Annotated in this window: 53 protein-coding genes (1 of these 53 cut by a window edge); 26 read left to right on the plus strand and 27 right to left on the minus strand. The window is 70.3% G+C overall.

What is annotated here, in order from left to right:
- On the minus strand, positions 1-162 hold the start of the coding sequence (locus EDF53_RS05880) for a leucyl aminopeptidase (RefSeq protein ID WP_123292678.1). The gene continues 1317 nt to the left of window position 1, outside the view; only the first 162 of its 1479 coding nucleotides appear in the window; the start codon lies at positions 160-162; its stop codon lies beyond the left edge, outside the window.
- A 75-nt stretch (positions 163-237) separates the two neighbouring features.
- Between EDF53_RS05880 and EDF53_RS05885 the strand changes: the two genes are divergently transcribed.
- The 5 genes from EDF53_RS05885 (at position 238) to EDF53_RS05905 (ending at position 6121) form a co-directional block, all read left to right on the plus strand.
- Complete coding sequence (locus EDF53_RS05885) at positions 238-1167, plus strand: proteasome assembly chaperone family protein (protein WP_123292679.1); 930 nt, start codon at positions 238-240, stop codon at positions 1165-1167.
- Positions 1168-1323: 156 nt separating this feature from the next.
- The gene (locus EDF53_RS05890; RefSeq protein WP_123292680.1) at positions 1324-2643 is read left to right on the plus strand and encodes a nitrate/nitrite transporter; all 1320 of its coding nucleotides are present in this window, start codon (positions 1324-1326) and stop codon (positions 2641-2643) included.
- A gap of 193 nt (positions 2644-2836) precedes the next feature.
- Positions 2837-4087 (plus strand): RNA polymerase sigma factor, encoded by a 1251-nt coding sequence (locus EDF53_RS05895; RefSeq protein ID WP_123292681.1) that lies wholly within the window; start codon positions 2837-2839, stop codon positions 4085-4087.
- A 4-nt stretch (positions 4088-4091) separates the two neighbouring features.
- Positions 4092-5351, plus strand: a complete 1260-nt coding sequence (locus tag EDF53_RS05900; protein WP_123292682.1) for a MurT ligase domain-containing protein — start codon at positions 4092-4094, stop codon at positions 5349-5351.
- Positions 5348-6121, plus strand: coding sequence for a type 1 glutamine amidotransferase (locus EDF53_RS05905; protein WP_123292683.1), 774 nt, complete (start codon positions 5348-5350; stop codon positions 6119-6121). The genes EDF53_RS05900 and EDF53_RS05905 overlap by 4 nt, the downstream gene beginning before the upstream one ends.
- Before the next feature lie 137 nt (positions 6122-6258).
- On the opposite strand, the gene EDF53_RS05910 is transcribed toward EDF53_RS05905, so the two are convergent.
- Entirely contained in the window at positions 6259-6483 is a 225-nt protein-coding gene (locus EDF53_RS05910; RefSeq protein ID WP_071255055.1) for a hypothetical protein, read from the minus strand.
- Between the two features lie 168 nt (positions 6484-6651).
- Here EDF53_RS05910 and EDF53_RS05915 point away from each other — a divergent pair, with 168 nt between their 5' ends.
- Positions 6652-8778 carry a type IIA DNA topoisomerase subunit B gene (locus tag EDF53_RS05915; RefSeq protein ID WP_123292684.1) on the plus strand — a complete coding sequence of 709 codons (2127 nt, stop codon included), beginning with the start codon at positions 6652-6654 and terminating at the stop codon, positions 8776-8778.
- 144 nt (positions 8779-8922) lie between these two features.
- On the opposite strand, the gene EDF53_RS05920 is transcribed toward EDF53_RS05915, so the two are convergent.
- A complete protein-coding gene (locus EDF53_RS05920; RefSeq protein WP_123292685.1) occupies positions 8923-11409 on the minus strand; it encodes a DNA topoisomerase (ATP-hydrolyzing) subunit A in 2487 nt (828 codons plus the stop codon).
- Between the two features lie 61 nt (positions 11410-11470).
- Here EDF53_RS05920 and EDF53_RS05925 point away from each other — a divergent pair, with 61 nt between their 5' ends.
- Positions 11471-12637, plus strand: coding sequence for an alkaline phosphatase family protein (locus tag EDF53_RS05925; protein WP_123292686.1), 1167 nt, complete (start codon positions 11471-11473; stop codon positions 12635-12637).
- Between the two features lie 47 nt (positions 12638-12684).
- Here EDF53_RS05925 and sepH read toward each other — a convergent pair whose 3' ends face one another.
- On the minus strand, positions 12685-13719 hold the full coding sequence (gene sepH / locus EDF53_RS05930) for a septation protein SepH (RefSeq protein WP_123292687.1): 1035 nt from the start codon (positions 13717-13719) through the stop codon (positions 12685-12687).
- 267 nt (positions 13720-13986) lie between these two features.
- Between sepH and EDF53_RS05935 the strand changes: the two genes are divergently transcribed.
- Complete coding sequence (locus EDF53_RS05935; RefSeq protein WP_031263038.1) at positions 13987-14286, plus strand: DUF4193 domain-containing protein; 300 nt, start codon at positions 13987-13989, stop codon at positions 14284-14286.
- Positions 14287-14390: 104 nt separating this feature from the next.
- Here the strand turns inward: EDF53_RS05935 and EDF53_RS05940 are convergent, their stop codons facing one another.
- Complete coding sequence (locus EDF53_RS05940; RefSeq protein WP_123292688.1) at positions 14391-14822, minus strand: DUF3093 domain-containing protein; 432 nt, start codon at positions 14820-14822, stop codon at positions 14391-14393.
- 66 nt (positions 14823-14888) lie between these two features.
- Between EDF53_RS05940 and dut the strand changes: the two genes are divergently transcribed.
- From dut to EDF53_RS05970, 6 genes are all read left to right on the plus strand, one after another.
- Positions 14889-15380 carry a dUTP diphosphatase gene (gene dut / locus EDF53_RS05945; protein ID WP_123292689.1) on the plus strand — a complete coding sequence of 164 codons (492 nt, stop codon included), beginning with the start codon at positions 14889-14891 and terminating at the stop codon, positions 15378-15380.
- Complete coding sequence (locus EDF53_RS05950; RefSeq protein WP_260215223.1) at positions 15377-16114, plus strand: DUF3710 domain-containing protein; 738 nt, start codon at positions 15377-15379, stop codon at positions 16112-16114. The genes dut and EDF53_RS05950 overlap by 4 nt, the downstream gene beginning before the upstream one ends.
- 25 nt (positions 16115-16139) lie before the next feature.
- Entirely contained in the window at positions 16140-16931 is a 792-nt protein-coding gene (locus EDF53_RS05955; RefSeq protein WP_123292690.1) for a DUF3159 domain-containing protein, read from the plus strand.
- Positions 16932-17060: 129 nt separating this feature from the next.
- Entirely contained in the window at positions 17061-19877 is a 2817-nt protein-coding gene (acnA, locus tag EDF53_RS05960; RefSeq protein ID WP_123292691.1) for an aconitate hydratase AcnA, read from the plus strand.
- Between the two features lie 217 nt (positions 19878-20094).
- Positions 20095-22026: a 1-deoxy-D-xylulose-5-phosphate synthase gene (gene dxs / locus EDF53_RS05965; protein WP_123292692.1), complete on the plus strand. Its 1932-nt coding sequence runs from the start codon at positions 20095-20097 to the stop codon at positions 22024-22026.
- A 68-nt stretch (positions 22027-22094) separates the two neighbouring features.
- The gene (locus EDF53_RS05970) at positions 22095-22829 is read left to right on the plus strand and encodes a hypothetical protein (protein ID WP_148058281.1); all 735 of its coding nucleotides are present in this window, start codon (positions 22095-22097) and stop codon (positions 22827-22829) included.
- Between the two features lie 7 nt (positions 22830-22836).
- Here EDF53_RS05970 and EDF53_RS05975 read toward each other — a convergent pair whose 3' ends face one another.
- The 5 genes from EDF53_RS05975 to EDF53_RS05995 all read right to left on the minus strand — a co-directional run bounded on the left by EDF53_RS05975 (position 22837) and on the right by EDF53_RS05995 (position 28654).
- A complete protein-coding gene (locus EDF53_RS05975) occupies positions 22837-23199 on the minus strand; it encodes a hypothetical protein (RefSeq protein WP_148058282.1) in 363 nt (120 codons plus the stop codon).
- Positions 23200-23330: 131 nt separating this feature from the next.
- A complete protein-coding gene (locus EDF53_RS05980) occupies positions 23331-25475 on the minus strand; it encodes a 3-hydroxyacyl-CoA dehydrogenase NAD-binding domain-containing protein (RefSeq protein WP_123292695.1) in 2145 nt (714 codons plus the stop codon).
- Positions 25472-26692 (minus strand): thiolase family protein, encoded by a 1221-nt coding sequence (locus tag EDF53_RS05985; RefSeq protein ID WP_123292696.1) that lies wholly within the window; start codon positions 26690-26692, stop codon positions 25472-25474. The genes EDF53_RS05980 and EDF53_RS05985 overlap by 4 nt, the downstream gene beginning before the upstream one ends.
- A gap of 127 nt (positions 26693-26819) precedes the next feature.
- Positions 26820-28076 (minus strand): HRDC domain-containing protein, encoded by a 1257-nt coding sequence (locus EDF53_RS05990; protein WP_395873236.1) that lies wholly within the window; start codon positions 28074-28076, stop codon positions 26820-26822.
- Positions 28073-28654 (minus strand): DUF3000 domain-containing protein, encoded by a 582-nt coding sequence (locus EDF53_RS05995; protein WP_123292697.1) that lies wholly within the window; start codon positions 28652-28654, stop codon positions 28073-28075. Before EDF53_RS05995 ends, EDF53_RS05990 begins: the two co-directional genes overlap by 4 nt.
- A 23-nt stretch (positions 28655-28677) precedes the next feature.
- On the opposite strand from EDF53_RS05995, the gene EDF53_RS06000 reads away from it, so the two are divergent.
- Positions 28678-29901 carry an alpha/beta fold hydrolase gene (locus EDF53_RS06000; protein WP_185020958.1) on the plus strand — a complete coding sequence of 408 codons (1224 nt, stop codon included), beginning with the start codon at positions 28678-28680 and terminating at the stop codon, positions 29899-29901.
- A gap of 87 nt (positions 29902-29988) precedes the next feature.
- Complete coding sequence (locus EDF53_RS06005; protein WP_123292699.1) at positions 29989-30330, plus strand: ribonuclease E inhibitor RraB; 342 nt, start codon at positions 29989-29991, stop codon at positions 30328-30330.
- Here the strand turns inward: EDF53_RS06005 and EDF53_RS06010 are convergent.
- From EDF53_RS06010 to EDF53_RS06045, 10 genes are all read right to left on the minus strand, one after another.
- Positions 30327-30818 (minus strand): hypothetical protein, encoded by a 492-nt coding sequence (locus EDF53_RS06010; protein ID WP_148058283.1) that lies wholly within the window; start codon positions 30816-30818, stop codon positions 30327-30329. The two genes, EDF53_RS06005 and EDF53_RS06010, sit on opposite strands and share 4 nt — an antisense overlap.
- Positions 30815-31477, minus strand: a complete 663-nt coding sequence (locus tag EDF53_RS06015) for a hypothetical protein (RefSeq protein WP_148058284.1) — start codon at positions 31475-31477, stop codon at positions 30815-30817. Before EDF53_RS06015 ends, EDF53_RS06010 begins: the two co-directional genes overlap by 4 nt.
- Before the next feature lie 59 nt (positions 31478-31536).
- Positions 31537-32358, minus strand: coding sequence for a DUF6188 family protein (locus EDF53_RS06020; RefSeq protein WP_148058285.1), 822 nt, complete (start codon positions 32356-32358; stop codon positions 31537-31539).
- 30 nt (positions 32359-32388) lie between these two features.
- Positions 32389-32529 (minus strand): hypothetical protein, encoded by a 141-nt coding sequence (locus tag EDF53_RS19260; RefSeq protein WP_185020959.1) that lies wholly within the window; start codon positions 32527-32529, stop codon positions 32389-32391.
- Between the two features lie 292 nt (positions 32530-32821).
- A complete protein-coding gene (locus EDF53_RS19265) occupies positions 32822-33343 on the minus strand; it encodes an Imm26 family immunity protein (RefSeq protein ID WP_185020960.1) in 522 nt (173 codons plus the stop codon).
- On the minus strand, positions 33340-33705 hold the full coding sequence (locus EDF53_RS19270) for a DUF6188 family protein (protein WP_185020961.1): 366 nt from the start codon (positions 33703-33705) through the stop codon (positions 33340-33342). The genes EDF53_RS19265 and EDF53_RS19270 overlap by 4 nt, the downstream gene beginning before the upstream one ends.
- 22 nt (positions 33706-33727) lie before the next feature.
- A complete protein-coding gene (locus EDF53_RS06030; RefSeq protein ID WP_123292704.1) occupies positions 33728-34408 on the minus strand; it encodes a hypothetical protein in 681 nt (226 codons plus the stop codon).
- A 14-nt stretch (positions 34409-34422) separates the two neighbouring features.
- Positions 34423-39822, minus strand: coding sequence for a DUF6531 domain-containing protein (locus EDF53_RS06035; protein ID WP_148058286.1), 5400 nt, complete (start codon positions 39820-39822; stop codon positions 34423-34425).
- 144 nt (positions 39823-39966) lie between these two features.
- Positions 39967-40425: a SufE family protein gene (locus EDF53_RS06040; protein WP_111086363.1), complete on the minus strand. Its 459-nt coding sequence runs from the start codon at positions 40423-40425 to the stop codon at positions 39967-39969.
- Positions 40422-41327, minus strand: a complete 906-nt coding sequence (locus EDF53_RS06045; RefSeq protein ID WP_123292706.1) for a sulfurtransferase — start codon at positions 41325-41327, stop codon at positions 40422-40424. The genes EDF53_RS06040 and EDF53_RS06045 overlap by 4 nt, the downstream gene beginning before the upstream one ends.
- Before the next feature lie 136 nt (positions 41328-41463).
- Between EDF53_RS06045 and zapE the strand changes: the two genes are divergently transcribed.
- The 3 genes from zapE (at position 41464) to EDF53_RS06060 (ending at position 44744) form a co-directional block, all read left to right on the plus strand.
- Positions 41464-42483: a cell division protein ZapE gene (gene zapE / locus EDF53_RS06050; RefSeq protein WP_123292707.1), complete on the plus strand. Its 1020-nt coding sequence runs from the start codon at positions 41464-41466 to the stop codon at positions 42481-42483.
- A gap of 205 nt (positions 42484-42688) precedes the next feature.
- Complete coding sequence (locus EDF53_RS06055) at positions 42689-43963, plus strand: ammonium transporter (RefSeq protein WP_111086361.1); 1275 nt, start codon at positions 42689-42691, stop codon at positions 43961-43963.
- A 130-nt stretch (positions 43964-44093) separates the two neighbouring features.
- Complete coding sequence (locus EDF53_RS06060) at positions 44094-44744, plus strand: tyrosine-protein phosphatase (RefSeq protein ID WP_123292708.1); 651 nt, start codon at positions 44094-44096, stop codon at positions 44742-44744.
- 139 nt (positions 44745-44883) lie between these two features.
- On the opposite strand, the gene EDF53_RS06065 is transcribed toward EDF53_RS06060, so the two are convergent.
- Positions 44884-45855, minus strand: coding sequence for an aldo/keto reductase (locus EDF53_RS06065; RefSeq protein ID WP_123292709.1), 972 nt, complete (start codon positions 45853-45855; stop codon positions 44884-44886).
- Between the two features lie 167 nt (positions 45856-46022).
- Between EDF53_RS06065 and EDF53_RS06070 the strand changes: the two genes are divergently transcribed.
- A complete protein-coding gene (locus EDF53_RS06070) occupies positions 46023-46991 on the plus strand; it encodes a beta-ketoacyl-ACP synthase 3 (RefSeq protein ID WP_111086399.1) in 969 nt (322 codons plus the stop codon).
- 98 nt (positions 46992-47089) lie between these two features.
- On the opposite strand, the gene EDF53_RS06075 is transcribed toward EDF53_RS06070, so the two are convergent.
- Positions 47090-48019, minus strand: a complete 930-nt coding sequence (locus tag EDF53_RS06075) for a hypothetical protein (RefSeq protein ID WP_185020962.1) — start codon at positions 48017-48019, stop codon at positions 47090-47092.
- Between the two features lie 38 nt (positions 48020-48057).
- On the opposite strand from EDF53_RS06075, the gene EDF53_RS06080 reads away from it, so the two are divergent.
- Complete coding sequence (locus EDF53_RS06080) at positions 48058-48687, plus strand: hypothetical protein (protein WP_123292710.1); 630 nt, start codon at positions 48058-48060, stop codon at positions 48685-48687.
- A gap of 35 nt (positions 48688-48722) precedes the next feature.
- Here the strand turns inward: EDF53_RS06080 and EDF53_RS06085 are convergent, their stop codons facing one another.
- The 5 genes from EDF53_RS06085 to EDF53_RS06110 all read right to left on the minus strand — a co-directional run bounded on the left by EDF53_RS06085 (position 48723) and on the right by EDF53_RS06110 (position 53069).
- Positions 48723-49646 carry a hypothetical protein gene (locus EDF53_RS06085; protein ID WP_148058287.1) on the minus strand — a complete coding sequence of 308 codons (924 nt, stop codon included), beginning with the start codon at positions 49644-49646 and terminating at the stop codon, positions 48723-48725.
- 262 nt (positions 49647-49908) lie between these two features.
- Positions 49909-50277: a flagellar assembly protein FliW gene (gene fliW / locus EDF53_RS06095; RefSeq protein WP_123292713.1), complete on the minus strand. Its 369-nt coding sequence runs from the start codon at positions 50275-50277 to the stop codon at positions 49909-49911.
- Positions 50274-51155 (minus strand): flagellar hook-associated protein FlgL, encoded by an 882-nt coding sequence (flgL, locus tag EDF53_RS06100; RefSeq protein ID WP_123292714.1) that lies wholly within the window; start codon positions 51153-51155, stop codon positions 50274-50276. Before flgL ends, fliW begins: the two co-directional genes overlap by 4 nt.
- A gap of 2 nt (positions 51156-51157) precedes the next feature.
- Positions 51158-52579, minus strand: coding sequence for a flagellar hook-associated protein FlgK (gene flgK / locus EDF53_RS06105; protein WP_123292715.1), 1422 nt, complete (start codon positions 52577-52579; stop codon positions 51158-51160).
- Positions 52580-52583: 4 nt separating this feature from the next.
- A complete protein-coding gene (locus EDF53_RS06110; RefSeq protein ID WP_123292716.1) occupies positions 52584-53069 on the minus strand; it encodes a flagellar protein FlgN in 486 nt (161 codons plus the stop codon).
- 486 nt (positions 53070-53555) lie between these two features.
- Between EDF53_RS06110 and EDF53_RS06115 the strand changes: the two genes are divergently transcribed.
- The 5 genes from EDF53_RS06115 to EDF53_RS06135 all read left to right on the plus strand — a co-directional run bounded on the left by EDF53_RS06115 (position 53556) and on the right by EDF53_RS06135 (position 57654).
- Entirely contained in the window at positions 53556-54374 is an 819-nt protein-coding gene (locus EDF53_RS06115; protein WP_111086353.1) for a sigma-70 family RNA polymerase sigma factor, read from the plus strand.
- A gap of 117 nt (positions 54375-54491) precedes the next feature.
- On the plus strand, positions 54492-55331 hold the full coding sequence (locus EDF53_RS06120; RefSeq protein WP_181437623.1) for a flagellin: 840 nt from the start codon (positions 54492-54494) through the stop codon (positions 55329-55331).
- Between the two features lie 104 nt (positions 55332-55435).
- Entirely contained in the window at positions 55436-56824 is a 1389-nt protein-coding gene (gene fliD / locus EDF53_RS06125) for a flagellar filament capping protein FliD (RefSeq protein WP_260215224.1), read from the plus strand.
- Between the two features lie 10 nt (positions 56825-56834).
- A complete protein-coding gene (fliS, locus tag EDF53_RS06130; RefSeq protein ID WP_123292717.1) occupies positions 56835-57308 on the plus strand; it encodes a flagellar export chaperone FliS in 474 nt (157 codons plus the stop codon).
- Complete coding sequence (locus EDF53_RS06135; RefSeq protein WP_148058288.1) at positions 57298-57654, plus strand: hypothetical protein; 357 nt, start codon at positions 57298-57300, stop codon at positions 57652-57654. The genes fliS and EDF53_RS06135 overlap by 11 nt, the downstream gene beginning before the upstream one ends.
- Positions 57655-57671 lie beyond the last annotated feature (17 nt).

The raw sequence follows: 57671 nt of genomic DNA on the forward strand, positions 1-57671 counted from the left end.
CGCCGCGAGGTCGAGGTCGTCGAGCGCGGAGAACGGTGTCGTGGCCGGCTGGGCGATCGTCGCGGGGGCACCGTCGGAGCCGGGCCGGACGCCGACCACGAGGACGTCGGCGGAGATCGAGGAGGGGGCGGAGGAGTCGGTGGAGAGCGTCGGTCGGACCATGCTCCAACCCTATCCACGCACTGTTCGCTGTCGGCGTGGTCGTCCCGCGCGGGGGCGTCGGTGGCCCCGCCTAGCATGGGGACGGTGAACCACCCCGAGGAGCTCTACACGTTCGACGAGGCCGCCCCGACGGTCCCGGCCGGGCTGCACCTGGTCGCCGGGCTCACCGGCTTCGCGGACGCCGGTTCGGCCGTTGCCCAGGTCACGACGTCGGTGCTCGAGGACCTCGACACCCAGCTCGTCGCCGAGTTCGACCCCGACGTGCTGCTCGACTGGCGTGCACGCCGGCCCGTCATCACCTTCGAGCACGACCACATCGCCGCCGTCGAGCCGCCCCGGCTGGCGCTGCACCTCGTGCGCGACGAGATCGGCCAGCCGTTCCTGTTCCTGTCCGGGTACGAGCCGGACTTCCAGTGGAACCGGTTCGTGGACGCCGTCACCGGCCTCGCCGCCCGGCTCCAGGTCGCGGACACCACCTGGGTGCAGTCGATCCCGATGCCGGTCCCGCACACCCGCCCGATCAGCCTGACCGTCTCCGGCACCCGCGCCGATCTCGTCGAGCAGATGAGCGTCTGGAAGCCCGAGACCCAGGCGCCGGCGAACGTCCTGCACCTCGTCGAGCACCGGCTCGCATCCACCGGCGCGCAGGTCACCGGGCTCGTCCTGCTCGTCCCGCACTACCTGTCGGACACCGAGTTCCCGGACGCGGCCGTCGCGGCCCTGTCCGGCATCGCCGCGGCCACCGGCCTCATCTTCCCGACGGACGCCCTGCGCGAGGCGGGTCGCGAGTTCCTCACCCGGGTCGAGGAGCAGGTCGCCGGCAACGCCGAGCTGCAGCGACTCGTCGGTGTGCTCGAGGAGCGGCACGACACGTACATGGAGGGCAACCCGGTCGCGTCGCCGCTCACGGACGTCGACGGCGAGGTGCCGACCGCGGACGCGATCGCGGCCGAGCTCGAGCGCTTCCTGGCGGATCGTCGCACCCAGGGTGACGGCGGCGAGTAGCCGGGTCGGGCCCTGAACGGTCCGGAACGGCGGCCTGGAGGCCCGGGGCGGGCCCGCACCGTCCCTCCCGTCGGTCGTCCGGTCGCGACCAGGACGTCACCTGCGTCGGCGACACACGTCGCGTATCCGGCTCCGCCGGATCGGTAGCCTGTCGGGGTGAACTCCCGTCGCGCCTACCTGATCTGGGGCATCGCGGTGCTCGCCTACGTCCTGGCGGTCGTGCAGCGGTCCTCGCTCGGGGTGTCCGGAGTGGACGCGCAGGACCGGTTCGCCGTCTCGGCGGCGGTGTTGTCCACGCTCGCGGTCGTGCAGATCGCCGTGTACGCCGGACTCCAGATCCCGGTGGGCGTCGCGCTCGACCGGGTGGGGCCGCGCAAGCTCGTCCTGCTCGGCGCCGCGCTGCTCGTGGTCGGCCAGGCCGTCGTGGCCTTCTCGCCGACGATCGGCCCGGCGATCGCGGGCCGGGTGCTCGTGGGTGCCGGCGACGCGATGACGTTCATCTCGGTGATCCGCCTGGTGCCGATGTGGTTCAGCGGCCGGATCCTGCCGCAGATCTCGCAGTGGACGGGCAACCTCGGGCAGATCGGCCAGATCCTGTCGGCGTTCCCGTTCGCGGTGCTCCTGCACGCCGCGGGGTGGACGCCTGCGTTCGGGGTCGCCGCCGCCGCGAGTGCCGTCGGGCTCGTCCTGGCGTTCGTCTTCGTCCGCAACGGCCCCGTGGTCGTGCGGACCGGGACGATCCCGCTGCCGCACTCGTGGGGCGCCGCGTTCCGGACGTTCGGGCACGCGTTGCGTCGACCGGGCACGCAGCTCGGGTTCTGGTCCCACTACGTGACGCAGTCGTCCGGCACGGTGTTCTCGCTGCTGTGGGGCGTCCCGATGCTCCGCGGGCTCGGGTACAGCCCCGCCGAGGCCGCCGGCTTCCTGACGATCATCGTCGCCGTGGGCTTCGTGGCCGGGCCGGTGCTCGGGCTGTTGTGCGCGCGGTTCCCGATGCGCCGCTCGAACCTCGTGCTCGGCGTGGTCGTGCTGCTCGCCGTGGTGTGGACCGCGATCCTGCTCTGGCCCGGCCACCCGCCGACCTGGCTGCTCGTGCTCCTCGTCGTGGCGATGGGCATCGGCGGCCCCGGTTCGCTGATCGGGTTCGACTTCGCCCGGACGTTCAACCCCGTGGGTTCCCTGGGGTCCGCGAACGGTGTCGTCAACGTCGGGGGGTTCCTGGCGGCCTTCGTGATGATGTACCTGATCGGGCTGCTGCTCGACGTGATGTCCCGCGTCACCGGTGAGACCGTGTTCGCCTGGGACAACTTCCGCGTGGCCCTCACGGTGCAGTACCTGGTGGTCGGGTTCGGTGTCGCGATGCTCCTGTACGCCCGGCACCGCACGCGCCGGGTGCTCCACGCGGAGGAGGGAATACGCGTCGGACCGCTCTGGGTTGCACTCGTTGCGCGCCTGCGGAAGCGGCACGTGCAATAATGATCACGGACCCACTCAGGACCCCCATCCTGTCGGAGCACTTCGGAGCGCCGATCAACCCGGGGGACTTGACATGGGTCTTAGTGCTGCCCGGAACGGTAGGACTCGACGACGCGGGGGACTGCGGCTCGGGCCCTGGGCGGCGAGGGAGGCCACGACCCCACGAACGTGGCACGACGAGAGAGGTGATCGCATGGCTGCCCGGAGCACGACGATCGATCCCACGAAGGACACTCAGCCCGAAGGTGCTGTGGCAGAGGACGCCACGGACGCCGAGGGAACCGCCGCGCCGAAGAAGCGCGCCACCAAGGCCCCCGCCAAGAAGGCCCCGGCCAAGAAGGCCGCCCCGAAGGCGAAGAAGGTCGACCCCGTCGACGAGGCGAACGAAGCCACCGACGAGCCGACCGAGGACGTCGAGGACACCGACGACAAGGCGATCAAGCCCGACGCCGCCGCTGCGGTCGCCGCCGGCGCGCTCGTCATCTCGCAGACCGACGACGACGAAGCCCCGGTCTACTCCACGACCATCACGGGTGCGACCGCCGACCCGGTGAAGGACTACCTCAAGCAGATCGGCAAGGTCGCCCTGCTCAACGCCGAGCAGGAGGTCGAGCTCGCGATGCGCATCGAGGCCGGCCTGTTCGCCGAGGACAAGCTGCAGCACTCGACCGGGCTGACCAAGCCGGCCGAGCGTGAGCTGCGCTGGGTCGCCCGCGACGGTCAGCGCGCCAAGTCGCACCTGCTCGGCGCGAACCTCCGCCTCGTGGTGTCGCTCGCCAAGCGCTACACCGGCCGTGGCATGCAGTTCCTGGACCTCATCCAGGAGGGCAACCTGGGCCTGATCCGTGCGGTCGAGAAGTTCGACTACACGAAGGGCTTCAAGTTCTCGACCTACGCGACGTGGTGGATCCGCCAGGCGATCACCCGCGCCATGGCCGACCAGGCCCGCACCATCCGCATCCCGGTGCACATGGTCGAGGTCATCAACAAGCTCGCTCGTGTCCAGCGCCAGATGCTGCAGGACCTCGGCCGCGAACCCACTCCGGAAGAGCTCGCCCGCGAGCTCGACATGACCCCGGAGAAGGTCGTCGAGGTGCAGAAGTACGGCCGCGAGCCGATCTCCCTGCACACGCCCCTGGGCGAGGACGGCGACTCCGAGTTCGGTGACCTCATCGAGGACACCGAGGCGGTCGTGCCGGCCGACGCGGTGGGCTTCACCATGCTGCAGAAGCAGCTCGAGAGCCTGCTCGACTCCCTGTCCGAGCGTGAAGCGGGCGTCATCCGCATGCGCTTCGGCCTCGGTGACGGCCAGCCGAAGACCCTCGACCAGATCGGTGACACGTTCGGCGTGACGCGTGAGCGCATCCGTCAGATCGAGTCCAAGACGATGGCGAAGCTCCGCCACCCGTCGCGGTCGCAGTCGCTGCGCGACTACCTCGAGTAGGCCGATGCGGTTCTTCATCCCGATCCTGATCGGGCGGATCCTCCGTGCCCTCGCCAGAGCGCGGGGCGGGGGATCCGCGTACCCCGGCTTCATCGTGCTCAAGCTCGTGCCGGACTTCCTGCAGCACGTGACGAAGCAGTTCCCGAACGGCGTCGTCTTCGTGCTCGGCTCGAACGGCAAGTCGACGACCACGCACATGATCTCGGACATCGTCCGGGCGCACGGGCTCCGCGTCTTCACGAACCCGTCCGGGGCGAACCTGCCGCAGGGCATCGCGTCGGCGTTGCTGTCCGAGGTGTCGCTGACCGGTCGCCTGAAGGCGGACATCGGCATCCTCGAGGTCGACGAGGCCTTCGCGGTCGAGCTCGCCGGCATCCTGTCGCCGTCCACGGTGACGATGCTCAACGTGCAGGTCGACCAGCTGTACCGGTTCTTCGAGACCGAGCGCGTCGCCGACATGATGCTCGACACCGCGGCACTGTCCACGGCGAACGTGATCACGAACCGCGACGACCAGTTCCTCGACGCCTACGCAGCGCGGGCCGGCCAGCGGGTGCTGCGCTTCGGTGCGAGCGCCGAGGTCGTCGCCGCCGCACCGAACGGCCTGCAGAACGCCGACGACTTCGACCGGCAGGACGCCCAGCCGAACGCCGCTGAGTCAGAGGTCGTCGTGAACACCGGTGACGGCGCGACGATCCGCTTCGACGGTGCCGACATCGCGGTGCGCCTGCCCGCACGCGGCCTGCACTACGCGGTCGACGCTGCTGCTGCCACCGCCACGGCCAGCGCGGCACTCGGCACGCAGTTCCGCGCCGACGCCGTCACGAAGGCCTTCGGCACGATGAAGCCGGCGTACGGCCGCGGGGAACGACTCCCCATCGCCGGCGAGTCCGCCGAGTTCACGATGTTCAAGAACGCCGCGAGCCTCCAGCTCAACCTCGACGCGCTGCCGGACCGCCCCGAGCAGGTCCTCATGGCGATCGACGAGGGCACGCCGGACATCTCCTGGATCTACGACATCGACTTCTCGAAGCTCGACCACGTCGACGTCGTCTCCGGTGACAAGGCCTGGCAGATCGCGATCGCCCTCGAGCACGCCGGTGTCCGCATCGGCCGGGTCGACCCCGACGTCGAGGCCGCGATCAAGCACATGGAGCAGCTCGGGTCGACGACCAGCGGGACGAAGAACTTCATCGTCAACTACGAGATCATGATGATCGCCCGCAAGGCCCTCGGCCACCCGGACATGGAGAAGACCGCATGACGGCCGACCGGCTGACCATCCTGCACGTCTACCCCCGGCAGATGGGCGTTTCGGGGGACCGCGGCAACGTCGCGGCCCTCGTCCGCCGTGCCGCCGCGGCCGGCCTCGACACCGAGGTGCTCGAGTACGCGCCCGGCGACGACCTGCCCGCCGCGGCCGACGTCGTGGTCATCGGCAACGGTCCGCTCAGCGCGATGCGCTCGCTCGGTGCCGACGTCGCCCGCATCGCCGCTCCGCTCCGTTCGTTCGCGAGCGACGGTGTGCCGGTCATCGCCGTCGGCGGCGGGTTCGACCTGGCGACGAACGAGGTCGTGCCCACCGAGGGTGCTCCGCTCGCCGGGTTCGGCGTGTTCGACGCCCGAGCCGTCCGTGGTGCCGAACGTCGGGTCAACTACTTCGTCCTCGAGACCCGGTACCCGCTGCTCCCCGGCGCGTCGAAGCGTCTCGCCGGCTTCGAGGACCACGCCACCACGATCGAGCTCGCGGCCGGGGTCACCCCCTTCGCCGACGTCGTGTCCGGCGGCGGCAACCAGGCGGGCGCCCCGGTCGAGGGTGCGATCGTCGGCACGTCGTTCGGCACGCACACGCAGGGTCCGATCCTGCCGCTCAACCCGCAGCTGACCGACGGTGTCCTCGCCGCAGCCGCCGCACGAGTGGGCCTCGAGTACACGCCGGACCCGGAGCAGACGGCGACCATCGACCGCTACGCACGCGAGGCGCGCGCGACGGTCGATCGCTACGTCGACAAGGCGTTCAAGCGCATCGCGTGACGCTCACGAAGGCCGGGTCCCGACGGGACCCGGCCTTCGTCGTCTCCGCGCGTTCTGAGACGGGCAACAGACAGACGGGAGGCCCGGTGCCAGCTGGCACCGGGCCTCCCGTCTTGCTGTGCTCGCGCCTTCGCGCGCTACTTCGACTCGTAGAGTCGGCTGCTCTCGTCGTGCCACTCGATGGCGGTCGCCGCGAGCTTGTCCTTGAACTCTGCGCCGTGGTGCGCGCAGAAGAAGAGCTCGCCGCTCGACATGGTGGCTCGGATGTAGGCCTGCGCTCCGCAGCTGTCGCAACGGTCGGCGGCGGTCAGCTGGTGGTTGCTGACTTCGTCGATGGAGGGGTCCTGCACGGTCTGGGTCATTGCTGTGCTCCTCACGGATCGCAGGTGGTGCCGGGTGGTTGCACCATTTCAACACGTGATGCCTGAGAACGATGCATTGTGCAGCGCTGTTTCGCTGAGCGCGGATCGGTTGTCCCCAGTGCGAGTGTCCGCGCCGAGGGTGTCGGTGCCGCTCGGTAGCATCGGACGGTGAGCTCCGACTACTCCGCACGCCATCTCTCCGTCCTCGAAGGGCTCGAGGCGGTCCGGAAGCGTCCGGGGATGTACATCGGCTCGACCGACTCCCGTGGGCTCATGCACTGCCTGTGGGAGATCATCGACAACTCCGTCGACGAAGCCCTGGCGGGGCACGGCGACGAGATCGGCGTCGTGCTGCACGCCGACGGTTCGGTCGAGGTCCGCGACACCGCTCGTGGCATCCCGGTGGACGTCGAACCGAAGACCGGACTGACCGGCGTCGAGGTCGTGTTCACCAAGCTGCACGCCGGTGGCAAGTTCGGGTCGGGGTCGTACGCGGCGTCCGGCGGACTGCACGGCGTCGGTGCCTCGGTGGTCAACGCCCTGTCCGAGCGCCTCGACGTCGAGGTCGACCGCGGCGGCAGGACCTACGCCATGTCGTTCCACCGCGGCGAGCCCGGCACGTTCGACGACGCGAAGGGCATCGGTCCGGACGCCCCGTTCAGCCCGTTCACCTCGGGCAGCGAGCTGCGGGTGGTCGGCAAGGTGAAGAAGGGCGTCACGGGTTCCCGGATCCGGTACTGGGCGGACCGGCAGATCTTCACCGCCGATGCGCGGTTCAGCACCGACGACCTGGTCACCCGGGCGCGGCAGACGGCGTTCCTGGTGCCCGGACTCGGCATCACGATCACCGACGAGCGCGTGTCCTCGATCGAGGCCGCTGCTGCGCGTGCCGAGGCGACGGGGACCGCCGTCGAGGCCGGCCCGGTCGTCGAGCGCTTCCGCTACGAGGGCGGCATCGGCGAGTTCGTCGAGCACCTCGCGGCCGACACCGCCGTCACCGACGTCTGGCGCGTGCAGGGCACCGGGACCTTCACCGAGACCGTCCCGATGCTCGACGACAAGGGCCACATGGTGTCGACCTCGGTCGAGCGCTCCTGCGAGGTGGACCTCGCGCTGCGGTGGGGCGACGGCTACGAGTCGGTGTTCCGCAGCTTCGTCAACATCATCGCCACGCCGAAGGGCGGCACACACCAGGCCGGCTTCGAGTCCGGTCTGGTCAAGGCCGTCCGAGCACAGGTCGAGGCGAACGCCCGCAAGCTCAAGGTCGGGCAGGACAAGCTCGACAAGGACGACGTGCTCGCCGGCATGACCGCCGTGCTGACCGTCCGACTGCCCGAGCCGCAGTTCGAGGGGCAGACGAAGGAGATCCTCGGCACGCCGGCGGTGCGCAAGATCGTCGACCAGGTCGTGTCGAAGCGCATCACCGAGATCCTGACGTCGACGCAACGCACCGAGAAGGCCCAGGCCGCGACCCTGCTCGAGAAGGTCGTCGCCGAGATGAAGACCCGCATCTCGGCCCGCGCCCACAAGGAAACGCAGCGCCGGAAGAACGCGCTCGAGAACTCCTCGTTGCCGACGAAGCTCGCGGACTGCCGGTCGCAGGAGACCGAGGGCACCGAGCTCTTCATCGTCGAGGGCGACTCGGCGCTGGGGACCGCGAAGCTCGCACGCAACAGCGAGTACCAGGCGCTGCTGCCGATCCGCGGCAAGATCCTCAACGTGCAGAAGGCGTCCGTGTCGGACATGCTGTCGAACGTCGAGTGCGCGTCGATCATCCAGGTCATCGGTGCCGGCTCCGGCCGGACGTTCGAGATCGACCAGGCGCGCTACGGCAAGGTCATCATCATGTCGGACGCCGACGTCGACGGCGCCCACATCCGCACGCTGCTGCTGACCCTGTTCTTCCGGTACATGCGACCGATGATCGAGCAGGGCCGGGTGTTCGCCGCCGTGCCGCCGCTGCACCGGGTGGTCGTGGTGAACCGCGGCAAGCCGAACGACACGCTCTACACGTACTCCGAGCAGGAACTGCAGACCGTGCTGAAGAAGCTCGAGAAGACCGGCAAGAAGTACCAGGAGCCGATCCAGCGGTACAAGGGCCTGGGCGAGATGGACGCCGACCAGCTCGCCGAGACCACGATGGACCGCGCGCACCGGACCCTACGGCGGGTGAACATCACGCACGCCGAGAGCGCGGCGAAGGTGTTCGAGCTGCTCATGGGCAACGACGTGGCCCCGCGCAAGGAGTTCATCCTGGCCGGCGAGGGTCTGGACCGCGACCGCATCGACGCGTAGCCGAGCGGCGGCGCCGGGCCGAGTCTCGGCGCTGCGAGAGCGACACCGTGCCACCATCGTGCGCGGTCCGTGCCGCCGAAGCGACAGTGTCCCGGGAACTGTTCGCGGGACACTGTCGCTTTCGCAGGGAGGGGCTGCCGCGCGCTACGCGTCGCCAGCGGTGCCGTCGAGCGCCGCCGCGCTGCCGCCGATCGAGCCGATGACGGCCTCGAGCGGCGCACCGGACCCGTCCCGCTTCGACAGCCAGTCGGGCAGGGTCCGCGCGGCGCCGTCCGTACCGACCGCGTGCGGGGGAGCGATGCCCGCCCAGCCCACGGTGAGCCCGTCCTCGCCCTTCAGGAACGCGTGCGCCCGGACACCCTGGGTCGCCCGGCCCTTGGCGGGGAACTCGGACAGCGCTGACACCTTGGCGCGACCGGAGTCGGTGCCCGGAAGCGCCGTGGAGGTCGTGGACACCGTGGCGACCACGGCGTCGTCGGACCGGGCGACGGACCCGAACCAGATCACCGAGGACCCGGACGCCAGCGCCATGCCCGCGACACCGCCGGCCGGCAAGCCCTGGGCACGGACGCCGGACGCGGGGAAGCGCAGGAGCTGGGCGTTCGAGCTGATGAACACCAGGTCGTCGGACTCGGGCGCCTGGGCAGCGCCGACCACCGCGTCGCCGGGCTTCAGGCCGATGGCGACGAACTCGGGCTTGTCGGGCCAGGCTCCGGGGACGACGCGCTTCACGACGCCCTGGGCGGTACCGATGGCGAGGGAGTCCGACGACGCGCCGGACAGGTCGACGAGTGCAACGACCGTCTCGCCCTTGGTGAGCACCAGGAAGTCCGTGACCCGCACGCCGGCGTCGAGGCGGACCGCAGCGGGCGGCACCGCCGGGACGTCGACGGGGGAGAGCCGCAGGACCCGCCCGGTCGAGGTCAGCGCGCCGACCTGGCCCCGGACGGTGCTCACCACGGCGGACCGGACGGCGTCGTGCTTGGAGCGCTTCGGCACGCGGACGATGCTGAGCTCCGAGGTCGGGATGTCGACGCGGATGAGCCGTCCGGTGGTCGAGAGCAGCACGCGGCACGGCGAGTCGGCGACCTGGAGGGACTCCGGGTCGACCGCGGCCTTGCGACCGCCCTTGACGGGGGCGTCGGCCTCGGTGAGCAGGGTTCGGCGAGGGGTGGCGAACTTGTCGGAGACCTCGGTGAGCTCGAGCGCGACCTGGGCACGGAGCCGTTCGTCGGACGCCAGGAGTTCCTCGAGCGCAGCGATGTCGGCGAGCAGCTGGTCGCGCTCGGCCTCGAGCTCCATGCGCGAGAACTTCGTCAGGCGTCGGAGCCGCAGTTCGAGGATGTACTCGGCCTGCACCTCGGACAGGTCGAAGACGTCACGGAGCCGGCTCCGTGCGGCCTCGGAGTCGTCCGAGGTGCGGATGACCTGGATGACCTCGTCGATGTCGAGGATCGCGATGAGCAGGCCCTCGACCAGGTGCAGCCGCTCGCGACGACGCGCGAGCCGGTACTCCGACCGCCGGGTGACGACCGACAGCCGGTGCTGCACGTAGACGTCGAGCAGCTCGCGCAATCCGAGCGTGCGGGGGGACCCGCCGACGAGCGCGACGTTGTTGATGCCGAAGCCGTCCTCGAGCGGGGTGTGCTTGTACAGCTGCTCGAGCACCGCGGTGGGGTTGAAGCCGCTCTTGATGCCGATGACGAGCCGCAGCCCGTGGTTGCGGTCGGTCAGGTCGTTGACGTCCGAGATGCCGACGAGCTTCTTGGACTGGACGCCGTCCTTGATCTTCTCGATGACGCGCTCGGGGCCGACCAGGTACGGCAGCTCGGTGACGACGAGCCCGACCTTGCGCGGGGTGAGGTTCTCGACGCTCACCTTCGACCGGGTCCGGAACGTGCCGCGCCCGGTGGCGTAGGCGTCGCGGACCCCGGAGAGCCCGACGATGGTGCCACCGGAGGGCAGGTCCGGCCCCGGGACGAACTCCATCAGCTCTTCGAGGGTCGCCTGCGGGTTCATGAGCAGGTGCTTCGCGGCCTCGACCACCTCGCCCAGGTTGTGCGGCGCCATGTTCGTGGCCATGCCGACCGCGATGCCGGACGCGCCGTTGACGAGCAGGTTCGGGAACGCCGCTGGCAGGACGCCGGGCTGCATGATCTGGTTGTCGTAGTTCGGGACGAAGTCGACGACGTCCTCGCCGAGGCCCTCGGTCATCGCCATCGACGGTTCGGCCAGGCGGGCCTCGGTGTACCGGGCGGCAGCGGGACCGTCGTCGAGCGAGCCGAAGTTGCCGTGGCCGTCGATGAGCGGCACGCGCATCGTGAACGGCTGCGCCATCCGCACCAGCGCGTCGTAGATCGCGCCGTCGCCGTGCGGGTGCAGCTTGCCCATCACCTCGCCGGTGACGCGGGCGCTCTTGACGTGCCCGCGGTCGGGCCGCAGGCCCATCTCGGCCATCTGGTACAGGATGCGCCGCTGGACGGGCTTCAGGCCGTCGCGCGCATCGGGCAGCGCCCGCGAGTAGATGACGGAGTACGCGTACTCGAGGAAGGAGCCCTGCATCTCCTCGGAGACGTCGACGTCCTCGATGCGCTCACCGTCGGGCAGGCCGACTGCGTCCGTGCGTGCCATGGCACCTTTCTGGAAGACCGGAGTCGTCTAGGAGACTCTGTCGTCTGGGAGACTCTGTGGAATGGGAACAAGCGTACCGACGGCCCCCGACGCCGCCGCGAACCTCGCCGACGTCTTCCCGAGTTGCCTCGTGGCGCTCGGGGCTGCGGACGGCGCGTGGTCGCGTGACCATGGCCTGGAGGCCCGGATCGCCCTCCGTCCCGCTCGTTCCGCGATCGTCGTCCTGGTCGACGGCCTCGGGAGCGTCGCGCTGTCGGCGCGCGCCGGGCACGCCCGCTGGCTCACGGCCGCCAAGGGGTCCGGCACCGCGAAGAAGCTGCGCAGCGGGTTCCCGACCACGACGGCCGCGGCGCTGAGCACCCTGACCACCGGACGGTCGCCCGGCACGCACGGTGTCGTCGGCTACAGCGGCTGGAACCCGGACACCGGCGCCGTGATGAACCTGCTCGGTGGTTGGGACACCGAGGTCCCCGCGGACTGGTTCCTCACCGAGACGCTCTTCACCCGCGCCGCGGAGCTCGGCGTCGACCCCGTCGTCATCGGCCCCGATCGGTACCGGGCGTCGGGCATGACCGCGAACGTCCTCGGCGGCGCGCGGTACGTGTCGGCGGACACGATCCCGGATCGCATCGACGCCGCCCTGGCCGAGACCGCAACCGGTCGGTCGCTCGTGTACCTGTACGTGCCGGAGCTCGACTCGATCGGCCACAAGTCCGGGTGGCAGTCCGACCGGTGGACGGCGACGCTCGAGCTGCTCGACGGCGAGCTCGCCCGCCTCGATGCCCGCGGTGCGTCGGACGTGGGTGTCCTGGTCACCGCGGACCACGGTGTGCTCGACGTGCCCGACCACGCGAACATCGCCATCGACCCGCTCCTGTTGACGGACGTCGTCGGGGTGGCGGGCGATCCGCGGTGCCGCCAGCTCACGGTGGCGCCGGGCACCGACGTGCGCGGGCTGGTCGGGGCGTTCCGGGCGCGCTACGGCAAGAAGGCGTACGTCGCGAGCCGCGACGAGGCGATCGCCGCCGGGTGGTTCGGTGCGGTCGCGCCACAGGTCGTTCCGCGCATCGGCGACGTGATCGTCGTGGCACGCGGGTCGTGGGCGTTCAACGACGACCGCGCGCTGCGGGACGGCGAGGTACCGAAGCGCATGATCGGTCAGCACGGCGCGATGACCGACGAGGAGACGTTCGTCCCACTGCGGCTCGCCGGGGCGTTCGCGCAGTAGCAGCCGGCCGCGGGTCAGTCCGAGCTGATCAGGTCAGTCCGAGCTGATCAGGCCGGGTCCTCCGGGCGGGTGCCGAAGACGATCTCGTCCCAGCTCGGCATCGACCGGCGGTTGCGCTTCTTGCGCTCCGCACGGCCCTCGGCTTCGGGCGCCGATGCCGGACGGGCGTCGGCCGACGGCGGGACGGTGTCGCCCTCTGGCTCGTCCTCGAACCCCTGCAGCGGGATGTCGACGACGCTGATCGAGGTGCCGCGGGCCGGCTCGTCACGCTGTTCGCCGAACGAGGCGGCCTCGCGCTCCCCACGGCGGCGGCGGAGCGCCTCGAGCAGGTCGGCGGTCTCGTTGCCGGGTGCGCGCTCCTCGACGGCCGCCTGGCCGATGCGGGGCAGCGGTGCACGGAGCGGGGCGCGGTCGGGGACGTCGGGGTTCGTGACGGCCTCGTCCTCTTCCTCGACGCGGAAGGCGCCGGAGTCGAAGCGGGTGCCGTCGTCGTCCTGCTGCTCGTACTCCACGGCGCGCAGGCGGGGCGCGATGCCCTCGTCGTCGGTGTGCGAGAGCCGGTGCGCGTCGCCGTTGTCCGGCACGAGCGTCGAGGTCTTCGGGTCGAAGCGCCACTGAGCGTCGTGCTCGACCTCGGCCGCGGTGTAGCGGACCCGGACCTGCCAGCCGCTCTCCGGGTGCTTCCACGAGCCCCAGCTGATCGCGGTGGCCTCGCCGGCCTCGAGCTTCGCGGTGATCGCCGCACCGAACGTGTCGGGGGCCTCGTCGTCGACCGGGGTCACCGGGACGCGGTGCGAGGCGTCGAGGACGAACGCGCGCTCGGCGAGCACCGGGCCCTCGAAGCGTCGGACGTACTCGACGTCGACGTCGAGCGCAGCCGCGACGTCGGCGGCGTCGGCACCACCACGGATGCGTGCCTGGACGTCCTTGGGGGAGACCCGCTTCTGCGGACCGGCGTCGGGGTTGGCCTGACGGACCTGCCCCGGCAGCGAGGACGTGACGGGCAACCGGAACTCGGTACCGCCGTCGGTCGCCAGGAGGAGTGCGCCTGCCTCGACTCCGATGACTCTCACGTCTTGCATGGTCCAGCCTTCCCAGCGTCGCGTACGGTCGTGCGTCGTACCCCGTGAGTATGCAGTGGTCGCGGACGGTTTCCACGGAGGCGCACGGGCGTGCCGCGGAGTCTGCGCATCAGTGGCGACGGGTGTCGGGAATGTCCCGATCCGGTCACGGGTTGCAGCGCCGTGACGACCCGCCGCAGATCTCGGTTTGCACTCTGGCGGGACGTAGTGCAAACTGTCGCCGCCGATCACCCGGCGACGACCTCTCGATACGAGAAATGGATGGGCATGGCCACCGATTACGACGCCCCCCGGAAGACCGATGACAACTCCGATTCGGAGTCGATCGAGGCCCTCAAGGAGCGCGTTCCCGACAAGATGTCGGGGGTCGTCGACGATGATTCGGACAACCCCGGCAGCTTCGAACTCGCCGGGCAGGACCTGAGCGACGTCGACCTCGACGTCGTGGTGCTGCCCCCGCAGGTCGATGAGTTCACCTGCGTCGAGTGCTTCCTCGTGAAGCACCGCTCCCAGCTCGACCACGAGTCGAAGCTCGGGCCGGTCTGCGCGGAATGCGCGGCGCTCTAGACGCACCGATCACCGAAGGCCCCGCATCCTCCAGGATGCGGGGCCTTCGTCGTACGGTGCGGGGCGGACGCGCGCCGGGCCTCCCGTCCGCCCGTCGCGGTCCGTCAGGACCGGAGCGCCTCGACCACCCTCGTGGGCTGCCGGACGCTGACCAGCCAGTAGGGCGTCGGGTCGGCGTCGTCGCGGACCTCGACCTTGACGACCCCGCGCACGTAGCCGCGGAAGAGCGTCCACGCTCGTGCGTCGAGCTTCGGGCCGCGCTGCGTGGTCGCCTCGGCGCCTTCGAACGCCTCAACGCTGCCGACGAGTGCGCGGGGGAGGTGCGCCTTGCCGGCGCGGAACTCGCTGTCCGTGACCTCGATGGTGGGTGCGAGTGCCCACAGGAGCACGAGGACGCCGAGCTCCATGCCGATCGCCACGAGCACACCGGCGAGCACGCTGATGGGCAGGAACACGAGCAGGGTGGCGGGGATGACGAGCGCCGTCGCCAGGTACAGGGCGGGCGGGGCCCAGAGTCGTTCGCGGTACAGGGTCACGGGTCCATTCGACCACGACTCGGGGCAGGTCACGGTCGGGTCACGTCTCTGCACTACCCTCGACACGTGACCGAACCAGTCGACGTCCTCTGGACCGGGGAGAACCGCCCCGGACACGCCCACCCCGGCGACGCCGGTGCCGACCTCGTCTCGACCGAGGCCTTCGTGCTGCAGCCGGGCGAGCGCCACCTGGCCGCGACCGGGCTGCGGATCGCGCTCCCCGAGGGGTACGCCGCGTTCGTGGTCCCGCGCAGCGGGCTCGCCGCCAAGCACGGCATCACCGTCGTCAACAGCCCGGGCACGGTCGACTCCGGGTACCGCGGTGAGATCAAGGTCTCGCTGCTCAACACCGACCGGTCCGAGCCGTACGAGGTGCACGTGGGTGACCGGATCGCACAGCTGATCGTCATGCCCGTGCCGCGGGTGACGTACACGCACGTCGAGGAACTCCCCGACAGCGTCCGGGGCCAGGGTGGCTTCGGCTCGTCCGGCTACGGTGACCGGAGCGGTGCCGTGACCGGCGCCGCCGATGATGTTCAGGAAGGAACGCGCGCATGAAGTTCGGTCGACGCAAGCGTGACGAGGGCGAGGTGGCCGAGGTCGATGTGGCTGAGGCCGTCGCCGACGAGGTCGAGATCGCGGACACGACCCCCGAGGTCGACATCGCGACGGACGCCGACGCGGACCTCGACGAGGTCGACGGGGTCGCCCCGACGGACAAGTCCGCACCCGAGGACCGTGCCGAGAACGGCCCGCACGACGAGACCGAGGCGAACCTGGTCCGTCCGTACGTCGACCTGGGCGGCGTGAAGGTCCTGCCGCGCGAAGGCCTGCACCTGCGCCTCGAGGTGGAAGAGGGCTCGCAGCGCGTCGTCGCGGTCGGGCTCGACTACGACGACTCGACGCTGCAGGTCCAGCCGTTCGCCGCACCGCGTTCGACGGGGCTGTGGCACGAGATCCGCGCACAGATCGCCGAGCAGATCGAGCGCCAGGGCGGTGTCGTGACCGAGGTCGACGGCCCGTTCGGGCCCGAGCTCCGCGCGTCCGTGCCGGTCGCGGTCGACGGCGACGGCGGCACCGCCGGCGTCCGTCCGGCCCGCTTCGTCGGCGTCGACGGCCCGCGGTGGTTCCTGCGCGGCGTGATCGCCGGCAAGGCCGCTGAGCAGCCCGACGACGCGAGCGAGATCGAGGAGCTGTTCCGCAGCGTCGTCGTCGTGCGCGGCACGACGCCGATGCCGCCGCGCGACCTCATCCCGCTGCACATGCCGAAGTCGACGCAGACCGCGATCTGACGACCTGACCCGCCCTGGAGGCACGGTGCCGGAACACGACGACACCCACCGACCCGAGACGGCCGGGTCCGAAGCCGTGCCCGCGTCCGCTGGGATCCCTGACGCTGCGCCGGCGGCGCCGTCGTTCTCCTCGCAGTTCCGAGACGCGGTGCAGAACGCGGGCATCGCCCGCGTCGCCCCCGGCGAGGCGCCCTCCGGGCGCGCGCTGCTCGGAGCGGTCGGCGGGATCCGCGGGCTCGCCGAGTCGGTGCTGCCCGGATTCGCGTTCCTCGTCGTCTACGCGATCACGAAGGAGCTCGTGCCGAGCGTCGTGATCCCGGTCGTCGTCGGACTCGTCTTCGTCGTGCTCCGCCTGGTGCAGCGACAGTCGCTGACGATGTCCTTCGCGGGCATCCTCGGCGTCGCGGTGTCGGCCGGCCTCGCCCTCATCACCGGACGCGCCGAGAGCAACTTCATCCCGGGGATCATCATCAACTCGGTGTGGTTGGTCGGGCTCCTGGTGTCGCTGGCCGTCCGCTGGCCGCTCATCGGCCTGGTCGTCGGGTTCCTGCTGCCGGCGAACGAGGACGGCTCGCACGTCGACTGGCGCGCCGACCCGGTCAAGCGCCGCGTGCTGACGGTCGCCACCTGGATCTGGGTCGGGCTCTTCGCACTCCGCCTGGCCGTCGAGGTGCCGCTCTACCTCACCGCGCAGGTCGAGCTGCTCGCCGGCCTCAAGCTCATCCTCGGCGTCCCGCTCTACGCCGCCGTGCTCTGGGTCACCTGGCTGCTGGTCCGCACCGTGTTCGTGCGGAGGGACGACGCCGCCACGGTGTAGAGTTGTCTCGACATCAAGAGACTTTCCCGTCCGGCGCTCCGGCGCCAGCGGGATTAGGTTTGCCTTGCTGGTGGGACGGACCACGGCCCGCGATGATGAGGGCAAACCGATCAGTAGGGAGGCGGCACGGTGGCTGCAGTCAATAGCTTCGGCTCGAAGGACACACTGTCGGTTGGGGGTGTCGACTACGCGATCCACCGGATCGACACGGTGCCCGGGCACGAGAAGCTCCCGTACAGCCTGAAGGTGCTGCTCGAGAACCTCCTCCGCACCGAGGACGGCAAGAACGTCACCGAGGCGCAGATCCGCGCGCTCGGCTCCTGGCGCCCCGACGCCGACCCGGACACCGAGATCCAGTTCTCGCCGGCGCGCGTCGTCATGCAGGACTTCACGGGCGTGCCGTGCATCGTCGACCTCGCCACCATGCGCGAGGCGATGGCGGACATCGGCGGCGACCCGAACAAGATCAACCCGCTGTCCCCGGCCGAGATGGTCATCGACCACTCGGTCATCGCCGACCTCTTCGGCAGCACGGACGCACTCCAGCGCAACACCGACCTCGAGTACGAGCGGAACGGGGAGCGCTACCAGTTCCTCCGCTGGGGCCAGACCGCGTTCGAGGACTTCAAGGTCGTCCCGCCGGGCACCGGCATCGTGCACCAGGTCAACATCGAGTACCTGGCGAAGGTCACCTACACGCGTGACTTCGACGGCGAGACCTACGCCTACCCGGACACCCTCGTGGGCACCGACTCGCACACCACGATGGTGAACGGGCTCGGCGTGCTCGGCTGGGGCGTCGGCGGCATCGAGGCCGAGGCAGCGATGCTCGGCCAGCCGGTGTCGATGCTCATCCCGAAGGTCGTCGGCTTCAAGCTCTCCGGTGAGATCCCGGCCGGCGTGACCGCGACCGACGTGGTGCTCACCATCACGCAGGAACTCCGCAAGCACGGTGTCGTCGGCAAGTTCGTCGAGTTCTACGGCGAGGGTGTCAGCGCCGTCCCGCTCGCGAACCGCGCCACCATCGGCAACATGTCGCCCGAGTTCGGCTCGACCGCAGCGATCTTCCCGGTCGACGACGTCACGCTCGACTACCTGCGCCTGACCGGTCGCGACGAGGCGCAGATCGCCCTGGTCGAGGCGTACTCGAAGGCCCAGGGCCTGTGGCACGACGCCTCGGTCGAGCCGGCGTACTCCGAGTACATGGAGCTCGACCTCTCCACGGTCGTGCCGTCGATCTCGGGGCCGAAGCGTCCGCAGGACCGCATCGAACTGTCCAAGGCGAAGGACCAGTTCGAGGTCGACCTGAACAACTACACGACCCCGAGCGAGCAGACCGACCTCGACGACGCGGTGGAGGAGACCTTCCCGGCCTCCGACCCGATCGCCGCGGGCTCGACCAACGAGGACACCAACCTGCACGAGCACGTCTACGTGTCGAGCGCCCCGTCGACGGCCTCGGCCCCGACGAAGGTCGCGATGGACGGGGCCGACCCGTTCACGATCGACCACGGTGCCGTCGCGATCGCCGCGATCACCTCGTGCACGAACACCTCGAACCCGTCCGTCATGATGGCGGCCGGCATCCTCGCGCGGAACGCCGCCGCCAAGGGCCTCACCTCGAAGCCGTGGGTCAAGACGACGCTCGCCCCCGGGTCCAAGGTCGTCACCGACTACTACGAGAAGGCCGGTCTCACGACCTACCTCGAGCAGCTCGGCTTCTACACGGTCGGCTACGGCTGCACCACCTGCATCGGCAACTCGGGCCCGCTGCCCGAGGAGATCTCGCAGGCCGTGCAGGACAACGACCTGGCCGTCACCGCCGTCCTGTCGGGCAACCGCAACTTCGAGGGGCGCATCAACCCCGACGTCAAGATGAACTACCTGGCGTCCCCGCCCCTGGTCATCGCGTACGCCCTCGCCGGGTCGATGCACTTCGACTTCGACAAGGACGCCCTCGGCAAGGACCAGGACGGCAACGACGTCTACCTGCAGGACATCTGGCCCGACGCGGCCGAGGTCCAGCAGGTCATCGACGAGTCGATCGACACCGAGATGTTCACCCACGAGTACGGCTCCGTGTTCGAGGGCGACGACCGCTGGAAGAACCTGCCGACCCCCACGGGCGACACCTTCGAGTGGGACCAGGAGTCGACCTACGTGCGGAAGCCCCCGTACTTCGAGGGCATGACCATGCAGCCCGACGCGGTGTCGGACATCTCCGGCGCCCGCGTGCTGGCGAAGCTCGGTGACTCGGTCACGACCGACCACATCTCGCCCGCCGGCTCGATCAAGGCGGACAGCCCGGCCGGCAAGTACCTGGCCGAGCACGACGTGGACCGCAAGGACTTCAACTCCTACGGCTCGCGTCGCGGCAACCACGAGGTGATGATCCGCGGCACGTTCGCGAACATCCGCCTGCGCAACCAGCTGCTCGACGGCGTGGAGGGCGGTTACACCCGTGACTTCACGACCGCCGACGGCGAGCAGTCGTTCATCTACGACGCCTCGCAGCACTACCAGGAGCAGGGCATCCCGCTCGTCATCTTCGGTGGCAAGGAGTACGGCTCGGGTTCGTCGCGCGACTGGGCGGCCAAGGGCACGAACCTGCTCGGCGTCCGCGCCGTCATCACCGAGAGCTTCGAGCGGATCCACCGCTCGAACCTCATCGGCATGGGCGTCGTCCCGCTGCAGTTCCCGGCGGGCGAGACGGTCGAGTCCCTCGGGCTCGACGGCACCGAGGTCGTCTCGATCTCGGGGCTGACCGAGCTCAACGAGGGCCGGACCCCGAAGACCGTGCACGTCACCGCGACGCCGAGCGAGCACTCGCCCGCCGGCAAGCAGCCGGTCGAGTTCGACGCGGTCGTCCGGATCGACACCCCGGGTGAGGCCGACTACTACCGCAACGGTGGCATCCTGCAGTACGTGCTCCGGTCGCTCGTCTGAGTCCGTTGAACGACAGGAGCGACGTGCGCACGGGTCGCTGACGCGACCACAGGACGGACGGGAGGCCCGTGGCGACACCGCCACGGGCCTCCCGCGCGCTCCGCATGATGCGACGCGCCAGCGGCGCGCGGCGCCAGCGCCGACCGAGCCTGCGAGGTCGGTTGAATGCGAGTCCACGAGAATAGAGTGGGCCGACAGCCCCACGAAAGGAGCGCCCGTGAGCCTGCTCAGCAGCATCACGTCGCCGCGCGACCTGAAGCGTCTCTCCGACGTGCAGATGACCGAACTCGCCGCCGAGATCCGCCGGTTCCTGGTGGCCGAGGTCGCGAAGACCGGTGGGCACCTCGGGCCCAACCTCGGTGTGGTCGAGCTGACGCTCGCGATGCACCGGGTGTTCGACTCGCCGAACGACCCCTTCGTGTTCGACACTGGGCACCAGTCGTACGTGCACAAGCTCGTCACCGGGCGGCAGGACTTCTCGAAGCTCCGCGAGCGGGGCGGCATCGCCGGCTACCCGCAGCGCAGCGAGTCCGAGCACGACATCGTGGAGTCCTCGCACGCGTCGTCGTCCCTGTCCTGGGCCGACGGGATCTCCCGCGCGTTCGGGCAGACCGGACAGACCGACCGCACCGTCGTCGCGGTGGTCGGTGACGGCGCCCTCACCGGTGGGATGACGTGGGAGGCGCTCAACAACATCTCGGACGACAACGACCGCCGCCTGGTCATCGTCGTCAACGACAACGGCCGCTCGTACGCTCCGACGATCGGCGGCATGGCGCGGTTCCTCAGCTCCATGCGCACGCGGCGTGAGTACCGGGCGCTCTACGAGACCTCCCGGGCCGTGGCCGACCGCTTCGGCGCTCCCGGCCGGGCCGTGTACCGCGGGATGCGCGGGGGTCTGCACGGGTTCCTGTCGCGCTTCACGAACAACGAAGCGCTGTACTCGAACCTCGACATCAAGTACATCGGGCCGGTCAACGGACACGACCAGCGTGCGATGGAGGCGGCGCTCCGGCAGGCGAAGGCCTACGGCGCCCCGACGATCGTGCACGCGATCACCGAGAAGGGCCACGGGTTCGAGCCGGCCCTGCGCGACCAGGCCGACCAGTTCCACGCCGTCGGGCACATCGACCCGGAGACGGGGGAGTCGCTCGACGCCGCGTCGGGTCCGTCGTGGACCTCGGTGTTCGCGTCGACCCTGGCTTCTGTGGGCGATTCGGACCCCCGTGTCGTCGCGATCACGGCAGCGATGCTCCGACCGACCGGACTGCACCTGTTCCAGGAGCAGCACCCCGACCGCGTGTACGACGTCGGCATCGCCGAGCAGCACGCCGTGACGACCGCCGCCGGTCTCGCCTACGGCGGCCTGCACCCCGTGGTGGCGCTCTACGCGACCTTCCTCAACCGCGCCTTCGACCAGGTGCTGATGGACGTCGCGCTGCACAAGGCCGGCGTGACGTTCGTGCTCGACCGCGCCGGCATCACCGGACCGGACGGGCCGTCGCACCACGGCATGTGGGACCTTGCTTTGCTGCAGGTCGTGCCCGGCATCCGGATCGCCGCACCCCGTGACGCAGCGACCCTGCGCGAGGAGTTCCGCGAGGCGATCGCCGTCGACGACGCCCCCACCGTGCTCCGGTGGTCGAAGGGCCAGGTCGGGCCGGACATCCCCGCCGTCCGTCGTCTCCCCGACGGTGTGGACGTGCTGCACGCCGCTGCGGACGGCGTCGAGGACGTGCTCTTCGTGGCCGTCGGCTCCATGGTGCCGACGGCGCTCGAGGCCGCGGCGCTGCTCGAGGCGCAGGGCATCGGCGTCACCGTCGTCGATCCACGCTGGGTGGTCCCGATCCCGGGCTCGCTCATCGAGCTGTCGCGGACGCACCGGCTCGTCATCACGATCGAGGACGGCGTGCGCGTCGGTGGCGTCGGGACCCGGCTCCGGCAGGACCTGCGGGCCGCCGGGGTCGACACGGGTGTGAACGAGCTGGGGCTGCCGGACGAGTTCATCGACCACGCGACCCGGTCGCAGATCCTCGCCGACGTCGGGCTGACGGCGCAGGCGATCGCCCGCGACGTGATCGACCAGGTCGTCGGGACGAAGTTGCCGCAGGCGAAGCCCGCGCGGTCGCGGGAGTCCGCCGACCGCTAGGCGGGTCGCGGAGGGTCACACATGCCGACAGGGGCATGTCCTTCGGGGACGTCTGGCAGGATCGCCGCATGCGACGGGGGTTCAGGACGACGGCGGTGGCGATCGGTCTCGCGGTGGTGGCGCTGTCCTCAGGGTGCGCAGCGATGAACGACGGCACGGTCACGCCGGGTCTCGGTGCCAATGCCCGGATCGGCGCCAGACAGACGATGCACCGAGTGATCGACTGGGAGGGCACCGTCGCGGTCCACCGGGTCGATGCCACCTGGACCGACTCGTGCGGCCACGCGAGCAACTCCGGGTTCTTCCAGCCCGCTGCGGGCACGACGTGTCGGATCGACGCCGGGGCGGTGTACACGATCGACGGTGCGACCACACCGGTCGACGCGGTGCGCATCGTCGGTCCGGCGCTGCGCACGGGCGGCCTGACCGACGAGGACCTCGTGGCACAGGCGATCCAGCCGGACGGCTCGACACCGTACTTGGTCGACATCGGTGGGCGGCAGTCGATCGCACTCGGCAACGACCTCGGGCAGGACCGGTTCGCGGTCGTGCGGGTCCGCGGTTGGGACGGGTCACTCGGACTGTGGCAGTCGGAGGGGTCGTCCGTCGTGCAGTCCGCACCGGGTCTCGGCGTCGACGGACGCGACGACGCGGTCCGGGCGAGCGGGGCGGACTACGTGCTCGTCGTGACGCACAGCGCCGCGTACTTCACGTCGTACGACAACGAGCCGCCCGAGCCGCCGGCACCACGGCCGTCGGTGCCGCCGTGCTTCAGCGGCAGCAACGACTGCGTCGGCGGTTGACGGCGGCTCACGACGAGGGCGCTGCCGTGTCCTCTGCAGCTGCCGACCGCAGTGCAGCGAGGATCGCGCGCGCCATCGGTGTCACCCAGAGGACCTGGCCGGAGTCGAGGCCGTCGCGGCCCTCGCGGAGGATCCGGACGCGGGACGAGGACGGCGACTCGCGCCGGAAGGTCAGGACGATGTTCTCGGCCCGCAGCGCGAACGAGGTCCGGCGGGCGATGACGGCGCCGTGGTCGCGGATCTCCATGGCCGCGGCCCCCGGAACGGCGTCGACTGCTCGCCGGAGCAGGGCCGGTACAGCGTCGAGCGGGACCGGCAGGACCACGGACGGCCCTGCGGCAGCTTTCGGTGCCCACCACTCCTGCGTCACTTCTGCACCGTACGCCAGGGCGGGCGTTCCTGAGGCCGGCGCTCCATCCCGGCGCACAACCGAAGTCACCCCGAACCACGGCGATCTGCGGTTCGGGGTGACTTCGGTTGTGCGAGGGGGACTCGCGCCGGCTAGCGGGAAGCCGGGCCGACGATCAGCGGCTCGTGGAAGCTCCCACCGAAGACGCGCTCGGACGCCCCACTGCGGTCGAGGTAGGGGCTGATCCCACCGGCCTGGAACGGGTAGCCCGCACCGAGGATCAGGCCGAGGTCGATCTCCTCGACGTGCTGGACGACCTCGTCTTCGAGCATGCGGTGCAGCTCGTCGGCCAGGGCGTCCTCGAAGCGCTGCTGCATCACGGCGGCGTCGACGGGCTTCGCGTCCTTCTTCGACGGCGCGACGAGCTTGACGGCGGCGGGGTCGTACCCGGTCGCGTTGCCCTTCTTGTCTCGGGTCAGGATCTTCCCGTACTCGGCGATCTTCTTCAGCCCGTCACCGGGGTAGAAGCGCTCCGGCCAAGCGGCGTGGTGCGAGTCGAGCACGTGCGCTCCGACCGGCAGACCGACGAGTTCGAGCAGCTCGAACGGCGACATCGGCAGTCCGAGCGGCGCGGCACCGGCCGCCACGACGTCGAACGAGGTGCCCTGCTCGACGCCGCGCATCGCCTCACCGAGGACCCGTGCGAGCACCCGGTTGACGACGAAGCCCGGCTGGTCGGCTGTGATGATCGCCGTCTTCTTGAGGGTCTTCGCGACGGCGAGTGCAGTCACGAGTGTCTCGTCGGAGGTGTCGGCGGTGCGGACGACCTCGAGCAACGGCATCACGGCGACCGGGTTGAAGAAGTGGAACCCGACCAGGCGCGACGGGTCGGACAGCACCGAGCCCATCTCGGAGACGGACAACGACGAGGTGTTGGTGGCGAGGATGGCGTCCGGCGCGATGACCTGCTCGATCTTCCGGAAGACCTCTTGCTTGACGCTCATCTCCTCGAAGACGGCCTCGATCACCCAGTCGGCGTCGGCGAAGGCGTCGTACGACACCGACCCGCTGACGAGTGCGGTGATGCGGTTCGCGTCGTCGGGGGAGATCCGCCCCTTCTCGAGCAGCTTGCCGACCTCACCGCGGATCCGCTCCACACCGGCGTCGACGCGGGACTGGTCGACATCCGTGATCACGACGGGGACGCCGAGTCGTCGGGCGAAGAGCAGCGCGAACTGCGATGCCATGAGACCAGCACCGAGGACGCCGACCTTCGTGATCTTCTTCGGCTCGACACCCTCCGGAGCACCGACGGGCTTCTTCGCACGCTTCTGCACCAGGTCGAACGCGTACATCGATGCGGCGAACTGGTCACCGGAGAGCAGGTCGGCGAGGGCGTCGTCCTCGTCGGCGAACCGTTCTTCCAGGGAACCGCCGCGAGCGGCGGCGACGAGGTCGAGCGCGCGGAACGGCGACTTCGGCACCGTCCCGATCTTCGACGCGACCTGCCCACGGGCGACCTTGACGACCGTGCCCCAGGCAGCCTTCTCGAGCATGCCCGGTTCGTTGGGCCGCTTGACCGACACGCGACCGGCAATGACGCCGTCGGCCCACGCGACTGCCGACGGCAGGAACGTCACCGACGGGATCAGCGCGTCGCCGATGCCGATCTCGACCGCGGCCGCTCCGTCCATCAGGCGGTTGTTCTTGAGGGGGTTCTCGACGATGACCCGCAGCGCGCGCTCCGGACCGATCAGGCGGGGGAGCAGTGTCGCGCCGCCCCAGCCCGGGATGATGCCGAGGAAGACCTCGGGCAGGCCGATGCCCTGCGCCGCGGACGAGAACACCCGGTAGGTGCAGTGCAGTCCGATCTCGAGCCCGCCGCCGAGGGCGATGCCGTTGATGAACGCGAACGACGGCACGCCGAGGTCGGACAGCTTGCGGAGGGTGGCGTGGCCGAGGGCCGCGAGGTCGTGCGCCACGTCCCGCGACGGCACGGACGCTGCCTGCGACAGGTCGGCACCGGCAGCGAAGCAGTACTCCTTGCCGGTGATCGCGACGCCCTGGATCGTGCCGGCCGTCGCCTCGGTCTTCAGGGTGTCGAGCACACCGGAGAGTTCACGGAGCGTGCGCGGCCCGAGGGTGCTCGGACGCTTGTAGTCCTTGCCGTTGTCGAGCGTGATGAGCGCCAGGGTGCCACCGGAGGGCATCGTGACGTGCTTGACGAACGAGTGGGTGACGACCTCGTCCTCGCTGAGTTCGGACAGACGGTCGGTATCGACGGTGGTCATGCTCATGCCCCCTTCCGAGCCGAACGTGCTGCGGACTTGCTGAAGCCGGGGTTCTCCCAGATGACGGTGCCGCCCTGGCCGAGTCCGATGCACATCGTGGTGATGCCGTACTGGACGTCCGGGCGCTCGGCGAACTGCGCGGCGAGCTGGTTCATCAGGCGGACACCGCTCGATGCCAGCGGGTGGCCGACGGCGATCGCGCCGCCCCACGCGTTGACGTTCGTGGAGTCCTGCGCGATCCCGTAGTTGTCGAGGAACGCGAGCACCTGCACCGCGAACGCCTCGTTGATCTCGAACAGGCCGATGTCGTCGATCGACAGGCCGGCCTTCGACAGCGCCTTGTCGGTCGCGGGGACCGGGCCGACGCCCATGACCTCGGGCTCGACGCCGGCGAAGGCGAACGAGACCATGCGCATCTTCGTCGGCAGGCCGTGTTCCTTGGCACCCTCGGCCGAGGCGAGCAAGCTCATGGTCGCGCCGTCGTTGAGGCCGGCGGCGTTGCCAGCGGTGACCCGTCCGTGCGGGCGGAACGGCGTCTTCAGCGCGGCCAGTGCCTCGAGCGTGGTGCCCGGACGCGGCGGTTCGTCGGTGCTGATGACGTCCCACCCGTCGCCCTTGTTCACCTCGACCGGGATGACGTCGGGCTGCAGCTTGCCGGCGGCCCACGCCGCGGCGTAGCGCTGCTGGGACTGGACGGCGTAGGCGTCCGTGCGGTCCTTCGTGATCGCCGGGAAGCGGTCGTGCAGGCGCTCGGCGGTGGACCCCATCACCAGCGCGTCGCTCGACACCATGCGTTCGGCGATGAACCGCGGGTTCGGGTCCGAGTTGAAGCCCATCGGGTGGCGTCCCATGTGCTCGACGCCACCGGCGATCGCGATGTCCGCGGCACCGAAGGCGATGGCACCCGCGAGCGTCGTGACGCTCGTCATGGCCCCGGCGCACATGCGGTCGATCGCGTACCCGGGGACCGACTTCGGCAGGCCGGCCAACATGCCGACGGTGCGGCCGAGGGTCAGCCCCTGGTCACCCTGCTGCGTGGTCGCCGCGACGGCGACGTCGTCCACCGCTGCGGTGTCGAGCGAGGCGTTCCGGTCGAGCAGTCCGCGCATCGCGTGCACCGCGAGGTCGTCGGACCGGGTCTTCCAGAACACCCCCTTCTCGCCGGCTCGTCCGAACGGTGTCCGTACTCCGTCCACGAACACGACGTCTGATGCCTTTGGCAATCCGGGCCTCCCAGATCCTCATCGATCGGGCCGGAACGCTGGTCGCTCCGGCCGGCCGGGCCTCGCCCGGCGACGCTCCCGACGCTATGCCCCCAGGCTGGGCGGCCGCATGCCGGTTGGGCGGTTCCTACGACTCGACGTCATCCGTCGGCGCGGGCTGCTGTGCAGCAGCGACAAAGGCCGACGCGATGATCGAGGAGAGTTCCTCCACCTGCCAGGGGCGGGCCTCGTGTGCGGCGAGGGCTGCCCCGACCAGCTCGGTCGACGGCGGCGACGGCGGCGCCCACGAGACCACACGCAGGGTCTCCGGCGTGAGCAGGTTCTCGAGCGGGATGTCGAGCTCCTCGGACCGCTTCGTCACCGCGGCCCGTGCGGCCTTGTACCGGCGGTCGGCCGCGGGGTTGCGGTCGGCCCAGGCGCGGGGCGGGGGGAGCGTCGCTTCACCGGATCCGCGGAGCTTCGGCAGGTCCTCGGTCGTCAGGCCCTCGTCGACCGCGGCCCACCAGCGATCGAGCTCGGAACGGCTGGCGCGACCCGTGAAGGCCTTCAGGCCGCCGAGTTCGGCGCGCGACGACGGTGCGGCGGCTGCCGCTGCGACGATAGCGGCGTCGGGGATCGTGCGCCCCGGAGCGATGTCGGCGGCGCGGGCGTACTCGTCACGGGCGACCCAGAGCGACCGGGCGATCGCCAGTGCGCGGGCACCACGGAGGGCGTGCATGCCGGACAGCCGGCGCCACGGCTCGGCACGGACGGGCTTCGGGGAGCGGTGCAGCACCGCGTCGAACTCCTCTTCCGCGATCCGGGACTTGCCGGCCTCGTCGAGCTTCGCGGCGAGGGCGTCACGCAGGTCGGGCAGGAGTTCGACGTCGAGCGACGCGTACACGAGCCACGACTGCGGCAACGGCCGGGTCGACCAGTCCGCTGCCGAGTGCGCCTTGGCGAGCGTGATCCCGAGCAGCTGCTCGACGACGGCGCCGAGACCGACGCGGGGGAACCCGGCGATGCGGGCTCCGAGTTCGGTGTCGAAGATGCGGGTCGGGACGAGACCCACCTCCTGCAGGCAGGGCAGGTCCTGCGAGGCGGCGTGGAACAGCCACTCCTCGTCGACGATGGCCGCCTGCAGTTCGGAGAAGTCGCCGATCGGGATCGGGTCGAACAGGAACGCACCGGCACCGCGACGGAACACCTGGATCAGGTAGGCGCGCTGTGAGTAGCGGTAGCCGCTGGCGCGTTCGGCGTCGACGGCGACGGGCCCGTGACCGGCGGCGATCGCCGCGACGGCGTCGAGGTAGTCGTCGCGGGAGTCGATGACCTTGACGGCCTCGTGCGAGTCCTCGAACGCGGAGTCCGGTGCACCGGGGGTCGAACTGGCGGGGTCGGTCACTTGGCGAGCCTCCTCGGGGCCAGCAGGGTCACGCCGTCCGAGGCAGGAGGCAGACCGGCGAGCATGGCGACGATGTCCAGCCATGCCTGGACGTGTGCGGTGAGGTCGTCGCCGCGGGGCGTCCACGACGCGCGGAGTTCCAGCTGGGCGCCGTCGCCCTGTGCGGCGAGGTCGCCGTACCCGCGCGAGATGATCTTGGTGGCCGTGCCCGAAGCGTGGTCGTACTCGGCACCGTGCGTCTCGAGCGCGTCGACGAGCCAGCTCCACGTGACGTCGGCGACGAACTCGTCGACACCGATCTCGGGTTCGAGTGGTGCTTGCGCGAACGAGACCACGCGGAACGCGCCGCCCCAGCCCTCGGGTTCTTCGGGGTCGTACAGGGCGATGAACCGTCCGGTGCCGAGGTCGGACTCGACGCCGTGCGCGGTGCCGGACACGTCCGCCGCCAGGGCGATCGAGAACGGTGCGATCCGCGTGGGCGAGGGGATCTCGGTGACGGTGGTCTCGGAGCGGCTGCTGCCGGAGGACACGAACGCGCGGAGCCGCGCGAAGGCGTCGGGCTCTCGGGTTTCGGACACACATGCAGACTAGGCTCCGGGCCATGTCCCGATCCGCGCGACCCGCCGAGGACGCCGTCCAGGAGACCGCACGATCGGCCGGTTTCATCGCCCTCGGTGCCGGTCTGGCCGCCGCCGCGGTGGGGACGGCCGTCATCGGTGGCTTCGTCGCCGCCGTCGCCCGCGCCGTCGTCACCCCGGACCGCAAGCGCACCGAACGCGTCCCGATCCACGCCGTCGACCCGGTCCGGATGACGGTGACCATCGAGCGGACCGCCGACACCGAGCTGCAGGGCCGCTACTCCCTCTGGTTCGGCGCCGGCACCGGGCACATGCGCGTCGGCGAGGTCCTCGGCACCACCGAGACCACGGTCACGCGCCGCATCATCGCGATCGACGCCGGCGACCCGACCGCTGCACGCCGCGGTCGCTGGGGCGGCTGGTTCTACCTGACCCCCGGCGAGCTCGACGTGCCCGTCGAGGACATCGACATCCCCACCCCGAACGGCCCCGCACCGGCCTGGGTCGTCCGTGCCGACGACCCGGACGCCCCGTGGGCCGTCCTGGTGCACGGCCGCGGTGTCACCCGCGCCGAGACGATCCGCGCCGTCCCCGTCTTCCGTGCCGCCGGCTACTCGGTCGTCCTCGCGTCGTGGCGGAACGACGGCGTCGCACCGCCGAGCGTCGACGGCCGCTACGGCCTCGGCAGCACCGAGTGGGAGGACATCGACTCCGTCCTCCGGTGGCTCAGTGCCCAGAACGCCCAGAGCGTCGTGCTGATGGGGTGGTCGATGGGCGGCGCCGTCGTGCTGCAGACCCTGCTGCGATCGCGGTTCGCCGGACTCGTCGACGGTGTGGTGCTCGAGTCGCCCGTGGTCGACTGGCACGCGGTGCTCAAGTCCCAGAGCCAGTTGATGGGACTGCCGCGGCCGGTCCGCAAGGTCGCGCAGCGCTTGCTCCGCACGCCGGTGCTCTACCGGTTGGCCGGCCTGCAGCGTCCCGTCGACCTGCGCGAGCTCGACATGGTCACCCGGTCCGCCGAGCTGACGGTGCCGATCCTGCTCCTGCACAGCGACGACGACGGGTTCGTGCCGTCGTCCGCGTCGCACGACCTGGCACGCGCCCGACCCGACCTGGTCCGGCTCGAGGTGCAGACCACGGCCCGGCACACCAAGCTCTGGAACCACGACGCCGACTGGTTCGACGCGCGGATCCTCGCGTGGCTGACCGAGGTGGTCCAGCGGCGCGGGGCGGCCAGCGCGCGGTAGACGCGACCGAAGGGCGGACGGGAGGCGCGGTGTCAGCTGACACCGCGCCTCCCGTCCGTCGGTGGTGCCGTCTGCGACACTCGACCCATGTGGCCGTTCCGCAAGCGTCCCGAGACGGTGCCCTCGTTGCCGACGAACCCCGTGTTGCAGCAGATCGTGCTGCGGGGCGGGGACTTGTCCCAGCCGCGTGACTGGGTGCACTTCGTGTACTTCCCGGACGAAGGCAGCGCCAGGGCAGCCTCCGAGCGGATCGCCGCCGCCGGGTGGAACATCGCGGTCAAGCCGTCCGATGCGGAGTGGTACGTCGCTGCTGATCAGCAGAACGTGCTCGTCGACGACGCCAGACTCGGCGAAGCTGTGCAGTTCTTCGAGGGGATCACCGCCGAGACGCCCGGCGCGCAGTGGGACGGCTACGAAGCGAGTGTCTAGAGCGTCGTCTGCTGTCGCGGCCCGAACTCCTCGAGACGAGTCGCCGGTCGGCCCGGCTGCGCTGGGCCGTGCGTCCGGTCGAAGGCATCGCTCATCGTCGTGAGCGGCGGTCGGACCGTCACTGTCCACTCCCCGCTGTCGAACGCGTCGATCCGGACCACCAGGTTCGACTCGTCGGTCAGGTCCGTGCCGGGGAGGTAGCCGAGGAACTCGCCGTCGATGAGCTGCCAGATGCTGTCAGCGACCTCCGTCGCCTCGGCATGGCTGAGGATGAGCCCTGGTTCCTCCGCCGCGTTGACACGGCGTTCGAGTGGGAGCGCCTCGACCAGCTGGTCGGGGGACGTGACGGCGTACAGGGTCGTGAGGACCCAGACGAGCTCTGGTGAATGGAGCTCTGAGAAGAACTGCACCAGGTCGGGCAGCACGATGTGATCAGCGGGGATCGTGTAAGCGAGCATCTCGAGGTCGTTCGGCGCTGTCATGGTCATCCGGTCTCCTCTGTCGTCTCGGTCTGGGGCGAGAGGCCGCCCACGCTCATGGCAGCGAGGACGTCGGTCCTGCCGGGCGTGAACGCCGTGATCGCGACCGCGGCGTCAGCCTGCACGATGCAGAACCCCGGCTGCTCGTCGCCGAGCGGCACAAGCGCACGTCCAAACCCGTCGAGTCCGTGGACGTCGAAGCCCTTCTCCGCGGCCATCGTGTACTTCGTCAGGAAGGTCCGTGCCGTCGACAGCGCGCCCTGCTCGAAGATGCGCAGCCGTTCCTCGGCCGGACACTGCGATGCCACCTCGAGCGCCAGTTCCACCCCCGGAGCGTCTGATGCGCGGAGGCGCGCGCACAGCTCCTGGACCGTGATGTGGACGACCCCGACGGAACGGTCGATCGCCGTGGCTGCCACGAGCGTTTGGTCCGTCGCGCGCAACACGACCGTCACGAGTTCATCGCCGTGCTCGACCTGACAGATCAGGACGAGGTCGTCCCCGAGGGCTTCGAGTGGGTCGATGAACGGAACGAGGTTCGGCTCCTGCTTCGAGTAGCTCCGCCGGGTGGCCGCTGCGAACGAGCGTGCGGACACGTCGGAGACGAGTACATCCGTGTCCGGCCCGACAGCGTCGAGGATCTCGACGACACCGTACGGGAGCTCCACGGTCGATTCGATGGTGACCGTTCGGAGATGGCGGATCGAGATGTCCGGGGGCGCGCCCGTCACCGTCGGATCTCCGCGGACGACGGGCTGTGCCGGTACCGGACCTCGCCGTCGGGCAGGCCAACGATGTCGACCCGTGCGCGCCCCGGTTCGCTGTAGTGCCAGGACGGGCCTCGGCGGTTCGACCAACCTTCGAGCAACGCACCCGAGGCGAACCGGATGGCGATCCGCGAGCCCGTGACTACACCGTCCGACACGACCTCGGTGTGCAGAGCGAGGAGGGCGAGCAGGGAGGGTTTGTCACCGGGATCGAGGAACGCGTGCTCCCCGTCAGAGCCGGTCAGCGCGAAGTCGGTCTCGAACCGGAGCAACGCACCGCTCGAGAAGCGGATCGTCACGTCGGCTTCCATGCCGATGAAGTCGACGGTGTCGCCGGCGATGTCCAGCGCGAAGGAGGGACCCGGAACCCGCATCCTCAGGGCTTCTTCCGCACCGGGGCTCGTACTGCCCTCCAGCGGATTGACACGAACCGGGCGCCCCCTCGGCCCGGAGACGTGCCAGGACTCGAACTCGCCGTCCGGACCGGCGACGAGGGTCGCTCCGTCAGCGAAGAACAGTGTGAGCGTGTCGCCCTCGACCGATCGCCGATCGAGTTCTCTGCCGAACAGCCGCAGAACGGGGAGCAGCGAGTCCTTGCGCTCCGGATCGACGACCACGCTGCCCCCGGATCGGTCCGTGATGGTGAATGCAGATTCGAGCTGCACGCTGGACCCATCGGTGAAGCGCAGGTCGAGCCGGAGGTGGACGCCGATGAAGTCGAGGGCGACCGCGCCCTCGACGGTCGTCGCGAACCCGCTGGGTTCTGTCGTGTTACGGGTCATGATCATCTACTCGTCCGAGGTCGTGCGCGTTCAAGCCTCGAACAGGAGCTGATCCGTCCGGGGGAGTTCATTCGGCATCGCATCTGTGAACCACGGGAGTTCGAGACTGTCGACCTTTCCTTTCTTCATCCAGATCATCATTTCCCCCGATACTTTGGAATCGTCATCCACGTAAAATGCTTCAATCGGGAGTGGGGCGTCTGGCAACCTTGCCCGAGGCGAGTCATCCAGATCTATCTGCCAGATTCTCGGACCGGTCGGTCGGAAGCCTCGGATCGCTTGCGCTTGGCTCTGCAACGTCCGTGATTCCGACGAACTCAGGTGAGCGAAACAGGTTTTCACCAGATCACGCAGGCGTGATTCGTCTTCCGTCCTCATGTTGCCTCTGATTGCATGTACTCGTCCTCACCCGTGGATTTCTCCGGGTCCACAAACTGTACTCTCACGTGTTCGGGAGAGCGGATCAAGGGCCGAAGAGCTGGCGTGACGTCGGGGTCGGTCGATAGCGCAATTCTTCGAACGCCGGTAACCAGGGCGCGAGGTCTTCGTGTGCACGCACCGCTTGCTCAAGAACCATCGGTGACCTGATCGTCCGCCGTGGGATCGACTTGGACTCGTCCTCCGTGGCCGGGCGCTGACGTGAGTCGTGGAAGTCAGTCACCCAGACGCCGTTCGTCTCGGCAGCAGCGTAGGTGAAAGCAGGAAGGAAATGGTCCGGATCAGGGGGCGAGCTGCCAACGATGGTCCACATTCCTGGTCGAACCCGGGCGTCGAACGTCAGGGTTGCGAAGAGAGGGGTCGCCGTCCGTGCTCTCGCGACTTCTTCAGGCGTGGGAGACGCACTGACCGGACAGTCGAACACGACCACGTACAGCGCGCGCGTGGTTTGGTCCACCACGTGCGCAATGTCAGCGCGGCCATCGCCGAGGGGAATGGCGAGGAAGTCACCGGGCTTCACATCGTTGGTCGTCGACTGCCCGCTCAAGAGGGATATCCTCCTGCTGCATCGTACCGTTTGTCGCCCATTTGATGCCTCCGATTCGAGAGGAGTCCGTCCGGATTCGATTTGTTCGTCGGGCCACCCTCGCTGCGGATGTGGAATTCTCCCTTGATCCGGGCCTCGATCACCGTCTCGGTGTGCAGACGCAAGGCTGGAACGAGCGACGCCCTGTCGCCGTCTGGGATGACTTCGAAAGAGGGTCCACCCGGTTCCCGCACCGTGAACGCGGCTTCGAACGCCGTGCTCGCGTTGTTCGAGAATCGCAATGTCACCATGTAGTCGACCCCGACGAAGTCCACTGTTTCTCCGGCGAGTGACAGCGCCCTGGGTCGAGGATGCTCGTCCATCTCGTCCACTATCGTGGCCGACTCAACTCTGGAGGCCGCGGACGCTCAAGACCGCCAGGACCTCCGATCGGTCTTCCCGAACACCGACGATCAGACCTCCGTCCGCCGCGGGTAGGTCCAGCAGGAGAACTGCCTCGCCGTTCTGTCTTCGCAGGGCGGAAACGAACTCATCGAGCCCATCGACGTCGACGCCGCTATGCACAGCGGCCGAGTACTTCCGTTCGAAAGTGCTCGCAGTCCTGACCGCGTCCTGCCGATGGCACGCGAACGTTGCTTCTGGAGAGAGACCGCGGAGCGCATCCAGCGCAACCGCACGATTCGATGACCTCGATCGGCGCAGGAGCCGTTCGAGCGGCTCGTGTCCGATGGACACTCGCTGCGCGGCTCGATCATGGACGAACACACTGATCACGATGGGCTCAGCTGCTGCGAGGACCACCAGCAGGACATCCTCGTCCACTTCTGCTCGGCAAAGACGCACCGGGGTGTCCGCAAAGGCACGGACATCGTCTGCCACTCGCGCGAGCCCGTCTGTCGACTCGGCGTACGTCGTGTCGATCATCCTCGCCAGTGCAACCGCCGGCATCGCGACGACATCGACAGGTGCGTCTGCTTCCACCAGACGGCTGGCCGTGCGGAGGACACTCCGTGGTAGCGGGTCGCGACCATCGGTGAGCAGCACCAGAAGCTCGGCTGAGGTCATGGGGGTCACATCTGTCAATGGCCGAACCTCTCTACGTTTGCGTCGGAGACGACGCCTCGGATCAGCACTTCGGATTCCCCAAGGGCATCCGGACCGGGAACGATCCGATGCGCATGTTCTTCCATGGTCGTACTCAAGATCACTCCGCGTCCTCCAGGAGTGAGGACACCCTGACCGCTTCCATCGGACGCGAAGCGCTCCGCCACCGACCGATCAGTCGTCCAACTGGTCAGGTTGCTGTCCTCGGTCATTCCGAGAGCATGTGCTCGGCCATCACTGTGTCCCAAGATGTCTCCGGGCCACGCGGAACCTTCAGTGGCGGCTTCGTACGCGTGGTGGCTCTCGTTCACGCCCCTGTATATCGAAGTGGGTGGCGTTGCTGCCTCCTCCCCGAGTTCCTTCACCGCTGAGGGCAAGTGCACCTTCGACATCGTGCCGCCGGTGGCCGCCGACGTCGCCGCACCCTCGGCAGCGTTCCGGAGCAGACCACCCGGGGTCACCGGCTGGCCGCTCACCGCGTAGTTCGCGACGTTCTCGGCCGCACCTTCTGCCGCGTTCTTGACCAGCTGCTTGCCGATCAGGGCACCGGCACCACCCCCGACGGCGCCGAAGGCCCCGCTGACGGCGACCTGGCCCCAGTTGACCTCGCCGGTGGTGGCCTTCTGGATGATGGTGTCGGCACCGGCGCTGATGAGCATCGCGCCGACCGGACCGCCGACACCGGTGGCGACGAGCACACCGCCCGCAACGACCATCGCGCCGCCGGCGACGTACTCCCAGTTGTCCGCGAACCAGTCACCGGTGGCCGCGGCGGCCCGGGCGAGCGGACCCTGTTCGGCCGCCGCGTAGGCCTCCAGTTCCGCGTCGGTAACGGGCGCGAGACCGAGCGGGTCGATGGCGTGCAGCGGATCGTTGCCGGCGAACGAGTAGGGGTTGCCCGCCCAGGCTGCTCCGGCGGGCGCGGTGACCGGGTCGATGGACAGGAAGCCGCGCGACGACGAGTCGTAGGCGCGGGCACCCATCCACTCCAAGCCGGCGACCTGCAGCGAACCGTCGGCGCCGAGGGCGATCCCGCCGGGCAGGCCGGAGCCGCCGAGGTCGAGGAGCGTCTGCCACGGGTCGGCGTCGTCGGCTGCTCTCGTGGTGCGCCGACCGCTGGTTGCCCACCCGTCGCCCACCCCGGTGAGACCACCGGGAGCGCGGACGACCGGGGTGTCGCCGACAGCGAGGAGCGTCGGCGCGAACGCGGCGGTGTCCCAGTCGATCGGGACGCCGTCGACATCGGCGAGTTCACCGAGGGCGTCGACGTGCAGGTCGGTCGTGGTGCTGCCCGCCGCGGTGGTCTCCGCCACCCCGGTGAGGTGACCCTGCGGGGCCCAGCGGTACGTGGTCGCGACGCCGTCCGTTCGGACCGTCTGGATCCGTCGACCTGCGCCGTCGTAGGCGTACTCCGCCTCGGGCGCCCCGTCCGGAGCGTCGACCCTGGTCGGCTGTCCGGCGGCGTCGTACGAGAACCGTCGGGCCCCGGAGTCCGTTCGTTCCTCGACCAGGCGACCTGCTGCGTCGTAGACCCAGCCCGTGCGACTGCCGTCCTGGACGGACGCCACCAGCTGCGCGGCATCGTCGTGCTCGTAGGTGGTGCTCCCGCCGGGTCCGTCGACCCGGGTGATGCGCCCGTCGGCGTCGCGCCCGATGGTGCTGAGGTGCGTGCCGTCCGAGTCGATGCGCGCGTGCCGGACGACGTGTCCGTTCGCGTACTCCCAGGTCTGCAACTGATCGCCGGCGCGGGCCTGCAGGAGCTGGCCTGCCGGGTCGTGTTCGTACCGGACCTCGCCGAAGACCGAGTGCTCGACCCGGACGACCCGTCCGGTGGCGTCGTGCGTGTACCGGGTCGTGGACCCGTCGGGGGACTGCACCGAGGTGCGGAGCCCGTCGGCATCGTTGGTCCACCGCGTTTCCCGGGCGCCGGTCGAGCGTCGGACGAGCTGCCCCAGCCGGCTGAACTCGAGGACGTGGGCAGTGGGGGAGTCCGGACGGGTCTCATCGGTGATCGTCACCGTGCGGGCGCGGGCATCGCGGTCGATGCGGCCGATCAGACGGTCGCCGGCGTACTGCGCGGATTCCCGACCGGCTGCGTCGTACTCCCACCGCAGCACGGTGCCGTCCGGGTCGGTCTGGGTGAGCTGTCGTCCGGCGGGGTCGTAGGTCGCCGTCGTCGTGCGCCCGAGCTGATCGGTGGACGAGGCCACCTTGTCGAGCTGCGTGTACGTCCGGACGGTCACGCCACCCAGCGGATCGACGGTGCGGACGAGGCGTCCACGCTGGTCGTGCTCGTAGCGGGTGGTGCCGCCGAGCCCGTTCACCGCAGCGACGAGCTGTCCTGCGGCGTCGTACCGGAAGGTCCGCTGGCCGAAGCGGGTGTCCCGCGCCGAGACCACGCGACCGACCCGGTCGTACCGGTACCGGACGGTGCCGACCCCGGGGACGTCGGCGTGGACGACCCGGCCCTGGCGGTCGTACTCGGTGCGTGCGACCTCGCCGGTCGGCAGGGTGCGCGCGACGACCCGCGAATCGGCGTCGTAGGTCAGCGTGGTGCGTGCGCCGGCGGGATCGATCGCGGAGACCGGTCGGCCGCACGCGTCGTACTCGTACCGGGTGGTGCGGCCCGCCGGGGTGGTGACGGCGACGACGCGTCCGGCGAGGTCACGTTCGATGCGGGCGAGGCCACCGTTCGCGTCGACGAGCTCGACCGGGCGGCCGCACGCGTCGTACGTCGTCAGCTCAGCAGAGGAATCCGCGTGCTCGAGCCGGGTCGGACGCCCGAACTCGTCGGTCGTCACGGACACGGCGTCGAAGGCGTCGCGGACCGTGGAGACGCCGTCCGCGCGCGAGCGCCCGACCTCAGTGCGGACACCGGTCGGGTCGACGGTGGCGCCGAGGGCTCCGACCGCGTTGTACTCCCGCTCCCAGGTGCCACCGGCCGGGTCGACCACGGCTTCGAGCCGGGAGAGCGCGTCGTGCACGAACGCCCACTCGGCACCGTCGGGCAGGGTCATCGTCGACACGTTGCCGAACGCGTCGAAGTCCTTCGCGACGACGCGACCGAGGGGGTCCGTGGTGGAGACGACCTCGCCGTGTGGACCGTAGGTGACTTCCGTGCGGGCACCGGTCGGGTCGATCGTCGCCGTGACCCGACCGCCGTCGCCGTGCTCGAACCGCCACAGTCCCCCGTCCGGGTCCTCGCGCGCGGTAAGCAGCCCGGCGGCGTCGTAGCGGTACCGGGTCCGGTTGCCGAGCGGCGTGACGGCCTCGACGATCCTGCCTCCGGCGTCGCGCATCAGACGTGCGGTGTCGCCGACGGCGTTCTCGACGCCGACGAGCTCACCGGACGCGTCGTGGTGGAACGTGACGACGACGCCCGTCGGATCGGTGGTGCGGACGAGCACGCCGTCCCGCCACTCGAGCAGCGTGCGACCGCCGACAGGGTCGATGACGACGGACGGGTTCCGGTCGTCGCCCGTGTACCCGTACTCGACGACCCCACCGTTCGCGGTGACCACCGTGGTCATGCGGTCCTGCTCGTCGTACCCGAAGGTCAGATCGGCGCCCTCCGGCGTCACGGTCCGGACCCGACGCCCGCGGTCGTCGTACCCGTGGACGGTCACCTGACCATCGCGCTCGGTCACCGAGACGAGGTTGCCGTGCGGGTCGTACGACATCGACTGGCGCTGCCCGTCGGTGTCGATGATCCCGACGACGCGGCCCTTCCGGTCGGCGATCCAGGTGTTCGCGTGGACCCCGTCGATGTCGGAGACCGAGGTGACCCGACCCGGCAGGTACGAGAACCGGACCCGTCGACCGAACGGTGTGCGCTGCTCGACGACCCGGCCGCGGTCGTCGTAGGTGTTCTCGCACTCGACGACTCCCGTCGCAGCGGTCACCCGGTCGATCAGGCCGTCCGCGTTCCAGCGGTACCGGCGACTGCCGACGGCGTCGGTCGCCCGGACCAGCCGGCGGCCCTCGTCGTAGTGGTACTCGACGCGGCGCCCGTCCGACGCCGTCGCGGACGCCACCCGGTCGCCGCTGTACTCGATGTCGACGAACCGCCCGAACACGTGCGCGAGCCGCGTGATCCGATCGTGCTCGTCGCGTCGCACGGTCACGGCGGTGCCCGCTCCACGCGCACTGCTCAGCCACAGTCCGGACGGCGTGAACGCCCACCGGCCGCCGGCGTTGTCCCGCACGACGAGCGAGTCCTGCTCGGCCCGGAGCCACAGGTCCTCGCCGACGCCGCGGCTCCACCCGTCCCCCTGCCGTGGGAAGTCGACCTGCCGGCCGTCGTCCAGCACGACCGAGGCGGCCTCGTCGCTGACCTCGAGCCGGATGTCGAGGATGGAGGACCACCCGAGTCCGAACACCCCGACGCGGCCGTCGAGTGAGTTGTACATGCGGGTGAGCCGGAGCGACGCGGCCTGCCCCGCGAAGGACAGGTCGGTCTCGGGCTCGAGGAAGTTGCCGGTGGCCGTGTTGACCGGGTCGTCGGCGAACCCGTTGGTCGGGGGCGTCCCCATCGCCGAGAACGGCCCGATGGTGAAGTCGTCGCGACCGGCGTCGATCCCCGCCGAGGACAGCGCGGCCGCGATCGCCGCGTCCGACAGCGTCGCAGGCCCGGCACCGCCACCGGCGGCCTCGAACTGCGCTGCGACGGTGCCCGCCCAGTCGGCGTCCTTCCCGTTCGCCGTGAGCCAGTCGTTCACCGCGGTCAGCAGCGACTGGGCGTTCAGGGTGCCCCAGCACGGGTTGCACTCGGCCTCGTAGTCGCTCAGGGCGTTCCGGAACGTCGAGACGGCGCCGGACAGATCGGCGTCGAGCGTCCGGGTGGTCGCCTCGAAGGAGCGGAGGTCCGCGGGGACGGCGGACGACGTCCCACCGCTGGTCCCGCCGCCCGCCGGGAACTCCCGCCCCGTGACGCTGACCTCGTCCGCCTGCAGTCGTGGCTCCGGCTCGGGCTCCGGAGGCTTCGGGTCGTCGCCCACGCCGAACCACGTCGAGACCTCGTGCCCGGCGGCGACGAGGAAGTTCTCCTCGCGTTCACGCTTGCGGGCGTCCCACGCCTTCGCCTGCTTCCGCCGGTCGTCCTCGTCCTTCGCGGCGTCGCGCAGCTGCTGCACGAACCCCGACAGGCTCTGCAGCGACTCGACGAGCTTCGTCGCGCTGCGCGAGGCGATGTCGGCATTGTCCGCGAAGACCTCGGAGAAGTAGCCCCGGAACTCCGCACGCGCAGTCGTCACCGATGACGACCGCGACCCGGACTGGCCGTCAATCGACGACGCGAGCGCCGTCGAAGCCGACTTGAGTGCATCCGCCGCGCTGTACGAGTAGCCGGTCGGATCGTTCCCGTGGATCTTCGCCATCGTCATTCCCCCCTGGTGCTGACCGCACCATCCTGGCACGGATCCGGACTGAAATTCCAGAGGACGGCATGCGTGCCGAGGGGAGATGGACGGGAGGCCCGTGGCGGATCCGCCACGGGCCTCCCGTCCGTCAGAAGGTCGCGTCTACGACACCGCAGCCTGCACCTGACGCTGCACGCGTCCGAGCATGCCCACCATGCCGCGGATCCGCAGCGGGCTGACCGCCTCGGACAGGCCGATGGTCAACGGGTAGTCCGCCGGCACGGCGAGCACCTGCGCTGCCGTCAGGCCGCTCAGGCCCTGCGCCAGGATGGAGGCGAAGCCGCGCGTGGTCGGCGCCTCGCGCGGCGCGGTCGCGTGCATGCGGACGACGTCGGGTGCGTCGCCGTCCTCGCCCACGGTCACCGTGATGAACACGGGGGACTGGCACTCCTCGACCCGTTCGAGTTCGTCCTCGTGCCCCTGCAGCCGTTCGGGCAGCGCGGGCAGCTCGTTCGAGAACTCGAGGAGGAGCTGCAGGCGGTCCTTCTGGCCCAGGGCGAGGAAGTCGTCGCGGATCTCGGCGAGGGTCGCGGGGAGGGTGGCCTCGGTGCTGTCGTTCATCGGTTCGGAACTGTACCCGGCTCCGCGCCCTGCACGATCGGGACGCGGACGGCGCTGCCCCACTCGGTCCACGAGCCGTCGTAGTTGCGGACGCTGTCGTAGCCGAGCAGGTGCTGCAGGACGAACCAGGTGTGGCTCGACCGCTCGCCGATGCGGCAGTACGCGATGACCTCGTCCGCATCGCCGATGCCGGCGCCCTCGCGGTAGATCGCGTCGAGTTCCGCGCGCGGCTTGAAGGTGCCGTCCGGTGCGGCGGCGGTCGCCCACGGGATGTTCACCGCGGTGGGGACGTGGCCGCCGCGCAGCGCTCCTTCTTCCGGGTAGTCGGGCGCGGTGGTGCGGGAACCGTCGTACTCGCCCGGGCTGCGCACGTCGATGAGGGGCTTGCCGAGGTGGGCGAGCACGTCGTCCTTGTAGGCGCGGATCTCGGTGTCGATCCGGTCGACGACCGGGTACTCGGCCGGCGTGACGACGGTCTCGTCGGTGGTGAGGGCGCGGTCCTCGGCGATCCACTTCGCGCGGCCACCGTCGAGCAGGCGGACGTCCTCGTGGCCGAACAGCGAGAAGACCCAGAGGGCGTACGCGGCCCACCAGTTGTTCTTGTCGCCGTAGACCACGACGGTGGTCTCGCGGCCGATGCCCTTGCTGCCGAGCAGCTCGGCGAACGCCTCGCCGTCGATGTAGTCGCGCTGCACCGGGTCGTTGAGGTCGGTGTGCCAGTCGATCTTGACCGCGCCGGGGATGTGTCCGGTCTCGTAGAGCAGGACGTCCTCGTCGGACTCGACGACGACCAGGTCGGGGGTGTGGGCGTCCAGTTGTTCCTGCAGCCACTCGGTGGAGACGAGACGCTCCGGGTGGGCGTAGGCGGTGAACTTCTCGGACGGGTCGACCGGTGCGGTCATGGTGGGCTACCTCCAGGTGGTCATCCGGCACCGGACTAGGATCGGTCGTCGGTGCCTGTGGGCAACGGTACGCGGACGTACCGTGCCCCAGCCGCAACGTGACACCGCACGACTTGCTTCCCGGAAGGGTCCCTGATTGTCCACGAACACCGCGCCAGCGCACCTCGTCGACCGTGACCCCCAGGTGACCCCGCAGCAGATGGCCGCGGCACTCGTGCCACCGCCCCAGTTCGCGGCCGCCTCGTTCGACTCGTACCGGCCCGACCCGGACTACGCCTCGCAGGCCGACGTGCGCGACGCCGTCGCCGCGTTCGTCGCGGCCGGGCCGACCGACGCGCCACGTCGCGGGCTGTTCGGCCGCCGCAAGCAGTCGGTCGAGCCCGCCGCGAAGTCGGGCGTCTACCTGGACGGCGGGTTCGGGGTCGGCAAGACCCACCTGCTCGCCGCGGCGTACCACGCGGCCTCCGGGCGGAAGACGTTCGGCACGTTCATCGAGTACACGGCCCTGGTCGGCGCGCTCGGGTTCCAGGGCACGGTCGACCTGCTGCGCGGGACCGCGCTGGTCTGCATCGACGAGTTCGAGCTCGACGACCCGGGCGACACCATGGTCATGACCCGCCTGATCAAGGAGCTGAGCGAGACCGGCACCCGGTTCGCCGCCACCTCGAACACGCCTCCCGGCGCGCTCGGAGAGGGCCGGTTCGCGGCCCAGGACTTCCTGCGGGAGATCCAGGCGATGTCCGACCGGTTCGACACCATGCGGATCGACGGGCTCGACTACCGCCGCCGCGCGGTCGACGAATCGGCCGGCGTGGTGTCCGACGTGGCCGCGGCGCTGCCGGCCGGCACCGTCACGCTCGACGACTTCTCGGCCGTGGTCGCGCACCTCGGCTCGGTGCACCCGTCGAAGTACGTCGCGCTCGTCGAGGACCTCGACGCCGTCGGGCTCACCGACGTCCGGGCCTTCACGGACCAGACCGACGCGCTCCGGTGGGTGGCGCTCGTCGACCGGCTCTACGACGCCCAGGTCCGGATCGTGGCCTCGGGCACGCCGCTCGACCAGGTGTACCCCGACGCCATGCTCGACGGCGGCTACCGCAAGAAGTACCTGCGCGCAGCGAGCCGTGTCGTGGCCCTGAGCCGCGCCCAGGACTGACGCGCGCCGCCCGGGGCATCCGCTGACCGGTCGGTGCACCCCCTGTCCAGGGGGCATCGGGCCATGCGAAACACGACGTTTACAAACCGCGCCGTCGCGTTACATCCGCGAAACACATCGTGCCCCCTCGTGAAACGTCACCTCGCCAGACTCGGTGTCACCCGAGGCGGTCCAAGAGCCGCTCGTGCAATCGAGAGGTGAACAGATGCTTGATCAGGGCAACACGACGTTCGTGTTGGTCATGGCGGCGCTGGTGTTGTTCATGACACCCGGCCTGGCCTTCTTCTACGGCGGTTTGGTGAAGGCCAAGTCCGTCATCAGCATGATGATGATGTCGTTCGGTGCGATCGCACTCGTGAGCGTCCTGTGGGTGCTCTACGGCTACGCGATCGCCTTCGCCAACCACGGTGACGGCACGGCGGTCTCCGGTGTCGTCGGGTTCTTCAGCATCGACTGGAACCAGATCGGTCTCGGCCAGGCCTTCGAGGAAGCGCAGTCCTCGAACATCCAGGCGGCGTACCCGTCGATGGCGTTCGTCGGCTTCCAGGCCACCTTCGCGATCATCACGGTCGCGCTCATCTCCGGCGCCATCGCCGACCGCGCCAAGTTCGGCGCCTGGATGGTCTTCGCGGGCATCTGGGTCACCGTCGTCTACTTCCCGGTCGCCTCGTGGGTCTTCAACCTGACCTCGGGTTGGGCTGCCACGTGGGGGGTCATCGACTTCGCCGGTGGCACCGCGGTGCACATCAACGCCGGTGCAGCAGGTCTCGCCCTGGCGCTCGTCCTCGGCAAGCGCGTCGGCTTCGCCAAGGGTGCGCACAAGCCGCACAACCCGCCCTTCGTCCTGCTCGGCGCCGCCATCCTGTGGTTCGGCTGGTTCGGCTTCAACGCCGGCTCCGAGGGTGCCGCTGACGGCATCGCCGCGATCGCCTGGGTCAACACCCTCGCCGCACCGGCCGCCGCCATCCTCGGCTGGCTGCTCGTCGAGAAGCTCAAGGACGGCAAGGCCACGTCGGTCGGCGCCGCCTCGGGTGCCGTCACCGGTCTCGTCGCGATCACCCCGGCATGTGCCAACCTGACCCCGGGTTGGGGCATCCTGCTCGGCTTCGTCGCCGGCATCATCTGCTGCTTCGCCATCGACTGGAAGTACCGTCTCGGCTTCGACGACTCGCTCGACGTCGTCGGTGTCCACCTGGTCGGCGGCATCGTCGGCACGCTGTACCTCGGCTTCTTCGCCAACGACACCGGCCTGATCTACTCCGGTTCGTTCGAGCAGCTCGGCAAGCAGGCCACCGCGGCCCTGGCCGTCGGCATCTACTCCTTCGTCCTGGCGTTCGTCATCGGCTTCCTCATCGAGAAGACGATCGGCTTCCGCGTCAAGACCGAGGACGAGGTCGCTGGCATCGACACCGCGGTCCACGGCGAAGAGGGCTACGTCCTCTACGAGCAGACCGACGACTCGCCGGTCTCGGTCCGCTAGCCAGCAGACACCAGCTCCACCAGCACCACCCGCACGACGACGGGCCCCGCGCACACAGCAAGCGCGGGGCCCGTCGTCGTGCGGTCCGGCGTCTGTCGTCTTGCGTCTGTCGTCTGGCAGGGTTGACGGCATGACGACGACGTCGACCCTCACCAACCTGCGCGAGGTCGGGGGACCGGGCCTGCAGGGCGCCCGACCCCGCACCGTGTACCGCGCCAACACCGAACACGTCGGTGCCGACGCCTACCCGCACGGACTCGCGGCCGTGGTCGACCTGCGCCGTGACGACGAGGTCGCCCGCGTCCCGCACCCGCTCGGTACCACCGACGGCTACCGGCTCGTCCCGCTGTTCGACCCGTCGACCGTCGAGTCCGGTGCCCAGGCCGTGCAGCTCGAGGAGCAGTACATCGACTGGCTCGAGCGCCACCGCACCGGGATCGCCGCCGCGTTCCGCGCGATCGCCCGGTCCGACGGCGACGTGCTCGTCTGCTGTTCCGCCGGCAAGGACCGCACCGGCGTCGTCAGCGGACTGCTCGCCCGGCTCTGGGGTGCGTCGATCGAGGCCGTCGGCGACGACTACGCCGCCAGCGCTGCCGGGCTGGCCGATCGGTTCGCCGCAGAGCGTGCGGTCAGCACCGACCCCGAGGCCACCGCTGTCGCGCAACGGTGCGTGCCGGAGACCATGACCACCGTGGTCCGGCACGTCGAGGCGCGGTGGGGCAGCGTCACCGCGTACCTGCGCTGGGCCGGGCTGACGGACGCGGAGATCGCAGCGCTCTGACGGGCGTGCGTCGTCCTGGCGGCTCGCCACGTGCGGTGGTCGCAACGGCGGACGGGAGGCACGGTGCGCGTCGGACGCGCACCGTGCCTCCCGTCCGTGGCCCTGATCGCGGGCCGTGGTCCAGGCCCGTTCCGTCAGCTCACCAGGCGTAGTCCTCCGGTGAGGTCTTGTGCCCCGGGAAGATCTCGTCGAGCCGGTCCAGCGCACGCTGGTCCAGACGGATGTCGACGGCGCGGACCGCGGACTCCCACTGCTCCATCGTGCGGGGGCCGGTGATCGGCGCGGTCACACCGGGCTGGTGGAGGAGCCACGCGAGGGCGAGCTCGCCGGGCGTGTGGCCGAGCTCCTTGGCGAACGACTCGTAGGCCGTGAGCTGGTCGCGGTGCCCCTCGACGTACTCGGCGCTGCGACCCGACAGACGGCGGGAGCCGTTCTCGGTCTTCTCGATGACACCACCGAGCAGACCGCCCTGCAGCGGCGACCACGGGATGACGCCGAGGCCGTACTCGCGGGCGGCGGGCAGGACCTCGCGCTCGATGTCGCGCACCACCAGGTTGTAGATCGACTGCTCGCTCACCAGGCCGAAGGTGTGGCGGCGCTTCGCGGCCTCCTGCGCCTGGGCGATGTGCCAGCCGGCGAAGTTCGACGACCCGACGTACAGGACCTTGCCCTGCTGCACGGCGACGTCGATCGCCTGCCAGATCTCGTCCCACGGGGTCGCACGGTCGACGTGGTGGAACTGGTACAGGTCGATGTGGTCCGTCTGCAGGCGCTGCAGGCTGGCGTCGAGCGACTGGCGGATGTTGAAGGCGCTGAGCTTGCCGCCGTTCGGCCAGTCGATCATGTCGCCGTAGACCTTGGTCGCCAGGACCGTCTTCTCGCGACGGCCGCCGCCCTTCGCGAACCAGCGGCCGATGATCTCCTCGGTGGCGCCCTTGCCCACCGAGCCGCCGTAGCCGTTGGCGGTGTCGAAGAAGTTGACGCCGAGCTCGTGGGCCCGGTCCATGATGGCGTGCGAGTCGTCTTCAGTGGTCTCCGGGCCGAAGTTCATCGTGCCGAGCACTGCTCGTGAAACCGACAGCCCTGTCCGTCCGAGGTGTGTGTAGTCCATGACTCCGGTCTACGCGCTCCGAGGGGCACCCTGCCAGGCCCTGGGAGTACCGGTTCTGCATGGTGAGGTGCATCGTTCTGCTTGCTGGGGTGCATTGTTCTGCATGATGCGTGGCTGCATGCCGTCCGGGGCATGTCCGCGCTCCGGGGAGGAGTACCGTGACGACGGTGAACACCCCAGCACTCCGTGGCAGCCGGATCCTCGGGTTCGGTCACCACCAGCCCGAACGCATCCTGACCAACGACGAACTCTCGACCATGGTCGACACCAACGACGAGTGGATCCGCACCCGGACCGGGATCCAGACCCGCCACATCGCCGGGCCGGACGACACCGTCACGTCGATGGCGATCGAAGCGGGCCGCAACGCCCTCGCCGACGCCGGTGTGTCGCCCTCGGCCGTCGGACTCGTCATCGTCGCCTCCACCACGCACCAGGACCGTGCGCCGTACACCGCCGGTCGGGTCGCCGCCGCGCTCGGGATGACGAACGGACCGGCGCCCATCGACATCAACACCGCGTGCAGTGGGTTCGAGTACGCGCTCGCCCTCGCCGACCAGTCGATCCGCGTCGGGTCCACCGACGTCGCGCTCGTCATCGGGTCCGAGACCCTCTCCGCCATCGCCGACTGGACCGACCGGTCGACGTGCGTGCTCGTCGGCGACGGGGCCGGGGCCGCCGTGCTCGGCGCCGCCGACGTCCCCGAGATCGGCCCCGTCTCGTGGGGCAGCGTGCCCCACCTGCTCGACGCGGTGCGGGTCGAGGGGACGCCCGGCCGGTTCAACCAGGAGGGCCGCTCGATCTACCGCTGGGCCATCACCGAGGCCGAGGGGCACGCCCGCAAGGTCGTCGAGGCCGCCGGGCTCACCATGGACGACATCGAGGTGTTCGCGTTCCACCAGGCGAACCTGCGGATCATCGAGCCGCTCGTCACCGCACTCGGCGGGGAGTCGAAGTTCGTCATCCGCGACGTCGTCGAGTCCGGGAACACCTCGGCCGCCAGTGTGCCGCTCGGGTTGTCGAAGGCATGGGCGCGTGGCGACCTGCCCGAGGGAGTCCCCGCGCTGCTGTTCGGCTTCGGCGGCGGGTTCGCGCACGCCGGCCAGGTCGTCAGGACGCCGGTGCGGTCGTTCTGATCGGGCCTCGGTCGTTCTGATCGGGCGTCGGTCGTTCTGATCGGGCGTCGGTCGTTCTGATCGGGCGTCGGTCGTTCTGATCGGGCCTGCCGCCCGGCTCAGCGCTCGGGCGTCTCCGACCAGAGGTCCTCGTCCTTCGCGGAGCCGCGGCGCCAGCCGAGTTGCTTCTGCTGCTTGGGCTTGGGCTCCTTCAGCTGCTTGTCCTTCAGCTGCTTCTCCTTGGGCTGCTTGTCCTTCGACTGCTTCTCGGGCTTCGCGGGCTTGGGCTCGAGGATGATCGGGAAGTGTGCCGACGGCGGCCCGAACCCGGTCCGCGAGGCCTGGATGACCTTCCGCCCGAGCGCGTGGTTGCCGAGCCCGCCGACGGCAGCGCCGATCCCGAACGGCAGTGCCCGGCCGAGCACCGACGTCCCCTGACGCACTGCGAACCGCTTGATGAACTGGTCGCGGACCTGCCCGCCGAGGCCGTTGACGACCTGCTTCGGCAGGGACGAGGTCACCATCTCGCCCCAGAACGCCGTGCGCGCCTGACCGCCGGCGATCTGCCCGCCGAGCTGCTTGATGAGCTGCGTCCCCGGAGCACCGAGGATCATCGCCATCACCAGGGTCCGTGCCCGTTCGGGGTCGTCCAGGGCGATGCCGTGCACCTCGGTCACCGACTGGGCGAACAGCGCGGTGGTCTCGAGGAACCCGACCGTCTCCGCGCCGCTCAGCCCGAGGGCGGCCACCATCCCGACGCCCGGGATGACCGCACTCGCACCGACCGCTGCGCCACCGGTGGTGACCGCGGTGAGGTACTGCCGCTCGAGGATCTGGATGACCTCGGCGGGGGTGGCGGCCGGCTTGCGTCGGCGGATCGCGTTGACGTGCGCCACGACCACCGGGCGCTGGACGCTGATGGCGCGGTCGAGCCACTTGACCCACCCGCCGGGTTGTTGCGGCTGCGGGGTCCGGGAGTCGTCGGGCATGGGGGAGACCTGGGCGTTCGGCAGCGGCACGATCGCCTGGTCCTTCGGGGAGCGGGCCATGCGCTCACCGTACGCCGGGCTTGTGGGAGGCTCGCTGGATGGACATCGACGGCGCGCCCGGTCCGGTTGACGACGCTCATCGGGCCTCCGGGTTCCTGACGGTCGCCGAGGTGCGCGGCTTGCTGCCCGAGGTCGTGGTGCTCGACCCCGGCTCCGTGCTCGTCGGCGCGGACGTCACCCTTGCAGCCGGGGTGGTGCTCTACCCCGGAGCCGTGCTCGAGACGCGTGCCGGGGGCTCGATCACCGTCGCATCCGGCGCGCGGCTCGGTCCGGGCCCGGTCTCGGTCGTCGCCACCGCGGCCCGGGTGACCATCGGTTCCGGTGCCGAACTTGGCCCGGGGCCCGTCACGATCACGGCCACCGTGGCGGACGTGCTCGTGGGGGACGGCGCTCGGTTGTCGGGCGGCTGCCTCGTCGAGGGCCCCACCGAGCTCGGCGCCGGTGCCCAGGTGCTCGGGACGGTCGCCGTCCGCGACGCCGAGCTCGCAGCCGGGGGCGACCACCGCGAGGCCGACCCCGATCGCCGTGCCGGTGCGGTGAAGGGTGTCGGGCGGGTCCACGGCGTGCGGGTCGGTATCGGCGAAGTGATCGTCGGCGGTGGCGTGCCGAGTGCACCGCTCGTGGTCGAACGGCAGCGCGAACACCACCCGGAGGCGCCGCGCCACTGACCCCGGCCGGCCCCTCGGAGCCGCTCGCCTGTTCGTCACCGGCACGGGACACCCGCCCGGCGGAGTGCTGCACGCACGCGGTCGGGCTGCATGAGGTCGGCCCACGACAACCGGACGACGAACCGGACCTCGGGGAACGAGCGGACGAAGTCCTCGCGACGCTTCTCCTGCCAGTGCGCCTCGGCGGTGCTCCGCCCCTCGAGCATCGTCGGGTCCTCGTACTTCGCGCGGCCGTCGACCTCGACCACGACGCCCTGATCCGGGAACCAGAAGTCGACGACGGCCGTCCCGCCGCCGGGCCGTCGGAACTCGTGCTGCTGCACCGGCTCCGGCGCCCCGACCTGCCGGAAGCGCACCCGGCACACCGACTCCGCCGGCGACCCCGACAGCGCCGACCCCATCTCGATCGCCACCCTCGCCTTCGCCTGCGCCGAGCCCCGCAGTTCGAGATCAGCGGCCAGCGCCTCGGGCGTCGTGCGCCGATCGGCGAGCAGCTGGTCCACGACCGCCAGCGACTCGAGCAGCGGACGGGTCGCAGCGACGTCCACCGCGCTCCGCGCCCACCCGGTGGTCCGCAGTCCGCCGGACTCGATGTACGCGGTCGGTGGCCGTGCTGCAGTGCCGTGCCGGACGAACCAGGCGGTCACGCGCGTGTGGGTCGTCGTCGGGTCGGACACGTGGACCTTCATCGGAGCTTCGCCGACGAGCGGCAGCCCGAGCACAGCGCACGCGGACTGGTGCGACACGAGGTCGCTGACGCGGATGCGGTGGAGCGATGCTCGGACGAGCACGTGGTGTCGTTCACCAGGGTGGAGATGGTCGAGCGCCCCGGGCCGGACCAGGACGCCGGGGCGGATCCGTTCGAGGACCCCGCGGTGGACATCGCGCTCGAGCGCCCGGCGTTCGGGATCCGGAAGGCCGGTCGTGCGGATGAGTTCGATGTCGTTCGCTCTGCCCATGCCCCACAGGCTGCTGGAAGCGAGTCGGAGCGAGGGCCCTACCGCGACGATCTGTGGACAGTCGAGCGCAACCGCCTTGTGTGGAGGAACGAGGGCGCTCCATTCGTGTGCACCTTGCGACGATGCACGTGTTGATCACCTCGTGCTTTGTCGACTCATGCACACGCAACAGTTGCGTGCGCATGTTCCGACGAACCACGCGCCGATCGACTCGTGGATTGTCGCAAAACGGGTGCGGGCCCCCCGCAGCCCCCCGCAGCACCTACGCCCGCGCGAGCTCCGCCCGCAGCGGCAGGTCCTGGTCCTCCAGGATGAGCTGCGCGCCCACGGCGGTCCGGGCGTTCACGACGATCGGGGCGAGCAGGTTGACGGTCGTGCCGGACGCGCCGGGGTTCGCCACCACGAGCAGCATCGCATCGGCGGGGTCGGTCAGCTCGAGCCCAGCGGCCTGCTCGTCGGTGAGCTCGGGCGCGTAGGCCGGCAGGTGCACCGCGGCGTCGAGCACGAACAAGCGCGAGGAACCCCCGACGAGGGTGAACAGGCCCTCGGCGCCGTCCACCGGGGTCAGCGTGAACACGGGTGCGGGGGACAGGCCGAACGGCGGGACGGCGAAGGTCAGGGAGATGCTCATCGGAGGTAGTCCATCAGGGTCGGCTGCAGGACCTTCGCGGTGACGGCGAGGGCTGCCTGGTAGTTGGTCTGCTGCACCTGCAGGTCGAGGACGGCCTTGGCGAGGTCGACGTCCTCGATGCCGGCGCGGCGGTTCTCGAGCGAGACGGCTGCCGTCTTCAGCGAGTCCTGCGCAGCGAGGGCGGTCGCGTGCCGGACGCCGACGTCGGCCTGGGCGCCGCGGACGGCCCCGAGCGCGCCGTCGACGTCGTTGATCCGCGCGTTCACGTTCACCCCGTTCTGCAGGTCGCTGACGATGGAGTCGAGCACGCCGAACACGGACGACGCGCCGGTGCCGAAGACGTCGGCCCCGGCGGTGTCGACGCGCACGGTGGTGCCGTCGCCGATCCGGCGGGAGACGTCCGTGCCGGAGGCCGCCCACCCGGTCGCCGGGTCGTACGCGGCGGCGGCGGTCGAGGCGCCGGCGAAGACCGAGCGGGTGCCGTAGGTCGTGTTGGCCCGTGCCTCGAGGTCGGACTTCAGCGACTGGAACTGCGTGATGAAGGCGTCGCGGTCGGTGTCGCTCATGGTGCCGGAGTTCGCCGCCTGCACGGTCAGGTCCCGCACGCTGTTCAGCACCGAGTAGACGCTGGACAGGGCGCTGTCGGTGGTCGCGAGCCAGGCCACGGCGTCGTTCGCGTTGCGCGTGTACTGCGCGGCGGCGGCCTGCTCCTTGCGCACCTGCATCGACGACGCGGTGCCGACCGGGTCGTCGGACGGCTTCTGGATCGCCTGCAGCGTGGTGGCCTGCTCGGTCAGCTGCGCCACGCGCGCCGCACCGGTCTGCAGCCGTGCCGAGGCCGCAGCCATCGACATCTGGGTGGTCACCCGGGTGATCACGATCAGCCCCTCCCGACGAGTCCGACGCGGTTGATGATGGTGTCGAGCATCTCGTCGACGGCGGTCAGGACGCGTGCCGCGCCCTGGTACGCGTGCTGGTAGCTCAGCAGGTTCACGTTCTCCTCGTCGAGGTCGACGCCGGCGCTCGACTGCTGCTGGGTGCGCGCGTTGGTCAGGGCGAGTCCGGTGAGCGTCGACTCCGTCGCGGCCGACCGGGAGGCGGTGCCCACCCCCGCCACGAACGTCGCCCAGGTCGTGTCGGCGGCTCCAGGGCCCGTGCCGAGTCGCGAGAGCGCGTCGGCGAACGAGTCGTCGAGCTGCCCCGCCGCGTTCCGCGTCGCCAGGCCGCTGCCGTCCGTCGGGACGACCGAGAGGCCCTGCGCTGCGGGGACGCCCGCCGCGAGGGCGAAGAACGCGGTGCCGGTGGTGCCGGCCGGGGTCGTGCCGGTGGCGTGCACGGCGTTGACCGTGGTGGCGAGCTGGGTCGCGACGGCGTCGTAGGACGCGGCGGCCTGGGCGAGCGCGCCGCCCGTGCCGTTCGCGTTCGCCGGGGCGAGGACGGCGAGGGCGCCACCTATCGACCCGCCGCTGAGGGACACTGCGCCGGCGGTGCCGGAGGTCCAGGTCAGGGTGACCGCGGCGCCGTCGGCGAGGCGTTCGCCACCGCCGAGGGCGACGGCGCGGGCGTCGGTGCCCTGCACGAGCGGGTTGCCGCCGAGCAGCACGTCGACCGTGCCGTCCGCGTTGGAGCGGGTCGTCCCGCCGGCGAGCGTCGCGATCTGCTCGGTGAGCTGGTCGCGTTGGTCGAGGAGTTCGTTGGCGTTGCCGCCGGAGGCCAGTGCGGTGCGGATCCGCCCGTTCAGGTCGGCCACCTGCTTCGCGGCGTCGTTCAGCTGGGTCACCTGGCCGGCCGCGGTGCCCCGGACCGAGGACCACTGCGCGTCGACGGCCTTCGACCCGGCGGCCAGGGCGGAGGCGACGGTGCCCGCTGCGCCGAGGACGGCGCTGGCGGCACCCGGGTCGTCGGGGTGACTGGCGAGTTCGCTCCACGACGACCAGAAGGCATCGAGCTTGGCGCTCAGGCCGTCCTTGCCGGGCTCGTGCAGGCCGGTCTCGAGGGCGGACAGTGCCGTCGCACGGGCGTCGGCGTAGGCGGAGGACCCCGCGGCGACCCGGACGCCGACGTCGAGCGTCAGCGATGCCAGGCGGGCGATGCCGTCGACGGAGACGCCCTGACCGGCGAGGGCGGCGGTGCCGCGCATGAACCCGGTCTGCGTCGCGGGGATGGAGTTCTGCGTGACGCGCTGCCGCGTGTACCCGGCGGTGCCGGCGTTCGCGATGTTCTGGCCGATGACGTCGATGCCGGCGCGGGCTGCGGCGAGGCCGGAGTACGCGGTGGCGAGGGAGCCGAAGGTGCTGGCCACGGGGTTACAGGGTCCCCTCGAACAGGCGGGCGCCGTCGGAGCCGGGACCGGAGGTGCCCGAGGCGTCGTAGGTCGCGGCGGTCGTCACGGTGCCGGCGAGGGTCTCCTCGGTGGCCTGGGCGGCGGTGCGCAGGAAGCGGTCGTTCTCGTCGCGCAGGGCGCCGATCTGGGTGGTCAGCTCGACCATCGCGGTCAGGTGCGCGGCGAGGATCTCGCCCCACGGGCCGTTCGGCGCTGCGGCGACGACGTCGCGCAGGGGTGCATCGGCGGGGACGCCCCACTCCTCGGCGACCTCGGCACTCGACGCGGCGCGCTCGAGTCCGGTGCTGCGGAGTCGTTCGAGGACCTGCTCGACCTCGCGGCTGGCGTGCGACACCCACCGGGAACGGCCCGCGGTGAGCAGGAGCTGCTCCTCCTCGAGCTTGAAGGTGAGCAGCTCGAGCAGTTCGCGTTCGCGCCAGAGCACGGCGGACAGGTCGTTCACGCTCATCAGCTCCTCCCGTGTGGGTCGTCGTCGGGTGTTCGGGTCTTCGGGTCCACCATCCGGCGGACACCGAGACCTATCGACCGCGGGTGGTGGCGCGTAAGTGGAGACGGCTGGTCTTCGGCGCCGTGCTCGCAGGCTCGCCCGGAGGCATCCGGCATCGCTGGCGCGATGCGCACCAGCGGATGCCTCCCGTCCGGGGGACGGGAACGGGCGTTCTACCGAGTGGGTCCCCCCAAATGCCGACCGGGAAACACCGCGAATGCCCCCGCACTGGGGACGGATGAACCCCTGTTCAGGACATTGCCAGCCGATAGATTCAGAACGCACCACGAGGGCGACCTCGAACCGCGTCACAGGGGCACGGGGTGCACCGCTCGGAGGGAACCGGGCGGGTCTTCGGCGTACGCACCGGCCATCCGAGGCCGGCGTCCGTCGTGCCCAGGGACGGGTGAGTCGAGACAGTCACGTCAGGTCGATCAGGGGATCAGCATGGACCGCACCGCACGCAACGCGATGATCGTGGAGCACCTCCCGCTCGTGGGCTACATCGTCGCCGACGTCCGCTCCCGTGCCACGCACCTGGACCGCGACGACCTCGCCGCCGTCGGCTCCCTCGCCCTCGTCGCCGCTGCCGACGCGTTCGACCCCACCCTCGGCGTCCCCTTCGGCGCCTACGCCCGGACCCGGATCGCCGGAGCCCTCGCCGACGACATGCGCTCGGCCGACTGGGCGTCTCGTGGCACCCGGAAGCGGATCCGCGAGACCCTCGCCACGCAGGAGGCCCTGTCCGCCCGACTCGGCCGGAGCGTCGGCGTGCAGGAGGTCGCGGACGCGATGGGCGTCGACCGGCAGACCGCCTCGGACGCCATGAGCGACGCGGCCCGCATCGTCGCGCCCCTCGACGAGACCGTGCACGACCTCGTCGCAGCCGACCTGCCGTTGCCCGGCGACGACCTGCTCGAGACCGAGAAGCGTCGCTACCTGCGCGCAGCCGTCGAGGCGCTGCCCGAGCGGATGCGCTTCGTCGTCGAGGCCGTCTACTTCGGGGACCGCTCGGTGACCGACGTCGCCGCGGAACTCGGCATCACGCACTCCGCCGTCTCGCAGCAGCGCTCCGAGGCGATGCGCCTGCTCCGCGACGGACTGGCCGCCCACTACGGCGACGGCGGTGCCGCCGCCGAACCCGCCTCGCGCACCACCGCGGCCCGCCGGAGCGCCTACCTCGCACGCGTCGCGTCGAACGCCGCTGCCGGCGTCGCACGTGCCGTCCACGACGCGACCGCGCCGGTCGCCGTGGCGGCGAGCTGAACCGTCGACGGGTATTTCCGTCGATTCCCTAACGGCTCCCGGCACCCGGTCGAGAGTCATCCACGTCAGCCCACGGACGGGCTGTAGTACGACCCAGCATTCACGGAGGAAACCACCATGGGTATGTCCATCAACACCAACCTCTCGGCACTCAACACGTACCGGAACCTCAACTCGACGCAGAACGACCTGTCGAAGTCCCTCGAGAAGCTCTCGTCGGGTCTCCGCATCAACCGTGCTGCCGACGACGCGGCCGGTCTGTCGATCTCCGAGGGGCTGAAGTCCCAGGTCGGTGGCCTCACGGTCGCCGCCCGCAACGCGCAGGACGGCATCTCCGTCGTGCAGACCGCTGAAGGTGGCCTCACCGAGACCCACTCGATCCTCCAGCGCATGCGCGACCTGGCCGTCCAGGCCGGTAACGACTCGAACAACGAGGACTCGCGCAAGGCGATCACCACCGAGGTCGGCGAGCTCACCAAGGAGCTCACCCGCATCTCGCAGTCGACCAACTTCAACGGCATCAACCTGCTCGACGGCTCCGCCGGCACCGCAGGCGTCCTGAAGTTCCAGGTCGGCGCCAACGGCGACGCGGCGAGCCAGATCGACGTCGACCTGTCGAAGTCCAACGTGGAGTCCGTGTCGACCGCTGTCGGCGCCCTCACCTTCGACAGCGCGACGAACGCTCAGGCCGCCATCACCGCGATCGACGAGCAGATCAAGTACGTGTCCTCGGCACGTTCGAGCATCGGTGCTGTCCAGAACCGCTTCGACCACGCCATCAACGTGACGAACGTGGCCAAGGAGAACCTCACCGCTGCCGGTTCGCGCATCACCGACGTCGACATGGCCGAGGAGATGGTCAAGTACACGCGCGACAACATCCTCAGCCAGGCCGGCACGTCGATGCTCGCGCAGGCGAACCAGAGCACGCAGGGCGTGCTCTCGCTCCTGCGCTAGCACCCACGACGCCGCCTTCCGGGATCGTTCAGGCTTCCCGGGAGGCGGCGTCGCCCTCCTGACCATCCCCACGACGCCAGGGAGTGTCGACGATGTCATCGTCCGTGTCCTCGAGCACCAGCCTCGCGATCGACGGGCTCGTCAGCGGGCTCAAGACGACCGACCTCATCAACTCGTTGATGAGCGTCGAGGGCGTGCCGCAGACCCTGCTCAAGAACAAGCTCACGAGCACCAACTCGTTCATCTCGTCACTGCAGACGATCAACGGGTTGGTGCAGGCCCTCGCGACCAAGGCGAAGGACGCCGCCAAGGCGACCTCTCTCGACCTGTTCACGGCCACGAGCTCGTCGTCGGGCGTCACCGCCGTCACCGGCACGAACGCGAGCGCCGGGTCGCTGACGTTCAGCGTCGGCTCGACCGCGTCCGCCCAGGTCGGCGCCACCGCCGCGATGTCCACGTGGTCGGCCGCTGCCGAACCGATCACCCTGGTGGGTGCCGACGGCACGAAGACCACCGTCACGCCGTCGTCGGGCTCCCTCGACGACACGGTGTCGGCGATCAACAAGTCCGGGGCCGGCGTCACCGCCACGAAGGTCGCCGCGGGTGCGGCCGCCGACGGCACCAAGCTCTACCGGCTGCAGCTCACGTCCGCCAAGACCGGGGCAGCGGGTGGCTTCGAGGTGTACCGGGGGACCGCCGACCAGGTGACCGCCGGCACAGCGACGAACGTGCTGACCGAGGTCGGCGCCGCGGTCGTCGCCCAGGCGAAGGACGCCAGCGTCACGCTGTGGGCCGGCACCGCCGCCGAGCAGACGATCACGAGCGCGACGAACACGTTCACCGACCTGGTCCCCGGGCTCAGCGTCACCGTGTCGAGGGCCTCGACGGACCCGGTCACGGTCGGCGTCGCGCAGGACACCACGAAGGCCCAGTCCGTGGCGTCCGGACTCGTCGACGCGATGAACGCGGTCTCGGCCTACTACAAGACGAACACCGCGGTGACGAGCAGCACGAGTGCCACCAGTGGGTCGACGACCACGACCGCCGGGGTCCTGATGGGCGACGGCACCACGCGCGACGCCGTGCAGCGCCTGGGCAGCACCATGTCGGCGCCCGTCGGTGGGAAGTCGCCGTCGTCGATCGGCATCTCGATCACCAAGGACGGCAGCTTCACCTTCGACGCGGACGTCTTCCAGAAGGCCCTCGCCACCGACCCCGAAGGCACGCAGGCGATGCTGTCCGGTGTCGCCGCGAACGTGGGTGCCGCCGCCACCGCGGCGTCCGACAAGTACGACGGGTCCATCACCACGACGATCACCGGCCAGCAGGCGGTCGCGAAGGACCTCAACACCCAGATCGACAGCTGGACCGACCGACTCACGATGCGCCGCGCATCGCTCCAGACGCTGTACTCGTCGCTCGAGACCAGCCTCAGCAAGCTCCAGTCCCAGTCCAGCTGGCTCGCCAGCCAGCTCGCGGCGACGACGAGCTGACGGGATCACCATGACCTTCGACTTCCAGGCCGCAGCCTTCCGCCAGGCCGCGCAGCCCCGCACCGTGACCGACCAGCGTCGCGCCCAGTACACGAACGAGGCCGTCCTGTCGGCCACCCCGGCGCAGCTCGTGACGATGCTCTACGACCGGTTGCTGCTCGACCTGCACCGCGCCGAGGCCGCACAGACCAGCGCCGACTGGGACGCCGCCCGCGAGCAGCTGCTGCACGCGCAGGCGATCGTCGGCGAGCTGTCGTCCACGCTGCGGATCGACGTCTGGGACGGCGGCGAGGGCCTGCTCGCCGTCTACAACTACGCGTCGACGTCCCTCATCACCGCGAACGTGCACCGTGACGTGCAGGCGACGCGCGACTGCATCCGGATCCTCGAACCCCTGCGGCAGTCGTGGCACGACGCCGCCGCGTCGCTGCCGGCGACGCCGGCCCGCCAGCAGTCGACGGGCGGAGCCCTCGGTGTCGCCTGAACCGGCACCGTCGCGTGAAACGACACCGTCGCCCGAGCAGGAGGTGTCGCCCGAGCAGGTCGACCACCGCCTCGCCTGGGAGGCCCTCCTCGACTCCCTGGAGCACGACGCCGCCCGGCAGGCGGCCGACCCCACGGCCGTGGTGGGGTGGTCGGAGCCGGCCGGGCTGGGTCCGGTGCCGCGCGCGTTGGTGGGGCGTGCCTCCCGGCTGCTCGCTGCGCAGCGCGACCGCATCGCGGAACTGGAGTCGGACCGACGGGCGACGCTCGAGCACCTCGGTGCGCTGCGCGCCGTCGACGCGACCCGCGAGCCCCGTGGCGCGGTGTACCTCGACGCGTCCGCCTGACCCGCGCTCCCGCCACA

Source organism: Curtobacterium sp. PhB78 (assembly GCF_003751685.1).
GTDB lineage: Bacteria > Actinomycetota > Actinomycetes > Actinomycetales > Microbacteriaceae > Curtobacterium.

Excerpts from the sequence above, each read along its gene's own strand:
- EDF53_RS05885 (WP_123292679.1), top strand. The coding sequence starts at position 238 with ATGGGGACGGTGAACCACCCCGAGGAGCTCTACACGTTCGACGAGGCC.
- EDF53_RS05895 (WP_123292681.1), top strand. The coding sequence starts at position 2,837 with ATGGCTGCCCGGAGCACGACGATCGATCCCACGAAGGACACTCAGCCC.
- EDF53_RS05900 (WP_123292682.1), top strand. The coding sequence starts at position 4,092 with ATGCGGTTCTTCATCCCGATCCTGATCGGGCGGATCCTCCGTGCCCTC.
- EDF53_RS05905 (WP_123292683.1), top strand. The coding sequence starts at position 5,348 with ATGACGGCCGACCGGCTGACCATCCTGCACGTCTACCCCCGGCAGATG.
- EDF53_RS05910 (WP_071255055.1), bottom strand. The coding sequence starts at position 6,483 with ATGACCCAGACCGTGCAGGACCCCTCCATCGACGAAGTCAGCAACCAC.
- EDF53_RS05920 (WP_123292685.1), bottom strand. The coding sequence starts at position 11,409 with ATGGCACGCACGGACGCAGTCGGCCTGCCCGACGGTGAGCGCATCGAG.
- EDF53_RS05925 (WP_123292686.1), top strand. The coding sequence starts at position 11,471 with ATGGGAACAAGCGTACCGACGGCCCCCGACGCCGCCGCGAACCTCGCC.
- sepH (WP_123292687.1), bottom strand. The coding sequence starts at position 13,719 with ATGCAAGACGTGAGAGTCATCGGAGTCGAGGCAGGCGCACTCCTCCTG.
- EDF53_RS05935 (WP_031263038.1), top strand. The coding sequence starts at position 13,987 with ATGGCCACCGATTACGACGCCCCCCGGAAGACCGATGACAACTCCGAT.
- EDF53_RS05950 (WP_260215223.1), top strand. The coding sequence starts at position 15,377 with ATGAAGTTCGGTCGACGCAAGCGTGACGAGGGCGAGGTGGCCGAGGTC.
- EDF53_RS05970 (WP_148058281.1), top strand. The coding sequence starts at position 22,095 with ATGCGACGGGGGTTCAGGACGACGGCGGTGGCGATCGGTCTCGCGGTG.
- EDF53_RS05980 (WP_123292695.1), bottom strand. The coding sequence starts at position 25,475 with ATGAGCATGACCACCGTCGATACCGACCGTCTGTCCGAACTCAGCGAG.
- EDF53_RS06000 (WP_185020958.1), top strand. The coding sequence starts at position 28,678 with ATGTCCCGATCCGCGCGACCCGCCGAGGACGCCGTCCAGGAGACCGCA.
- EDF53_RS06005 (WP_123292699.1), top strand. The coding sequence starts at position 29,989 with ATGTGGCCGTTCCGCAAGCGTCCCGAGACGGTGCCCTCGTTGCCGACG.
- EDF53_RS06010 (WP_148058283.1), bottom strand. The coding sequence starts at position 30,818 with ATGACCATGACAGCGCCGAACGACCTCGAGATGCTCGCTTACACGATC.
- EDF53_RS06020 (WP_148058285.1), bottom strand. The coding sequence starts at position 32,358 with ATGACCCGTAACACGACAGAACCCAGCGGGTTCGCGACGACCGTCGAG.
- EDF53_RS19270 (WP_185020961.1), bottom strand. The coding sequence starts at position 33,705 with ATGGACGAGCATCCTCGACCCAGGGCGCTGTCACTCGCCGGAGAAACA.
- EDF53_RS06030 (WP_123292704.1), bottom strand. The coding sequence starts at position 34,408 with ATGACCTCAGCCGAGCTTCTGGTGCTGCTCACCGATGGTCGCGACCCG.
- EDF53_RS06035 (WP_148058286.1), bottom strand. The coding sequence starts at position 39,822 with ATGGCGAAGATCCACGGGAACGATCCGACCGGCTACTCGTACAGCGCG.
- EDF53_RS06040 (WP_111086363.1), bottom strand. The coding sequence starts at position 40,425 with ATGAACGACAGCACCGAGGCCACCCTCCCCGCGACCCTCGCCGAGATC.
- EDF53_RS06045 (WP_123292706.1), bottom strand. The coding sequence starts at position 41,327 with ATGACCGCACCGGTCGACCCGTCCGAGAAGTTCACCGCCTACGCCCAC.
- EDF53_RS06055 (WP_111086361.1), top strand. The coding sequence starts at position 42,689 with ATGCTTGATCAGGGCAACACGACGTTCGTGTTGGTCATGGCGGCGCTG.
- EDF53_RS06060 (WP_123292708.1), top strand. The coding sequence starts at position 44,094 with ATGACGACGACGTCGACCCTCACCAACCTGCGCGAGGTCGGGGGACCG.
- EDF53_RS06065 (WP_123292709.1), bottom strand. The coding sequence starts at position 45,855 with ATGGACTACACACACCTCGGACGGACAGGGCTGTCGGTTTCACGAGCA.
- EDF53_RS06075 (WP_185020962.1), bottom strand. The coding sequence starts at position 48,019 with ATGGCCCGCTCCCCGAAGGACCAGGCGATCGTGCCGCTGCCGAACGCC.
- EDF53_RS06080 (WP_123292710.1), top strand. The coding sequence starts at position 48,058 with ATGGACATCGACGGCGCGCCCGGTCCGGTTGACGACGCTCATCGGGCC.
- EDF53_RS06085 (WP_148058287.1), bottom strand. The coding sequence starts at position 49,646 with ATGGGCAGAGCGAACGACATCGAACTCATCCGCACGACCGGCCTTCCG.
- fliW (WP_123292713.1), bottom strand. The coding sequence starts at position 50,277 with ATGAGCATCTCCCTGACCTTCGCCGTCCCGCCGTTCGGCCTGTCCCCC.
- EDF53_RS06110 (WP_123292716.1), bottom strand. The coding sequence starts at position 53,069 with ATGAGCGTGAACGACCTGTCCGCCGTGCTCTGGCGCGAACGCGAACTG.
- EDF53_RS06115 (WP_111086353.1), top strand. The coding sequence starts at position 53,556 with ATGGACCGCACCGCACGCAACGCGATGATCGTGGAGCACCTCCCGCTC.
- EDF53_RS06120 (WP_181437623.1), top strand. The coding sequence starts at position 54,492 with ATGGGTATGTCCATCAACACCAACCTCTCGGCACTCAACACGTACCGG.
- fliS (WP_123292717.1), top strand. The coding sequence starts at position 56,835 with ATGACCTTCGACTTCCAGGCCGCAGCCTTCCGCCAGGCCGCGCAGCCC.